This window comes from Pseudomonas sp. TE12234 (genome assembly GCF_054061835.1).
Genome location: NZ_JBSSEP010000001.1, coordinates 170,062 through 227,732 on the forward strand (window position 1 = coordinate 170,062; position 57,671 = coordinate 227,732).

Here is a 57,671-nt window from a genome sequence, read left to right on the forward strand (position 1 = left end):
AAAGAGTTGCAGGCTCATGTGGGTGTCGCTGAGCGAATGGAGGTGTTGGGGCGTCGGGTAATTCGCACCGAGATGCCCGACCAGCACCGTACGTTCTATCAGCAACTGCCGTTCATGCTTTACGGCGCGGTGGATGCAAATGGCAATCCGTGGGCCAGCGTGCTGGAAGGAGCACCGGGCTTCGCCCATTCACCTGAACCAGGGTTGTTGCAATTCAGCAGCTTGCCGGCTGCCGATGATCCGGCGCAATTGGCTGATGGAGCGGCGATCGGTCTGCTGGGTATCGAACTTCACACCCGGCGTCGCAACCGTATCAATGGTCGTATCGGCGCAATGTCCTCGAACGGCTTTAACGTGTCGGTGCAGCAGTCTTACGGCAACTGTCCGCAATACATTCAACTACGGCAGTTTCGATCCGTGCCATTGGCAGATCCGGCAACCCGACTCGCGCAGCATTACAGCGAGCTGGATGAGGCGGCCAAGGCGATGATTGCCGAGGCAGATACCTTCTTTGTCGCCAGTTATGTGGACGTCGAGGGTGAGCGTTCGGTGGATGTTTCCCATCGCGGCGGTCAATCCGGTTTTGTACAAGTAGAAGGTAATCGCCTGACCATCCCGGATTTCGCCGGCAATCTTTTTTTCAACACGTTGGGCAACCTTCTGGCCAATCCCAGGGCTGGTTTGTTGTTCATCGATTTCAATTCCGGTGACCTGCTGCAACTCAGCGGTCGCACCGAAATCATCCTTGAAGGTCCACAGGTCGAAGCCTTTCAGGGTGCCGAGCGCTTGTGGAAGTTCCACGTGGAACATGTGGTGCGTCGACCCGCCGCCTTGGCTTTGCGCTGGCGTTTCGACGGTGTTTCACCCACCAGTTTGCTGACGGGTACTTGGGCACAGGCCAAGGCCCGCCTGCAAGCTCGGGCCCTTGGCGATAGCTGGCGGCCGTTGCGGGTAGTGAAGATCGAACCGGAAAGCCACAACATTCGCTCGATCTACCTGGAGCCCGCCGACGGTGCCGGTTTGCCGTTGTTCCACGCCGGGCAGCATCTGCCCTTGCGGTTCAACATTGATGGCGAAGTGCATATCCGCACGTATAGCCTGTCGAGCGCACCGTCCGATGATTTCTTCCGCATCAGTGTCAAACGTGACGGACGTGTGTCTTCACACCTGCACGAACAGGTTCACGTCGGTGATCTTTTGGAAGCGCGTGCACCTCAAGGGCATTTCACTGTGGCCCCTCATGAGCGCCGTCCGCTGGTGTTGATGGCCGCCGGAGTTGGCATTACGCCGCTTTTGTCGATGCTGCGTGAGGTGGTTTATCAAGGTTTGCGCACCCGCCGTATTCGGCCGACCTGGTTCTTGCAGAGTTCGCGTACGTTGGGCGATCAAGTGTTTCGTCGTGAACTGGACCGCTTGCTTGATGACGCTGGTGATGCCGTCAGGGTAGTGCGGCTGCTCAGTCAACCAGAGCCTTCGGCGCGTGAGGGTGAAGATTTCGACCTGACCGGACGAATTGACGTCGCGCTACTCAAGGATCTGCTTGAGGTCGAGGACTACGATCTTCTGGATTTCGTCCTGTGTGGTCCGGGAAGTTTTACCCAGGCGATGTACGACGGATTGCGCGAGCTGGACATCCGCGATGCAAGGATTCACGCCGAAACCTTCGGGCCCTCCACATTGCGTCGGCAACCAGACCCTGACGCCGTGGTTATCGAACAACCGCCAGCCGCCACCACGTCGGTGCCGGTGGTGTTCCAGCGCTCCGCCAAAGAGGCTCACTGGCAACCCGATGGCAGCAGTCTTCTGGAACTGGCGGAAAGTCGCGGACTACGCCCGGAATTCAGCTGCCGAGGGGGTTCCTGCGGGACCTGCAAGACTCGCCTGATCAGCGGCCAGGTGCATTATCCACAGCCACCCGCCGAAGTACCGGAGCAAGGACAGGTGCTGATTTGTTGTGCAATTCCGGCTCAGGGCGAGCAGCCTCTGGTGCTGGATATCTGAAGAATCGTCATAAGCCATCATTGCCCGGAGTGCGATGGCTCAGTAGGGTAGAGCGCAGAACGAAAGGGCCGTCACTGGCCCTTTCTGCATTTTCAGGGATAGGCGCCTTAATGGTTATTCTTGCTCGCTGGATCGTCCTGCTGACATCGCTGGCGCTGTTCAGCGGTTGCGAAGAACAGGATGCTCCGCCACTCGATCAGCAGCTCTATGTCTGGCAACGACAATGGACACCTGATCATGACGTCGCTCTGAGGGACAGCCGCGCAGACTTTTCCACTTTGCGGGTGTTGGCGCTACAAGCCTTTCCCCAGGCCGGCTGGAGTCGGGCACGGATTGATCCTGCATTGCTCAAGCGAGACGGGCGGCCACTGATTGCGGTGATTCGCCTTGATGGTCAGCTCAAGTCGTTGGATCAGGATGAGGTCACGACACAGATTCAACAGGTGATCAGCGATTGGCAGGCGTTGGGACTGAGCCTCTCCGGTGTGGAAATCGACCACGATGCAGGTAACGCCCGGCTACCGGCGTACCGTGAGTTTCTGCAGCATTTGCGCGCCAATCTGCCAGCCTCTTTGCCGCTGAGCATCACCGCGTTGCCGGCGTGGCTCGACAGTCGCGAATTGCCTGCATTGTTATCCACAGTTGATAGCAGCGTGCTGCAAGTGCATGCCGTCAGCGACCCGCGTCGTGGTCTGTTCGATCCGGCGCAGGCCCGGCACTGGGCGAAAGAATGGAGCCGTATCACTTCGAAGCCCTTCTATTTAGCGTTGCCGGCCTACGGCGTGGCGTTGTTGCCAAGTGCTGACGGTGCGCCAATCGTGGAAAGTGAGATACGCCTCGAACGTGAGGGCAAGCGTCAGGAATTGCTGGCCGACCCACGGCAACTCAGACAGCTTGGCGCCGAATTGCGTGCCGATCCGCCGGCACATCTGGCGGGCCTGATCTGGTTTCGCCTGCCTCTGGCCAACGACCGTCGCGCCTGGAGCCTGACGACCTTGCGCGCTGTAGTACATGGTGACGCGCTGAACAGTCGGTTGTCGCTGAAACTCTCGGCTCAGGAAGGCCTCTATGACATCGGCATCAGCAACGAGGGCAACCTCGACACAGCCTGGCCCGAGCGTGTGACGTTGGCGGTTCGAGGGTGTGAGGGGGCGGATGCGCTGGCCGGTTATGCGTTGCAACAAGGCCCGGATCTGCTTACCTTCACCCGCCTGCATGACGGTCGAATAGCGGCTGGCGGACAGCGTGCCATGGGTTGGGCTCGCTGCGCACATATTGATCAAGGAGGTTCGAATGTTTACCCGTAACTGGTCCCGCCATCTACTTTGCCTGAGTCTCAGCCTGCCGCTGGGTTCGGCGCTGGCGTGCGGGCCGGATTTCCCCATGCGCCTGCTCGACAATCGTAACCAGTCGCTGGCGGAACTGCCTGAGGGTAACTTCAATTTCGAGGTCAATCGCCTGGGGCATGCCATTGCCGGGTTGAAACACGTCACTCAAGCCGTCAACAGCATGGAAACAACCGACTATGCAGAACAGCGCAATCAGGCCGAGCAGGCAGGTTTGACGGCCGAGCAGCAGGCGCTGGTGCAACAGTTGCGTGCGTTGACCGATGCCCGCCAGGTTGAGGTTGGGGGCGAAAAGCTGCCGGCTGAGCTCAAGTTCTATCTGGCCGGTGCCGTGGCATTTGCTGGCGGCGATTTTGGATTGGCGGCGGAGTATTTTAAGAAGGTATTGGCGCTGCCGGCCGATCAACGATCGTTGCGCAGCACATGGGCCGCATACTCGCTGGGCCGGGCGTTGTTTGCCATCAGCTCGGAAGCGGGCGCCGATCCCGACGTGCTGGCGCAGTCGCGCCAGGCTTTCGAGCAAACCCGGCAACTGAGCATCGATGGTTTCAGCGATCCGCTGGAGTTGGGCGTTGCCAGTCTGGGTGAACAAGCCCGCGTTGCCCGGAAGGAGGGCGACTGGAACAGCGCCATCGAATTGTATGCCACGCAAAACCTCCAGGGTTCGGCGGTTGGCTACACCTCGCTGAAGCTGTTGATGGCTGATCTTGCAGCGATGCCGGACGTTCAACTGGCCGAACTGCTCAAGGGCAAAGCGGTACAACAACTGATCACGGCGTCCTTGATCAGTCGACTGGGTTGGTCATTCGGCGATCAGCCGCCCAACGAACAGAAATTGATCAAACTCCTTCAAAGCAGCACGCGCGGTACGCTCGATAACGCCGATCGCCTGGCGGCGGTCAATTATCAACAGGGTGACTACGCCAGCGCCAAGGCCTTCCTGGAACACGCCGGCGATGGCGGCCTGGCTTGGTGGCTGCGGGCCAAACTGGCGGTGCGCGAGGGTGATAAAAATGCTGCGGCTGCCGCTTATGCGAAGGCGGCCCAGGCCTTCCCGCAGAATGAATCCTGGGGTGAGCGCAGAACGCCGGACTACGATTACGAAACGCTCCAGCCCAAGTGTCGGGTCGAAGGCGAAAGCGCGATTCTGGCCTTGCAGCGCGGGGATTACCTGCAGGCTTTTGATCAGCTTTATCGAAGCAACGACATTTACTGGTTCGATGCGGCCACAGTCGCCGAGCGTGTGCTGACCGTCGACGAGCTCAAACATTACGTCGACACTCAGGTTCCGGCGCCACCGGCACTCAGTCAGCAGGATCGCGACAACTATGTACCGCTGCCGGTGGCCGCCAAGCTGCGCAATCTTTTGGGTCGACGCTTGCTGCGCGAAGGACATTACGAGCTAGCGCCCGCCTATTTCGATAACGACGGATTGCGCCACAAGGCCAGGTTGTATGGCCAGCAACGTCTGGCTGCCGATTCTGCATGGTGGCCGACGCGTCGTGCCGCTGCACTGTTCAACGCGGCATGGACCGCTCGCGAATGGGGAATGGATATCCTCGGCTATGAAATGGCCCCGGATTACGCCACGTTCGGTGGTAATTACAGTCTGGAAAACAGTGAACTGAAGGTCGGGCCGCTAGTGGCCGAGGACGAAGTGAAGCGCCAGCAGGCCAGCGCCGCTCAGCCCGATCAGCGATACCACTATCGTTTTGTCGCGACGGCATTGGCCAGTCGCGCTGCCGACAACTTGCCTCATACCAGCCAGGCGTTTGCTGCCGTGCTGTGTGAAGCGGCCGGGTGGAACAGCAGTCTTGAAGAGCAAAGCGCGCTCTATCAGCGTTATGTTCAACAAGGCCCGTTTGTGGAATGGGCCGCGGATTTCGGTCATCAATGCCCTTACCCGGACTTCCAGAACGCGGACAAGCGTTACGTAACGCAGGTCACCGACGCAACTCGTTCGGCGCTGCGACCGTATAAGGTGCTGCTGCAGATTGGCAGTGTGCTAGCGGTCGTGGTGGCGGCGCTATTGTTGATCAATCGCCGCCGCAAAACCCAGTAGGATTCAGGCCTGCTGAACAAAGGTCAGCCGCACCGCGAAACCGATCAACAGGCTGCCAAACAGCCACTGCTGCAGGCGTTGGGCGGATGGACTGCGTTGCAGCCATCGGCCCAAGGCCGCACCGACCAGCGCATAGGCACTGTCGAACAGCAAACCGACGGCCACCAACACCACGCCCAACGTCGCGAATTGTGCGAGCACCGGCCCGGCGTGCGGATTGATGAACTGTGGCAACAGCACGGAGCAGAACAACAACGCCTTGGGATTAAGCAGGTTGGTCAGCAGGCCGCGCTGTATCGCCTGCGCCCAGCGCGGTTGCCCGGTGGTTTGATGGGCGCCATTGAGGTTCGGCAGCAGGGTCGTGCGCAGGCACTGAACACCGATCCACAACAGGTACGCCGCACCGGCCAGACGCACCACGTCGAAGGTCCAGGGCGCCGCCTTGAACAGTGCCGCCAATCCCAATGCCGCCAGCGCCACATGGCAGGCCCGGGCGATGGCCAGGCCCACCGCCGTGGCCAGCGCAGCGCCTTTGCCCTGGCGAGCACCCGTCTGCAACAGCAGGATCATGTCGGGACCGGGCAATAAATACACCACCGCCAATGCCATGAAAAACAGCCACAGTCCTGCCATGTTGCACCCCATTCGTTGTCGATTCGGTAAGGCCAGTCTAGGGCGCAAGGGCGGGGCAGGTGGTTGCGTAGTTCGCTTCTAAAACGGCCAGCCTTGGCATAATCTGCCAGTCTTTGACCTTCGTACCATCGGGATCTGCCAAACCATGAAACTGGATGCCTACGACCGCAAGATTCTCGCCGCACTGCAACGGGACGGTCGCTTGAGCAATGTGCAATTGGCTGACGAAATCGGACTGTCTGCGTCGCCCTGTTTACGGCGGGTGCGGATGCTCGAAGAGGCCGGGGTGATTCGTGGCTATCAGGCCAATCTGGATCGCGATGAAGTCGGGCTTGGCTTGACCGTGTTCGTGGGGGTCAAGGTCGAGCGCCATAACGACGAGCAGGCAGAAGCCTTTCGACTGGCGGTGACGGCACTGCCCGAAGTGATTTCGGCGTTTCTGGTGTCAGGGGAATCGGATTTTCTGTTACAGGTGGTGGTGCCGGATTTGCGCGCCTATGACCGTTTCCTCACCGGATGCTTGTTGAAATTGCCGGGCGTGAGCGATATCCGCAGTAACTTTGCCATTCACACAGTGAAGACGCCGGGGGCGTTGCCCTTGGGGCATTTGCCGCTTTAGCCAAGGCGATCTTTTCGCGAGCAGACTCACCCCCACAGTTGGATGCCTTTCAATGTGGGAGCGCGAGCCTGCTCGTGAAAGCGATGGACCCGCCACAGAAAACTCAGGCGCCTTACATCTGCGTCGCCATCCCCTCCACATTCATCGCGGCCTGGCGCAACGCCTCGGAGCGCGTCGGGTGCGGATGACAGGTCAGGGCGATGTCTTCGGCGGACGCGCTGAACTCCATGGCCACGCAATATTCGCCAATCATTTCACTGACGCTCGGGCCCACCAGGTGCACGCCGAGGATTTCGTCCGTGCGCTCATCGGCCAGTACTTTGGCAAAGCCTTCGGTTTCGTGATTGATCTTCGCCCGGCTGTTGGCGGTGAAGGGGAATTTGCCGACTTTGAATGCACGACCTTCGGCCTTCAGTTGTTCTTCGGTCTTGCCGACGCTGGCCAGTTCGGGTTTGGTATAGATCACGTTGGGGATCAAGTCGTAATTGACCTCACCGGCCTTGCCAACGATCTGCTCGACGCAGGCCATGGCTTCGTCTTCGGCCTTGTGCGCGAGCATCGGGCCGGAGGTGACATCGCCAATCACCCAGACGCCGGCGGCTTCGGTGCGGTGGCCCTTGTTGGCGAGCATGCCGCGTTTGTCTGTACTGAGGCCGACGTTCTCCAGCCTCAGACCTTGTGTATAAGGTCGGCGTCCGATGGCCACCAGCACGTAATCGGCTTCAATCGACTCTGCGGTGCCACCTGCGGCGGGCTCGACGCTGAGTTGAACGCCAGCGGCGGAAGTGGTGGCGCGGGTCACTTTTGAACTCAACTTGAAACTGATCCCTTGTTTGCTCAATGAGCGCTGCAGGGTTTTGCCTGCCTCGCCGTCCACGCCCGGGCAGATCCGATCCAGGTATTCGACCACGGTCACTCGAGCCCCCAGACGCTGCCAGACCGAACCCAGCTCCAAACCAATCACTCCGGCGCCGATCACCACCAGGTGTTTCGGGACTTCCGTCAGTGACAGTGCGCCAGTGGAATCGAGAATGCGTTGGTTATCGATATCCACACCGGGCAGGGGAGTGGGTTCCGAACCGGTGGCGATGATGATGTCTTTGGCGCTCAGTTCGGTCTTGCCACCGCTGCTGTCCGTTACCGTGACTTTGCCCGGCCCGTCTATATGGCCCCATCCCTTGATCCAGTCGACCTTGTTTTTGCGAAAGAGAAACTCGATGCCTTTGGTCAGACCGGCCACGCTCTCGTCTTTCTGTTTCATCATCTGAGCCAGATTGAGCGTGGGTTTGACTTCGATCCCCAGGTTGGCGAATTCCGCACCCATCGCCGCGTCGTACAGTTCGGAGGCGTGCAGCAACGCCTTCGATGGCATGCAGCCAACGTTCAGGCAGGTGCCGCCCAGGGTGGCGCGTCCTTCTACGCACGCTGCTTTCAAACCCAGTTGGCCCGCGCGGATGGCTGCGTTGTAGCCACCGGGGCCACCGCCAAGTATCACGACGTCATAAGTGCTCATGGATTACTCCTGGATTGAAAGCAGATGGTGGAGGGGGAAAAGCAGTTCTAAAAAAATTACGATCGTAATATGAGCGTTTTAGTGCATTTCGGTCAAGGCTTCAGCCTAGGGACAGGTTGGGCATTTTTAGATAGAGCAAATATGTACGGAAATTTTGCCTGTTGCGTTATATCGTAACGAAATATGACGTGAGCAACGTAAACACTGGGGTGGTATGCAAGTCGATCTCGATGAAGAAGGAGCGCAGGCAGCCGGACTGCCGCGCTTTCAGCAGGCTGTTTTTCAGGGGCGACGATTGCGCCTGATCGCCAGCGGTCTGGGTGCGCTCGCGGCGATGGGCCTGGTATCAGGTTTTTTTGTCGGGCTGTTTGCGCCTCAATCCCTTTGGCCGGCCCTGCTGTTCAATCAGAGCGCTGCTTTGCTGGTGCTGGTTGCAGGCTTGCAATCCGCCTGGTGGGTGACCCAATGGCGCGTGTGCGCGATGAGTCCGCTGGCGCCGTTGGTGGTTGCCTCTGAAGAGACAGAAGCACCACTGGGCTGGTACGAGCGGCTGCGGGAACGGATCAGTCAGCAGTGGATGAATGTGCTCAGGCAAATCGGTGCTCCGACGCTGTGGTTGGGAGGTTGGGCATTGCTGGCATTGCTCAGCGTCGAACAAGCATGGAACCTTGATTTGGCGCCAGCCGCTCTGGGATTGTCCGCCACCGTCGGCGCTGCCCTGGCGCTGTTGCTGGCCTTCGGCTTGCTGGTGCTGGAGCGTCAGCTGACACAGGAAGGCAGTGCCCAATGGCCCGAAGCAGGCGCATTGGCGCAACTCACCCGTGTGGCAATCATCAGTTTGATACTCGGTGCGTTATGCCTGTTGTTTTGCAATGAAACCTCGGTCTGGCCGGTGCGCCTGGCCGTACTGATCGGCCTGCTGCCGGGGCTCGTGGCCTTCGAATTGTTGCTGCGTGCCGTGTTGTCATTGTTCAGTCCTCGTCGGGATCGACTCGAACCTGCATTGCTGGCGCGTAGCTTTGTTGCCGACTTGCTGCGCTGGCCACCGCAACCCTTGCTGGCCTTGCAGCACGAATTGCACAACCGCTTCGGCATCGACCTGCGACAGATCTGGGCCTTCACTTACATGCGTCGGGCGTTTTTGCCGGTGCTGGGTGTTGTCGCCATCGTCGGTTGGTCGCTGACCGGTGTTCACGAAATACCGTTGCAAGGGCGGGGGATCTACGAGCGTTTCGGCAAACCCGTGGCGGTGTTCGGCCCTGGATTACATGCAGGTTTACCCTGGCCGTTGGGCAGGGTGATAAGTGTCGAAAACGGCGTGGTTCATGAATTGGCCACCAGCGTGGGCGAAACGTCAGCCCCTGTGCAGGCCGACCCCGCTGAAGGTCCGGCGCCGATAACGGCCAACCGGTTATGGGACGCCAGCCATGTGAATGACAAATCCCAGGTGATTGCCAGCAGCCGTGCCGACAAACAGAGCTTCCAGATCGTCAACATGGACGTCCGTTTTGTCTATCGCATCGGTCTGGATGATCAGGCGGCGTTGGCGGCGACTTACAACAGCGCGGATGTGCCGACGCTGATCCGCAGCACCGCCAGCCGCATTCTGGTCCACGACTTCGCCTCGCGGACTCTTGACGGTTTGCTCGGTGAGGACCGGGTAGGGCTCGCCGAAGACATTGGCCGGGCGGTGCAGGCCGACCTGAAGAAACTCGACAGCGGCGTGGAAATTCTCGCCACGGTGGTCGAGGCGATTCATCCACCGGCAGGGGCGGCCAATGCTTATCACGGCGTACAAGCGGCGCAGATCGGCGCGCAAGCCCTGATCGCCCGTGAACGCGGCGCCGCCGCCGAAGCCACCAATCAGGCCCGGTTACAGGCCAGCATGGCCCGCGATCAAGCCACGGCGAATGCCCGGGAAATCAATGCGACGGCCAAGGCTGCCGACCTGAAATTCGCCGCCGAGAAAAAGGCTTATGCCAGTGCGGGCCAGGCCTTCGTGCTTGAGCAATACCTCGATCAACTTTCCCAGGGCCTGGCCAATGCCAGGTTGCTGGTCCTCGATCATCGCCTGGGCGGCAGCAGTAATGCGCCGACCATCGATCTCCGTACGTTCACGTTGCCGGCTGACCCTGCGTCGTCGCGTCAATCCCCTCAGCCAGGAGCCGCCCATTGAGCCAGTCACATACCCACGATCACGATGACCACAGTGGCCACGATCACGGTCATGGCGGGCACCACCACCACGGTCATCACCATCACCACCACGGCGATCCGCAAGAGGCCGGTCCATTCCCTTGGCGACGCATGGGGTGGGCTGCATTGCTGGTGGCGTTTGCGGTGGCGGCTGCGAGCCTGGTGCAAGTGCGTTCGGGTGAAGCGACGGTGATTACCCGTTTCGGCAACCCGTCGCGGGTCTTGCTTGAACCCGGTCTGGGGTGGCGTTGGCCGGCCCCGTTCGAAGCGGCGATCCCGGTTGATCTGCGTCTGCGCACCACGTCCAGCGGTTTGCAGGATGTCGGCACGCGCGACGGATTGCGCATCATTATCCAGGCCTACGTGGTCTGGCAGGTGCAGGGTGACCCTGACAATGTGCAGCGCTTTATGCGCGCGGTGCAAAATCAGCCAGACGAAGCGGCGCGACAGATCCGTACCTTTGTCGGCTCGGCACTGGAGACCACGGCCAGCAGTTTTGATCTCGCCAATCTGGTGAACACCGACGCCAGTCAAGTTCACATCGCTGATTTCGAGGCGCAACTGCGTAAGCAAATCGATCAGCAGTTGCTGACCACCTATGGCGTGCGGGTACTGCAAGTGGGTATCGAACGCCTGACCTTACCTTCGGTGACCCTGAGCGCGACGGTCGATCGCATGCGAGCCGAGCGTGAAACCATCGCCACCGAACGCACGGCCATCGGCAAGCGCGAAGCCGCGCAAATCCGCTCCGCAGCGGAACGTGATGCGCGAATCGTCCAGGCCGATGCGACCGTGAAAGCGGCTGACATCGAGGCGCAATCCCGGGTGGAAGCCGCGCAGATTTATGGCCGCGCCTATGCCGGTTCACCACAGCTGTACAACCTGCTGCGTTCGCTCGATACCTTGGGCACCGTGGTCACGCCGGGTACGAAGCTGATTCTGCGCACCGATGCCGCGCCTTTCCGGGTATTGGTTGATGGTCCGCCAACGCTCGATAACAAGTCCGGATCGCAGCCATGAGTTGGGTTCCACGTGGAACAAATGAGTTGAGCAGCCCCTGGATACAGGCCGGGCGCTTGGCATTTCTCGCGCTTTACGCGGTAACGGTTCTGGCCGCTCTGGCGTGGGCGTTCTCCAACGTGCGGCAAATAGATCCACAAAATCGTGCGGTGGTTTTGCACTTTGGCGCGCTGGATCGCATCCAGAATGCCGGCTTGCTGTTGGCCTGGCCTCGACCGATTGAGCAGGTGATTTTGCTGCCGGCGGCGGACCGGGTGATCGAGCGTCGCGTGGAAAATCTGCTGCGCACGGACGCCGCATTGCAGGCTGATCGCGTGGCCAGTTTCGCAACGCCAATCAGCGATGCGCTGGCAGGTTCCGGTTACCTGCTGACGGGTGATGCCGGTGTGGTGCAACTGGATGTGCGGGTGTTCTACAAGGTCATTGAGCCGTATGCCTTCGTGCTTCAAGGCGAGCATGTACTGCCGGCGCTGGACCGCGTCGTGACCCGCAGCGCGGTGGCGCTTACCGCTGCACGTGACCTGGACACTATTCTGGTCGCCCGCCCGGAATTGATCGGTGCGGATAATCAGGCCGCCGAGAGGCGTGAACGTCTGCGTGGTGATCTGGTGCAAGGTATCAATCAACGCCTGGCTGAATTATCGGCGACGGGGCAGGGACTGGGGATCGAAGTATCGCGGGTCGATGTGCAATCGAGTCTGCCGGACCCTGCGGTCAATGCCTTCAACGCCGTACTGACGGCCAGTCAACAAGCCGACAAAGCCGTGGCCAACGCCCGCACTGACGCCGAGAAGCTGACCCAGACCGCGAACGAACAAGCCGACCGCACACTGCAGGTCGCCCACGCTCAGGCCAGCGAACGACTGGCGAAAGCCTCGGCGGATACGGCCACGGTGTTGAGCCTGACCACCGCGCAACAACAGGGCACCGACCCGCAAATGTTGATGCGGATCTACCGCGAACGGATACCGAAGATTCTTGGCCAGGCAGGCTCGGTCACCACGGTTGATCCGAAAGACGATTCCCGCCTGATCATTCAGGGAGCTTCACAATGACCGCTCAAACTGCTGCGCCGAGCATGTTGTCCTCGGCAGAACAGCGCAGCGCTGCCCGTCAATTGACCCTCGCCATGCTTGCCCTCGGCTTGCTTGCGCTGGGACTCTTGTGGCGCTGGTTGTCGCCGCAACAGATCGGTGTCAGCCAGTTACTCCTGGGTTTTGCTTCCGTGCTGGTGGCCGTGCCCGTCATGCGTTCGGCCTGGTACAGCCTGAGGTATCCGAGTTTGCACGGGATCACCGATCAATTGATCGCCCTGGCCATGCTGGGTGCCTGGGCGACAGGCGATCTGCTGACGGCGGCGTTGCTGCCGATCATCATGATCTTCGGCCACGTATTGGAAGAACGCAGCGTCATTGGCTCGCAAGAAGCCATTCACGCCCTGGGCAAACTGACTCGCAGCCATGCACGCAAGGTTCAGGCGGATGGCTCCATCGTCGAGGTGGACAACGGTTCGCTGAAGGCGGGCGATCGGGTGGAGGTTCGTGCCGGTGACCGGGTGCCGGCGGATGGTCTCGTGTTGTCCGGTCAGGCGAGTCTGGACACCGCGTCCATTACTGGCGAATCGGTGCCGATCGAGGCCGGCGTCGGCATGCCGGTGTTCGGTGGTGCGATTAATCTTGATGGCTTGCTGCGCATCGAAGTGACCCGAACCGGCCGCGAATCGACTCTGGGTAAAGTCATCGCGCTGATGCAAAACGCCGAACGCTCCAAGCCGCCGATCACCCGGTTGCTGGAGCGTTATGCCGGAAGCTACATGGTGCTGGTATTGCTACTGGCCGCAGTGACCTGGTTCATCACCAACGATGCTCAAGCCATGCTGGCGGTGTTGGTGGCGGCTTGTCCTTGCGCGCTGGTGTTGTCGGCACCAGCGACGGCAATTGCCGGAGTGGCGGTGGCGGCGCGGCACGGCATTCTGATTCGCAGTTCGGCGTTCCTTGAGGAGCTGGCCGACCTGACATCCCTGGTGGTCGACAAGACCGGAACCCTGACTTTCGGCACCTTGCGCCTGCAAGCCATCGACAGCCCGCTGGAGGACCGCAGCCACGTCTTGAAACTCGCCGCCAGCCTCGGCTCCGCCAGCAGCCACCCGGTCAGTCGGGCGCTGGCCGGGCTGGTGACTCAAGATCATTTTTTGCTGCTGTCGAACATTCACGAGCGTCAGGGCTTGGGTGTGGTGGCCATGACGGAGCAAGGCGAAGCCGCACTGGGGCGACCGGAGTTGTTCGCCCAGTTGGGCATCGCCACCTCAAGCGTTCCAGACCACGACGGTCCGATTGCCGGGCTGGCGCTCAACGGTGAATTCCTCGCCTGGCTGTTGTTGGCCGACAGCGTTAAACCGGAAGCGAAATTTGCCTTGAATGAGTTGCGCGAACTTGGATTGGGTCGGCAGCTGTTACTGACCGGTGACCGTCAAAGTGTCGCTCACACACTCGCTCGGGATGTCGGCATCAGTGATGTCGAAGCGCAGGCCTTGCCCGAGGACAAACTGAATCGCGTGCTCAAGGAGATCGGCAACGGTTTCCGGCCGATGGTGGTGGGGGATGGCATCAACGATTCGCTGGCACTCAAGGCTGGCGTAGTGGGTATTGCGATGGGCGCAGGCGGGGCGGATATCGCGTTGGCGTCGGCTGATGTCGTACTGATCGGCAGCGACCTGCGTCGCCTCGGTACCTGCGTGCGTTTGAGTCGGCAATGCCGACAGACTTTGCAGGTCAACGTGATCATCGGCCTGGGTTGGACCCTGGCGATTGTGGCCTTTGCCGCGTTCGGCTGGCTCGGTGCGGCGGGCGCGATGATTGCGGCGTTGTTGCATAACCTCAGTACATTGTTGGTGCTGGGCAATGCAGGGCGGCTGCTGCGCTTTCAAGAACCGCTGCTCAAGTTAAAGGATGAGGAGTGAGTTCCATTCGGCGGCGGCTCTAGCGCGCAGGATGCAAGGTGGAAAGATTTCAGAACTGTGTGCGCTGTTCGCAGTCATTTAAAGTGAGGGCTCGGCATTTTGTGTATTCGCGGCAAGCGGTCTTTTGCCGCGAATCATAGAAAGCGGCTATTAGTTCGATAGCCAGCTATTTTTCCAAGATGGTCTACCCTCTGATCAGACGTCTGAAACAAGGGGGATTATCCATGCTCGCGCAACTTCCACCGGCCTTACAGAATCTGCAGTTACCGCTACGCCTGCGACTCTGGGACGGCCATGAATTCAATCTGGGGCCGACGCCCAGCGTCACGATTGTGGTCAAGGACCCACAAATGGTTACCCAGTTCACTCATCCCAGCCTGGACGCGCTCGGAGCAGCGTTTGTCGAGGGCAAACTGGAGCTGGAGGGTTCCATCAGCGACGTGATTCGCGTGTGCGATGAATGGAGTCAGGCGCTGATAGCAGAGGACGATGGCAGTCAGCCTGTACGTACCGTCCACGATAAGGAAACCGACGCCAAGGCGATTTCCTATCACTACGATCTGTCCAATGCGTTTTATCAGCTGTGGCTTGATAGCGACATGGCCTATTCCTGCGCTTATTTCGAGACCGGCAGCGAGAGTCTTGAGCAAGCCCAACAAGCAAAATTCCGCCATCTGTGCCGCAAGTTACGCCTGCAACCGGGTGAATATTTGCTGGATGTAGGCTGCGGCTGGGGCGGGCTGGCGCGGTATGCGGCTCGCGAATTCGGCGCGAAAGTGTTCGGTATCACGCTGAGCAAGGAGCAACTGGCCCTGGCCCGTGAACGCGTAAAAGAGGAAGGGCTGGAGGACCTGGTCGAACTGCAATTGCTCGACTACCGCGATTTGCCGCAAGACGGTCGTTTCGACAAGGTTGTCAGCGTCGGTATGTTCGAACACGTGGGTCACGCCAACCTGGCCGAGTACTGCAAAACCTTGTTCGGAGCGGTGAAGGAGGGTGGCCTGGTAATGAACCACGGGATCACGGCCAAGCACACCGATGGTCGTCCGGTGGGACGTGGCGCTGGGGATTTCATTGAGAAATACGTATTCCCCAATGGCGAACTGCCGCACCTGTCGATGATCTCTGCCGAGATCAGCGAGGCAGGACTCGAGATTGTTGATGTCGAGAGCTTGCGTCTGCACTACGCGCGCACCCTTGACCATTGGAGCGAACGCCTGGAAGACAACCTTGAAGCCGCCGCCAAACAGGTGCCGGATCAAGCGTTGCGGATCTGGCGGTTGTACCTGGCCGGCTGCGCCTACGCGTTCGCCAGGGGCTGGATCAATCTGCATCAGATCCTTGCAGTGAAGACCCATCCGGATGGCAGCCATGAACTGCCATGGACCCGTGACGACATCTACACGCCTTAAAGAATCGGCGAAATAAGCCGGGCAACCCGCATGCCGACCTGTTGCAGGCGGTGGGTTTCCCGGCTTTCTTCTTTGGCGATTTCGTGAGCCTGGGCGAAGTCATCGTTGAGCATCCGCTCCACCTCGGCAGCAAAGGCGCTATCGACCGTCAGTAGCATCACTTCGAAATTCAGCCGGAACGAACGGTTGTCCAGGTTGGCGCTGCCTATGGCGCTGATTTCGCTGTCGATCAAGACCACCTTCTGATGCAGGAAACCGGGTTGGTAGCGGAACACGCGCACCCCGGCACGCACGGCTTCGAAGGCATACAGGCTTGAGGCTGCGTAGACGATTCGGTGATCAGGTCGTGACGGCAGCAGAAGCCGCACATCCACCCCACGCAATACCGCCAGGCGCAAGGCGGCGAACACCGCTTCGTCCGGAATGAAATACGGGCTGGTGATCCACACCCGTTCGGTTGCCGCGTGGATAGCTTCGACGAAGAACAACGAACAGGTCTCGTAGGAATCCGCCGGCCCGCTGGCCAGCAATTGGCAAAGTACCCCGTCGTCCGGGTACACATCGGGCAGGATCAGGGGCGGTAGTTCGCGCGCAGCCCAGAACCAGTCTTCGGCAAAGGATTCCTGCATGCACGCCACCACCGGGCCGCGCACTCGCACATGGGTATCGCGCCAAGGCGCCAGGGGTGGTTTCTCGCCCATGTATTCGTCGCCGACGTTGTGCCCGCCGACGAAGCCCAGCACCCCGTCAACGACGACAATCTTGCGATGATTACGAAAGTTGACCTGAAAGCGGTTAAGCCAGCCGCTGCGGGTAGCGAAGGCTTTGACCTCGACGCCCCCCTCACGCAGCGACTGCACATAACTGTGGGGCAGGGTGTGACTGCCAATCCGGTCGTACAGCAAGTGAATCGCCACGCCTTCGGCGGCCTTCTGCAGCAGCAAATCACGCAGACGTTGCCCGAGGCGGTCGTCGTGAACGATGAAGAACTGGATCAGTACGGCTTCTTTCGCCTGACTGATGGCGTCGAATATCGCATCGAAAGTGGCGCGGCCGTTGATCAACAGTCGCACTTCATTGTTGGCCAGGCACGGCATGCGGCCCAGCCTTGGCATTGCTCTTAAAGAGGCGTAGGCGATTGAGGCGCGAGCGGTGAGTGCTTCTTCTATCCATGGCCGCCAGTTGAGCTCGGAGATGGCCTTGCGCATCTCTTCGTTGGCCTGGCGCCGGGCCTTGATGTAACCATCGAAAGTACTGCGGCCAAATACCAGATAAGGAACAAGCGTCAGGTAGGGTATAAAAACCAGCGACAGGGCCCATGCGATCGATCCCTGGGCGGTGCGAACGGTCAACACCGCGTGTATTGCCGCGATCATGCCCAGAAAATGCAGCAGGGCGATTGTGTAGCCAAAAATATGAGGGCCAAAATAATCCATGGGGGCAGCCTTGCTCCTGAAGATTCAATGCGTAACAGACCATGTTCCGGGCAGAATGTCGCTAATTAATTGACCCATGAACCGAAGACCGTGGCTGACGTCTAACGGCCACTATTGATCAGGAGTTTCACGATGAACGTTCGTCTGCTGGGTTTGGCCATGGCACTGGGTTTGGCACTTCCTGTGGCCGCTCAGGCGCAAATGCTTCAGCCAGGCTTGTGGGAGTTGACCTCAAGCAATATGAAAGTCGATGACCAGAACCTGCCGGATCTGCAATTGATCCTAGGTCAGCTTCAAAGTCAGATGACCCCTGAACAGCGCGCTCAGCTGGAAAAGCAGGGCATCACCATGGGCGGTAAGGGAATCCGCGCGTGCTTGACCCCGGAGCAGGTCAAGACTGACAACATTCCACTCACGGACCCGCAGTCGGGCTGCAAGCAGGAAATCACTGATCGCAATGGCAACCAGTGGAAATTCCGCTTCAGTTGTCCGAAGGCTCAAGGTGCGGGTGTCGCTACTTTCGTCAGTGATCGTGAGTTCACGACCAAGGTCAACGGTACCTTCAATGCCACCGGTATTCAGCAGAAGGGCAGTCTCGATACCCGCGCCGTATGGTTGGGTCAGGATTGCGGAACCGTAAAGCCAAGGGCCTAAGAGCTTCGCGGGCCAGCCTTGTTCCTGCAGACGTCACCGACTGACAGGAATGAGGCTGGCTTGCGAAGGGATTGCGTTCACACATGTCCACTTCCCGGTCGCCTTAACCATTCACAAGCTACTTCAACCTTCATCCTGCCGAAATCCTCACCGCTGCGACTGCGCACACTGACAAACCCACCGGCCTGCTCTTTCTCGCCAATCACGACCAGGTAGGGCACCGTTTGGCTGTGCTGGCGAATCTTGTAACCGACTTTTTCATGTCGCAGATCCGCCAAGGCGCGCACGCCCGTGCGTCGCAAGGTTTCGGTGACCGATTGTGCATAACTGGCCTGACTTTCATCGATGCTCACCACCATCACATGAGGGGGCAGGCGCCACTGTTGCAACTCTTGGTGACTGGACCAACACGTACCGTAGATCCTTTGCTGCAAGGTCCCGCTGATGTGATCAAGGGCGAATGCCTGCAGGACCTTGGTGGTGGGCACATGCGGGCCGGTCGTCAAATACTCGGAGTCACCCAGTCGGTAGACCGACAAGTGCTCAGGGTGCAGGGATGGAGAGGGTGTGTCACGGCGTCGTATCGAGTGGTTGGTCGCGGCCAGTGACTGCATGCGCGCTTCGATCAGGGGCAGATCGGTCGACGTCAGGGGGCGCTCAACGGCGAACTCGCAAAAGAATCCGTCACCCAGCACCGAGCCCGTCCGCATCTGTGCATGGGAATGGAGTTGCTTGACCGCCATCGCCAGCATCAACGAACAGGATCGTCGGAGGATCTCCAGCCCATCGGGCTCCTGCGGCGTCACAATACTGACCCTGGCGTTCGCCTTGATCATGAATTCGCAGTCCACTAACGCGCCGTCGACCCGTCCTGCTACTGCCGCATTGGCCAGCCCGGGACCAATACTCGCAGCAACCTCATGGACGGATAGCGGTTGATCGTATTCACGCAACGAACCATCGGGCAGGGTGATCTTGATCATGGTTTATTGTTCTCAAATGCTTCGATCACACGCGTAAACATTAGAGGCAAACGTTGTCGTTTGTCATGTAGACATTTGTCGGACCAGATCAGAGTGCCCGATGACCATGCTTAGAACGCGTTCTGCACGGTCATGGCTTGCTCAATGCGTTGTAGAGGGTATTGAGGTTGTGCTCGAACAAACCGGTAAACGTACTGGCCGGGCCGCTCGATGCGAGCGCATCGGAGTACAGGGTGCCGCCAATCTGCGCTCCACTTTCGTCGGCGATCTGCTTGAGCAGGCGGGCGTCCTTGATGTTTTCCATGAACACCGCCTTGACCCTGGCCTGACGAATCTGGGTGATCAGCGCAGCGACTTCGCTGGCCGACGGTTCGCGTTCGGTCGACAGGCCCTGAGGCGCGAGGAAGTCGATTCCATAAGCCTGACCGAGATAGCCGAAGGCGTCATGGGACGTGACGATCTTGCGATTGCCTGGAGGAAGCGAGCCGAGCTTGGCTTTGGCGTCGGCCAGCAATGCGTAGATCTGCTTCAGGTAGGCTTGGCTGTTGCGTTGGTAGTCGGCCTCGTTCGCGGGATCGGCGGCGATCAGCGCTTGGGTGATGTTGCTGATGTACAGCTCGCTGTTCGCCAGGTTGTGCCAGGCATGGGGGTCTGGAATGGTTTTGCCGTCCTCATCCAGTGAGCGCGGAATGACGCCGTGGCTGGCGCTGATCACCGGTGCTTTGGTTTCAGTGCTGGCCACCAGGCGATCCAGCCATGGTTCGAAACCCAAGCCATTCTTGATAATGAGTCTGGCCTTCAACAGCGCTTGCGCGTCATCTGGTGACGGTTCGTACGTGTGGGCATCGGCGTCCGGGCCGACCATGTTGGTGATCTGGATATGCTCGCCACCGACCTGATGGGTCATGTCGGCGAGGATGCTGAAACTGGTGACCACCTGAAGTTTTTCCGCGGCGGACAGCGACATCGACAGCATCAAACTGAACAGCACGAGTAAAGCGCGCATCGGGTAATACCTCATTGGGATGTGAGCAAAGGCGGGCGGCGCAGCAATCCGTGCACCGGTCCGAACACCACGGACACCAGATAGAAACCACCCGCCACCAGCACAATGGCGGGACCGCTGGGGAGTGAGTCATGGAACGACAGCAGCAGACCGAGCCACACCGAAAGGCTGCCGAGCAGCGCGGCAATGGCAATCGATACCGGCAGTTGACGGCTCCAAAAACGCGAAGCGGCGGCGGGCAGCATCATCAAGCCAACCACCATCAAGGCCCCGATCGCCTGGAAACCAATGACCAGGTTCAGCACCACCAGCGTCAGGAAGATGCCATGGGCCAGGGGGCCGAGACGGCTGACGGTTCGCAGGAAAAGCGGATCGAGGGTGTCCAGCACCAGCGGACGGTAGATCAGCAGCAAGGCGATCAGGCTGGAACCGCAGACCCACAACATGCCGGTTAAAGTCGGGGCATCGACCGCTAGCGCCGAACCAAAGAGCAGATGCAGCAGGTCCAGACGTTTACCGGCGATACCCAGGATCAATACGCCGCTGGCCAGAGAGATCGGGTAGATAGCGGCGAGGCTGGCGTCTTCGCGCAGACCGGTGCGGCGGGTGATCCATGCGGCGAGGCCCGCCATGCCAAGCCCTGCGGTGAGACCGCCGATGGTCAACGCGCCGAGGCTCAAACCGGCGAGCCAGAAGCCCAGTGCAGCGCCGGGCAAGATGCCATGGGCCACCGCATCACCAATCAGACTCATGCGTCGCCAGATCAGAAATACGCCCAGCGGGGCCGTGCTGCACGCCAGCGCCAATCCACCGAGCAATGCACGGCGCATGAAGACGAACTCGTGAAACGGTTGCCAAAGATCTGCGGCGGCGAACATCAGGCCACCTGCATTTGGGGTTGTTGATGAATCAAGTCCAAACTCGGCCCGAGGACGCATCCACTGCTTTTGATCAGCAGGGTTTGTGGCATGTGTTGGCGAACAGCGGCCAGGTCGTGGCACACGACGACCAAGGTTCGGCCCTCGGTATGCCAGGCATGAATGTGTTCCCAGAGAAGCGCCTGACCCGATTCATCGAGGGCAGCGTGAGGCTCATCGAGCAGCAGCAAGGGTGCGTCCGTGAGGCTCAAACGAGCAAGCAGGGCACGCTGCAGTTCGCCGCCGGACAGGGCCATCAACGGGCGCTGTTCCAAACCGACCAGGTGCCAACTTTCAAGTACGGCTTCGAGGCGTTGCCTGCGTGTCTCTGGCGATTGCTTGCTGCCCCAGAAACCCGCGGCCACCAGGGCCTGGAGGCTGATGGGAAATTGCCGGTCCAGGTGTTGTTGCTGTGGCAACAAAGAAAGTGCGCCTCGACGTTTAACCCCCAGCACCACATTGCCGGCCAGCGGCTTTTGCAAGCCAGCGATGACTTTCAGCAGACTGCTTTTACCTGAGCCGTTAGCCCCGATAACGGCGGTCAGGCTGCCCGAGGCTAACTCGAAATCCATCGGTGGCGTCAGCGGCTGACCGGGTACCCCCCATTGCAAGGCTTGGCAACGGATCATGCGACCTCCCAATTCCAGCGACTTTCAGCGACGGCATCGTGGGCGTGCAGGCTTTCTGCATGGACGACTCGAATGTGAAAGGCATTGATGCCCGGGGCGCGTTTCAAGGACTGATTCAATCGTCGCGCAGCGTCTTCACAGAACATCAGGTTCTGACCGTTGGCCAAGGCGAACGCCTGCTCGTCTGCGCGCTTGACCGCGGTTTGCACGGCGGTACCGAGGGCTGCTTCGGCGTCGTTGATGATTGCAATCAGTGGCAGCTCATCCAGGAAGTCATCCAGACGAAGATGCAATTGGGCGATGCTGCGTTGGCTGTGCGGCGTCGCCACGATGCCTTTTGTTGACCCGAGCCAAGCCAAAACATCGGCGTGTTGCAGAGAGGTGTTGGCGAAATCAGAGATGAACTGTTGCTGAATCAATTGCCGGGACAGTGCTGCTGAACAGGGACAGGTTGAGGAATAAGGCACGTCGATTTTTAGTTCCACGTGGAACATTGCGTTCTTCAAATGCGCTTCGATGGTCACGGGGTAGGTTTTCCAGCCAGCCAGCGGGCTAATCAACGCGGGTCTTTTGAGCAGTAAATCCGTGTGAATTTTTACGGATGCGCGGCTGGAAATCCCTGGATGGCTGTCGAGGAAGCGCTGTAACACTCGTCGTAGAACAGGCGGCGAGAGCGTTTCCTGTTCCAGTTGTTCCAGCGCCAGATAAAGACGCGACATGTGGATGCCGCGTGCTTCTCCATCGTCCAGGCTCACTCCGGCATCAGCCTTTGCCACCAGGCGTTGGCCATCGAACAAAACAGGAAGAGCAATGCCACACATGCCCACCCACTCCAGTGGCAGGGCTTGGCGTGAGGCCTGCACGGCGATATCCGGCAGAGTCAGCGCATTCATAAGCAGGTCCATCGTGGGAGTTGAAATGGCATGTTATATTATAACAATAAATTCGACGATGCCTTTTTCACGAGCGGGCTTTCACCATGCACAGACGTCACTTGCTCAATCTGATTCTGGCCAGCACGGCCTTTGCTTTGCCCTTCGGTGTGTCGGCCACACAAATTCGCAACGCGCGGCTTTGGCGTTCGGACGGTAACTTGAGATTGGTCTTTGATCTGAGCGGGCCGGTGCACTACAAGACGTTCACCTTGAGCGCGCCGGAACGGCTGATCATCGATGTGACAGGTGCCGACCTCATCGGCGACTTCAGTCAATTGGCGTTTGCCGGCAGCTTCATTCGTTCGATTCGTTCAGGGCGCTTCGGACAGGGTGATACCCGAATCGTCCTGGACCTCGACAACCCGGTACAGCTCAACAGTTTTCTTCTGCCACCCCAGGACGGGCAGGGGCATCGCCTGGTGCTCGATCTGAAGACCGCCGCGCCCTTGCAGATCGCGCAGGCCCCCGACGGGATCATCGCCAAGCCTCACCCCAAGCGCGACATCATAGTGGTCGTTGATCCTGGTCACGGAGGCAAGGACCCTGGCGCCGTTGGGTCCAAGGGGGAACGTGAAAAAGACGTGGTGCTGTCCATCGCTCAGTTGTTGGCCAAACGACTGAAGCGGGAAAAAGGCTTCGATGTGAAGCTGGTACGGAACGACGACGTCTTCGTCCCGTTACGCAAGCGTGTGGAGATTGCCCGCAAGCACAACGCCGACATGTTCATCTCGGTGCATGCCGATGCGGCACCGCGCCTCACGGCTTCAGGCGCTTCGGTGTATTGCCTGTCCGAGGGCGGCGCGACCTCGGCCACGGCGCGCTTCATGGCGCAACGGGAAAACGGCGCTGACCTGCTGGGTGCGACCCGTCTGCTCAACCTCAAGGACAAGGACCCGATGCTCGCCGGAGTGATTCTCGACATGTCGATGAACGCCACCCTCGCTGCCAGTTTGCAGTTGGGCAGCACGGTCCTGGGCAGTTTGGCGGGCATCACAACGTTGCACCAAAAGCGTGTGGAACAAGCCGGGTTCGCAGTGCTGAAGTCACCGGACGTGCCGTCGATCCTGGTGGAAACCGGCTTCATTTCCAATCCCCGCGATAGCCAGCGATTGGTGACGGCACGCCATCAGCAGGCAGTGGCGGACGGCTTGTTTGAAGGTCTGCAGCGCTACTTTCAGAAGAATCCACCGGCCAATAGCTACATCGCCTGGCAGCAGGCGCAGAAAACGTCCTACGCCTGACTAGCAGCCAGCCACACGGCTGCAAGTGAACCTGGCACTGCTGCCGCCGGAGCTGGAAAAACGGTTGACCGTGGTCCAGCCGACGCGGCGGTTATAGCCGACCCAGGTTTCGCCGTCAGAAGCGATGCCGGTGAAAAAGGTCAGTTGGCCGTAACGACTGTTGGTCTGCGCCCAATAGCGTTTTCCAGCCACTTCGAACCCGCGCAGATAAATCGTGCTACCGGCCGTGTTGACGCTGTAGGCATTGCCATCGGCGTCCACGCAAGCCAGCAAGTTGGCGCTGCGGGTGCAGGTGGCCAGGGTCGGAATTTGCCCCCAGGCATCGACAACGACCAACAATGCAGCGCTTGTCAGCGCCAATTTCAGGGCATTACGCATGGCGTTTCTCTTGGTTGGAAGGGGCTCCGGCATTCTGCCCGTTGTCATCGCAGGCAAAAAGGGAGTGGTTCGATTAATTGGTTATATTATAACATTCAGTACGGCCCGACGATTTGACCGGGCATCCCCTGTGAGGAGCACCAGATGCCTGATCGTCTTCCCGTCACCGTGTTGTCCGGCTTTCTCGGCGCCGGAAAAAGTACACTTCTTAATTACATACTACGTAATCGCGAAAACCTTCGGGTCGCTGTCATCGTCAACGATATGAGCGAAATCAACATCGATGGTAGCGAGGTGCAACGGGATGTGCGCCTTAATCGTGCCGAAGAAAAACTCGTGGAAATGAGCAACGGCTGCATTTGCTGCACCTTGCGCGAAGACTTGCTCGAGGAGGTGAGCAAACTCGCGATGGACGGTCGTTTTGATTACTTGTTGATCGAGTCCACGGGCATCTCCGAACCGCTGCCCGTCGCGGAAACCTTCACCTTCTGCGACGAAAGCGGCCAAAGCCTCAACGACATCGCCCGGCTCGACACCATGGTCACCGTGGTCGATGGCATGAACTTCCTGCTCGACTACCAGGCGGCCGACAGCCTCGACTCTCGTGGTGAGACCTTTGGCGAAGAGGATGAACGTTCGATCACCGACCTGTTGATCGAGCAGATCGAATTCGCCGACGTCATCCTGATCAGCAAGATTGACCTGATCAGCAGCCGCGAACGGCAAGAATTGATGGCAATCCTCAAGCGGCTTAACGCCCGCGCGGAAATCATTGCGATGGTCATGGGGGAAGTGCCGCTGAAAAAAATCCTCAACACGGGTCGGTTCGACTTCGAAAAAGCCGCCGAGGCGCCGGGCTGGCTGCAGGCGTTGCGGGGTGAACACCTGCCGGAAACCGAAGAATACGGCATCGCTTCTACAGTTTATCGTGCGCGCCGACCCTTCCATCCGCAGCGGTTTTTCAACTTTATCGATCGTCCGTGGGTAAACGGAAAACTGCTGCGTTCCAAGGGTTTCTTCTGGCTGGCAAGCAAACACAAGGATGCGGGCAGTTGGTCCCAGGCCGGGGGGCTGATGCGACACGGGTTTGCCGGACGTTGGTGGCGTTTCGTGCCGAAAGACCAATGGCCGCAGGAGGAAGAAAGCACGGCCGGCATCATGGAGCACTGGACTGCTTCCACGGGAGATTGCCGGCAGGAGCTGGTGTTCATCGGCCAGAACATCGACTTCGCGAAACTCACCGGCGAGCTCGACGGCTGCCTTCTGACCGATGAAGAAATGGCGCTCGGTGTCGAGGGTTGGCAACGGCTGCCAGATCCATTCGGCCCATGGCATGAAGAGGCGGCCTGATGCTGACGCTGACCCCTGTAGTCGCGAACCCGGCCGCGACGCGCGCCATCCATCAGCATCAGGCTGCTACTCCGCAGTCCCTGGCCCGCATCTTGGACGATGATGTGAACCTCGCCGTCTGGAATCGCCAGCTCCCGGCCCATATCGCGGATTTCGCCACCCTGCTGCTGTCCCTGAACGAGCCGCTGGCCGAGTCATTGTCTCTGGAAATGCCCGATGACGAAGCCGAGCCCGATCTCTACGGATTGGCCTCACGCTTCAGTGATCTGCAGGGCTATGAAGGTTTCATCGCCGACCTGTCGTGGCTGGTCCGTGCGTTCGCTTGTTTACTCGGCGCCAGGGGCATCGGCCTGCGTCTGCGGGTTTTGGACAAAGCGATGTGCCCGCGTTTTCACGTCGATCATGTACCGGTGCGGCTGATTACCACCTATGCCGGGATCGGCAGCCAGTGGCTGATGGAAGGCGCGATGGATCGCCGACAATTGGGTAAGCCTGACGCTGAACCCCAGGACAACTCGCTGATCGGGCAGATCGCCAGCGGCGACGTGGCCTTGCTCAAGGGGGAGAAATGGCACGGCAACGAAGGTTTCGGGTTGATTCACCGCTCGCCGCCACTCGCTGCTGGCGAGCGCCGTTTGATCCTCACCCTCGACTGGTTGAGCTAGTGACTCAGGGATCGAGCCAGGTGCCCTGGCTCTGCGTCTCGCAAAACGGCTTCAGATACGCCGCATCGGTGGCCACGCCGTAATAGTGAATATCCTGCCGGTAAGGCATATTGGCGACTTGAGCGTTGCTGCAAACGCCGAATGCTCCCGCAGGGCAATGGTCGAGGTACTGCACCTCGACTGTCTGCCCGGCCAGATTCGGTTGGCAGAAGCCGTCGGCGAACAGTTTTCCGGGATGTTGCGGTTCTGCTGGCAGACCTTCACATCGAGCCTTTCAGCCTGACTGTGGACGACGCAGGCTTGAGCCAGCGCCTCGCCGCGTACCAGCGTCAGGAGCAACGACCATCCCCTCAACCGCATCCTTACCTCCGCAGAAAATCTCGATCATGTTGCAGAACATTCCCACCCACGTCATCGCCGGGCCATTGGGTGCCGGCAAGACCAGTCTGATCAAGCACCTGCTGGCGCAGCGCCCGGCTGGAGAGCGTTGGGCAGTGTTGATCAATGAGTTCGGCCAGATCGGCCTCGACGCCGCGCTGCTGACGCAGGACGCCGATGGTATCGCACTGGGTGAAGTCGCCGGGGGGTGTTTGTGTTGCGTCAATGGCGCGCCGTTTCAGATCGGACTCGGCCGACTGCTGCGCAAGGCGCGACCGGATCGCTTATTCATTGAACCGTCCGGACTGGGGCATCCGGCGCAGTTGCTCAGGCAGTTGAGCGAGGCGCCGTGGGTCGGCGTGTTGGCGGTGCAGCCCTGTGTGATGGTGCTTGATGCACAAGCCCTGGCCAGCGGCAAAGCGTTGCCCGAGTCGCAACAGGACGCGTTGAGCAGTGCCGGTTTGCTGTTACTGAACAAGGCCGACGGTCTGGGCGCCAATGCTCGCCAGCGAATAGCTGCGCAGTTGCCTGCTCGTCCATTGTATTGGACGCAACAAGGGCGCTTGCCGCTGAGCGAATTGCCGGGACTGGCGGCTCAGGGAACGGCGGGTGTGGATAACTTTGTGATGCCCAGGGGGCTGGCACGGATACCGGCCATCTGGAGCGATCCAGCGTTACCGATTTGTTTGAGTCAGGAACAGGAGGAGGGGTGGAGCATTGGCTGGCGCTGGCATCCCGGCCAGGTATTCGATGTGGCGCGCGTCACCCATTGGCTCGCAAGCCTCGGCTGGCGACGCGCGAAGCTGGTTATCCACAGTGTCGAGGGGTGGGTCTCGGCGAATGCGCTGGAAAGTGCCGAGTTGCAATGGCAGGCGAGTGAGTGGCGGCAGGATTCGCGGATCGAATTGATTTTCAGTGCGCCACAGGATGTCGGCTCATTGCAGCAGAGCCTCGCCGAGTGCCGGTTGAGCGCGCATTAGCTTGCTCGCGCTCAAGGCCGCCACTTGTTGTGTTCTTGCCGCCAGTGGCTCAGCTGGATCACTTCGGCGCTGGGTCTTGCGACATCAACCACGGGGGGCGTGTCGTCGAAAGGTGCCGGGTAGGGTGCCAACTCGATTTGCGCACTGTGGGCGCCGAATTGGGTAATGGTGCCGCTGTGGCGAGTTTCGCCGGTTACGGTGAATTCGAAGTTATACACACGGGCCAGGCGTCGGCGACCACTGGCATCCTTGATGAAGCCGATTTTTTTCAAGGCCACGTTGCCATCCAGCAACTCGATCCCGAGCTTGCCGCAATGCTGTTTGACCCGCTCCAGCGCACGTTCGCGCAGGCCATGGTTGTGCCAAAGCCAAGCGCCCGCCGTGGCGAACAACATCAGCACGAAAATATTTCCAAGGGTCAGCATCGACAGGGTGCTCCAACAAGATAGTGTCAGCTTAACTGCGTCGCCGGTCTGTCGTACAGGCTGCGTTTAGTCGCATACTGCGTGGCTCGAATTTCAATCGTTTTACGGATAACTCACCGCATGAAACGTACACCCCATCTGCTCGCTATCCAGTCCCACGTGGTGTTCGGCCACGCTGGCAACAGTGCCGCGGTTTTCCCGATGCAGCGGGTCGGGGTGAACGTCTGGCCGCTCAACACGGTGCAATTCTCCAATCACACCCAGTACGGCCAATGGACCGGCGAAGTGCTGGCGCCTCACCACATTCCCGACCTGGTTGAAGGTATCGCGGCGATTGGCGAACTGGGCAATTGTGATGCGGTGCTGTCGGGCTACCTCGGCAGTGCGGCCCAGGGCCGGGCCATCCTCACGGGTGTGGCGCGGATCAAGTCGATGAATCCCAAGGCGCTGTACCTGTGTGACCCGGTGATGGGGCATCCGGAGAAAGGTTGCAGTGTGCCGGCGGAAGTCAGCGATTTCCTGCTGGAAGAGGCCGCCGCCGTGGCGGATTTCATGTGCCCGAATCAACTGGAACTCGACAGTTTCTCAGGGCGCAAGCCGCAGTCGCTTTTCGATTGCCTGGCGATGGCGCGAGCGTTGCTGGCGCGTGGTCCGAAAGCGGTACTGGTCAAGCATCTGGATTATCCCGGCAAAACGCCGGATGTCTTCGAAATGCTGCTGGTGACCGCCGAAGGCAGCTGGCATTTGCAGCGTCCGCTGCTGGCGTTCCCGCGTCAGCCGGTGGGTGTTGGCGACCTGACCTCCGGGCTGTTCCTGGCCCGTGTACTGCTGGGTGACAGCCTGGTGGCCGCTTTCGAATTCGCCGCATCGGCGGTGCATGAGGTGTTGCTGGAAACCCAGGCCTGCGCCAGTTATGAACTGGAACTGGTGCGGGCGCAGGACCGGATTGCCCATCCGCGGGTGCGGTTTGAAGCGACTTCGATCAGCTTGTAAGCAGATCGCGGCAAAAAAGATCGCAGCCTGCGGCAGCTGCGATCTTTTACTTTAAGCGTCGCCCTTGATTTCCTGATAACGCTTTTCCAGCTCCTGACGGATCTGCCGGCGCTGCTGAGCCTGCATGTAGCGACGCTTGTCTTCACTGTTCTGCGGTTGCAGGGGCGGCACGGCGGCAGGTTTGCGCTGATCATCCACCGCGACCATGGTGAAGAAGCAGCTGTTGGTGTGGCGCACCGAACGTTCACGAATGTTTTCGGTCACGACCTTGATGCCCACCTCCATCGAGGTGTTGCCGGTGTAGTTGACCGACGCCAGGAAGGTCACCAGTTCGCCGACATGAATCGGCTCACGGAAAATCACCTGATCCACCGACAGGGTCACCACGTAGCGGCCGGCATAACGGCTGGCGCAAGCGTAGGCCACTTCGTCGAGGTACTTGAGCAAGGTCCCGCCGTGAACATTGCCAGAGAAGTTGGCCATGTCGGGGGTCATCAATACCGTCATCGACAGCTGGGCGTTTCCGGGTTCCATAGCATTCTCACGGGTCAAGGCAAGGTCTGAGGGGACGCACCTCTGCGGGTGCCGGTACGGTTTTTTCAAACCAACGTTATCGGGACGCCGCAGGGGGCGCCGCCGTCACGCCGGATCGATCTGTTTCCATATATTGCACCGCCTTTCTGCCGGAAGTCGCGGTGTTACCCTTCAAAAGCCTGTCTCCAAGGGCAATTCCTGAACGAAAAGCGGATTTATTACCCTGCTTGATCAGACTTTTCCTGTGTCCGATAGAGCGATGTCAGTCAAGGAGCCTCACACCATGCATGCCATCAGTTTCATTCAGGATTTGGCAGTGATCATGTTGGTCGCAGGTGTGGTGACTGTGCTTTTTCATCGGTTCAAACAACCGGTAGTTCTGGGTTATATCGTCGCCGGCTTCATCATTGGCCCACACACCCCGCCGTTCGGCTTGATCCACGATGAAGAAACCATCAAGACCCTGGCGGAGCTCGGGGTGATTTTCCTGATGTTCTGCCTGGGCCTGGAATTCAGTCTGCGCAAGTTGTTCAAGGTGGGCGCCACGGCGTTTATCGCGGCGTTCCTGGAAATCGTGCTGATGATCTGGATCGGTTACGAGATAGGCCGCTGGTTCGACTGGAACACCATGGATTCGCTGTTCCTGGGCGCGATACTGGCGATCTCCTCGACCACCATCATCGTCAAGGCGCTCAACGATCTGAAGATGAAGAACGAGCGCTTTGCGCAGTTGATTTTCGGAGTGCTGATCGTCGAGGACATTCTGGGCATTGGCATCATCGCCTTGCTGTCGAGCATTGCGGTCAGCGGCACGGTCAGCTCCGGCGAAGTGTTCTCCACGGTCGGCAAACTCTCGTTGTTCATGATTGTCGCGCTGGTCATCGGCATCTTGCTGGTACCGCGATTGCTGGCCTATGTGGCCAGATTCGAGAGCAATGAAATGTTGCTGATCACGGTGCTGGGCCTGTGTTTCGGCTTTTGCCTGCTGGTAGTCAAGCTTGAATACAGCATGGTGCTGGGCGCGTTCCTGATCGGGGCGATCATGGCCGAGTCCCGACAGTTGCTGAAGATCGAGCGCCTGATCGAACCGGTTCGCGATTTGTTCAGCGCGATTTTCTTCGTCGCCATCGGGCTGATGCTGGACCCGATGATCCTGCTGCAATATGCCTGGCCGATTGCGGTGATCACCGTCGCCGTGGTGCTCGGCAAGATGCTGTCCTGCGGTCTCGGCGCCTTTATCGCCGGCAATGACGGACGCACCTCACTGCGCGTGGGGATGGGGCTGTCGCAGATTGGCGAATTTTCTTTCATTATCGCTGCCCTGGGCATGACCCTGCAGGTCACCAGCAACTTCCTGTATCCAGTGGCGGTGGCGGTATCGGTGATCACCACGCTGCTGACCCCCTATTTGATTCGAGCGGCCGATCCTTTGTCGATCAAGCTGGCCGCCGTGATGCCGCAGCGCCTGGGGCGAGTGCTGGGGATGTATGGCGAATGGCTTCGCAGCATCCAGCCTCAGGGCGAGGGTGCGTTGCTGGCATCGATGATCCGACGAATTCTGCTGCAAGTCGGGGTCAATCTGGCATTGGTAATCGCGATTTTCTTCTCTGGCGCTTATTTCGCCGAACGAATGGCTGTCTATGTGCAAGATTTGATCAGCAATCCGAGCTGGCAGAAGGCGCTGATCTGGGGTGGGGCGCTACTGTTGTCGCTGCCCTTCCTGATTGCCGCTTATCGCAAGCTCAAGGCACTGTCGATGTTGCTGGCGGAAATGGGCGTGAAGCCGGAGATGGCCGGGCGCCACACGCAGCGAGTGCGTCGGGTGATTGCAGAAGTCATCCCGATCCTCTCGCTGTTGGTGATCTTCCTGCTGTTGGCGGCCTTGTCGGCCAGTATTCTGCCGACCAACAAGTTGCTGATGCTGATCATCGTGGTCGCGGCCGCTGTGGCGGCGCTGCTGTGGCGCTGGTTTATCCGCGTTCACACGAGGATGCAAGTCGCACTGCTGGATACCCTGGACAATCACAAGGATTCATCCGGGCATTGAGCCATGAAGCGTCAGCTCACTCAGCTTTCCAGCCAGACGTCCCGCGCCCAATGCCAAACCGATTCCCAGGTCTCTTCGGCAATCAGCTCGTCTTCGGCCAGCCAAAGCACGACGGTGCCGTCCTCTTCGACCAGGTAGTAGTTATCACCATCCTGACAGATTGGAATCATGCTGCGATCAACGCCAGCGTCCCAAGCATTGGCGGCAACGTCCGGCAGGTAGGTATGGGATTGTGGGTCGGTGACGGTCACAGGCTCCAGACTGCCGTAGACCACATCGCTGACGGTCAGCAGAAACTCTTTGAAGACGAACGGAATGTCGATGAACAGCTGTTCTTCGATTTCCACCAGCAGATCTTCGTCTGGCAATTCCAAGGGGACCGGTACCGGTTCATTGGCTTCACGCAGTTGTTCGATGATTTCTTCCACGTCCGGGATCCTCTTGCTTGAATGGCGCGGTTTATATGGGGCGGTTTATACAGTAGCTCGCTATAGATGCAACCGCGAAATAGAAAACCCCGGACAAGTCCGGGGTTTTGATTGCAGCACGTGAACGCGAGGAGTGATCAGCCGTTCTGGCGGATACCAGCCACCAGCCAAGGCTGGTTTTCGCCCTGGGCACGTTCCATGTTCCAGCTTTCGCTGAACGCTTCGCCCTGGTCGAAACGCGAGGTTTTCGACACGCCGCTGAAGGTCAGGGTGGCGATGGTCTTGTCGGCGCGATCATCCACACCGTCCAGTTGCACAACGAGGTTATCGATGTAGGTGGACTGGAAGCCGTCACCCAGATCAGCACGTTCGCGCTTGAGGAAGTCCAGCATTTGCGGGGTCACGAACTCGGCGATCTTGTCCATTTCGTTGGCATCCCAGTGTTGCTGCAGGGACTGGAAATGGTTGCGGGCCGCTTCTACGAAGTTCTGTTCATTGAACCAGGCAGGCGCATTGATGACCGGACGTGCGGCGACCGGTGCGGCCGAACCGCCGAAGATCGAGCCGCCAGCAGGCTTCTGCTCGAACACTTCACGCTGCATTGGCGCGTAGCCTGCCGGAGCCATGTGCTCCTGCTGCTTGCGACGACGAGCGGCAATGAAGCGGAAGATCAGGAAGGCGATGACCGCCATGATCAGGATGTCGAAGATCTGCATGCCCTGGAAGCCGCCGCCCATGAACATGGACGCCAGCAGACCACCAGCGGCGATACCGGCCAGAGGGCCGAGCCAGCGCGAAGCACCGCCGGCTTTGGCTGCAGCGCCAGCAGCGCCCGCAGCGCCTGCGGTCGCAGCTGCGCCGCCCATGCCTGGAGAAGAAGGCGCCATCTGGCTGGTTTGGTGCGTCGGCGCCGCGCCGGCGCTTTTGCCACCACCGAAGCGCTTGGCGGCATTGACGTCGAGACTCATCGTCAGGCCAATGCACAGCGCCATGGCGATGCTAAGAAAACGTTTCATAAAGGGAATTCCCATTTGTGGAGGGCACGCGCGCCATGTTGCACAGCTGAAGTGTCACTGGCTAGCGGCAGAGTGTTTCGGGCTTTTGCTTGACAGGGTTCGTTCAGCTTTAGTCAATGCAATAAGGCCTGTTAACTTTGGTCTGTAGGATGAGTGGATAAGTTCTGTAGGGAAAATCTCTAACGTCGCAACGCCAGCATGACCACCCCGGCCGTGATCAGACCGATTCCGCCCCATTGGCGCAGGTCGAGTTTTTCGCCCAGCAGGATTGCGCCGAGCGCCGCGACCAGCACCACGCTGAGTTTGTCCACCGGAGCGACCAGTGAAGCAGGGCCGACCTTGAGTGCGCGGAAGTAGCAAATCCACGAGGCGCCAGTGGCCAGCCCCGACAGCAGCAGAAACAGATAGCTCCTGGCAGAAATCGATCCCAGTGACTGATATTGGCCCGTCGCGTACAAAATCAAGGCCAGACTGACGAGGACCACGATGGTGCGCAACAGGGTGGCAAAGTCGGAATTGACGTTTTCGACGCCGACTTTCGCGAAAATCGCGGTCATCGCCGCAAATACAGCGGACAACAGGGCCCAGAATGTCCAGGAAGAAAAGAAGCCTGAGCCCATCTCATCGCACCTTTAAGTTCAGATATCGGCCTTCATCCTGTGGGAACGAGCTTGCTCGCGATGACGGACTGACAGCCAGAGATAATGTCGACTGATCTACCGCTATCGCGAGCAAGCTCGCTCCTGCACAAAAGCTAGATCGCTTCCAGCTTCGCATACCCCAGCATCAGCCACTTGCTGCCTTCGCTGAAGTTCACCTGTACGCGGGCCTGAGCCCCTGCGCCTTCGAAGTTGAGGATTACGCCATCGCCAAACACTGAGTGGCGTACGGTCTGCCCCAGGCTGAAGCCGGTTTGAGGGATCTCGCTTCCGCTGAACAGGTTGCTGCCACTCATTGACTGGTTGCCGCCGAAAGGACGGCTGACGCTGTTGGAAAGGCGCACTTCCTGAATCAGGCCTTTCGGTACCTCGCGTACGAATCGTGAGACTTTGTTATAGGTCTCACTACCGTACAGGCGTCGGGTTTCAGCATAGGTCATCACCAGGTTCTGCATGGCCCGGGTAATGCCGACGTAGGCCAGACGACGTTCCTCTTCCAGACGGCCAGGCTCTTCCAGGCTCATCTTGTGCGGGAACAGGCCTTCCTCCATGCCCACCAGGAACACATAAGGGAATTCCAGGCCCTTGGCGCTGTGCAGGGTCATCAACTGAATGCTGTCTTCGTGCTCGTCCGCCTGGGTATCCCCGGCTTCCAGCGATGCATGACCGAGGAATGCCGCCAGTGGTGTCAGGTCTTCGTCTTCTTCGCTGTTCTCGAAGTTGCGCGCGGCGCTGACCAGTTCCTCAAGGTTTTCTACCCGAGCCTGGCCTTTCTCGCCTTTTTCCGCTTCGTGATAGGCAATCAGCCCGGACTGCTCGATGACGGTCTGGGTCATCAGGTGCAACGGCATCTCCATGCATTTGCCAGCGAGGTTTTCGATCAGCTCGACAAACGCGCCCAGAGCGCTGGCCGCGCGCCCGGTCAGGCCTTTGTTGGCCACGAGCTGACGCATGGCTTCCCACATCGACACATCGCTGTGGCGCGCATGGTCGCGAATCGCTTCGACGGTTTTCTCGCCAATGCCACGGGCCGGGACGTTGATCACCCGTTCCAGCGCAGCATCGTTGCCTCGACCTTCAAGCAAGCGCAGGTAGGCCATGGCGTTCTTGATTTCGGCCCGTTCGAAGAAGCGCTGCCCGCCATAGATGCGGTACGGGATGCGCTCGCGCAGCAAGGCTTCTTCCAAAACACGCGATTGGGCGTTGGAGCGATACAAAATGGCAATATCGCTGCGCGCCAGGCCGGTTTTCAGCGCGCTTTCGATCGTTTCGACAACGTAGCGGGCTTCGTCGTGCTCGTTGAATGCAGCGTATAGATTGATGGCTTCGCCTTCGCCGCCGTCTGTCCACAGTTCTTTGCCCAGGCGCCCGGTGTTGTTGGCGATCAAGGCGTTGGCGGCCTTGAGAATCCCGGCGGTGGAGCGGTAGTTCTGCTCCAGGCGAATGGTTTCGGCGTCCGGGAAGTCTTCGGAGTACTGATAGATGTTCTCGATTTTCGCGCCACGCCAGCCGTAAATCGACTGATCGTCATCGCCAACCACCATCAGGCTGTCGCCACCCTTGGCCAGCAAGCGCAACCAGGCGTATTGAACGGCGTTGGTGTCCTGGAACTCATCCACCAGAATGTGGCGGAAACGCTTTTGATAATGCGCCAGCAGCCCCGGGTGATCGCGCCACAAGTCCAGTGCGCGCAACAGCAGTTCGGAGAAATCGATGACACCCGCACGCAGGCACGCGGCCTCGTAGGCTTCATAGATACTGCGCATGGTGGCCAGGAACAAATCACCGCTGGCTTGAATGTGTTGCGGGCGCAGACCTTCGTCTTTCTGCCCGTTGATGAACCATTGGGCCTGACGGGCCGGCCAGCGTTGCTCGTCCAGGCCGAGCTCGCGGATTACCCGCTTGACCAGCCGCTGCTGATCGTCGCTGTCGAGAATCTGGAAGGTCTGGCTCAGCCCGGCTTCCTGCCAATGCGCCCGCAACAAGCGGTGCGCCAGGCCGTGGAAGGTGCCGACCCACATGCCGGCCGGGTTGATACCCATTAACTGCTCGATGCGATGGCGCATCTCGGCAGCAGCCTTGTTGGTGAACGTCACCGACAGGATGGAGTGGGGCGAAGCGTTTTCGACCTGGATCAACCAGGCGATACGGTGCACCAGCACTCGGGTTTTACCGGAACCAGCACCGGCCAGGACCAACTGACGACCCACGGGGGCTGCTACGGCCTGCCGTTGGGCATCGTTGAGGGAGTTCAGCAGAAGGGAGAGATCATCGCGCATCGGGGCATTCTAGGGGGCTGCGTCACACCGGGCAAACCCCGCTTTGTTTTAGCCGATGAAAGATACGCGCAGGACGACCGGTCAGTCATTGTCCGCAGGCGTTGGCCGGCTTTGCCCAGCGGCTCTTGTTCCTGAGACGGGTGGTCGTAATTTTGACTGTTTTTTGAGCTGTAGCTGTTTGGTCCGGGCATTTGCTTGTGTATGCTCCGTCCACGTTTCGGGCCTGTGCTCGTCATTTATAAGAACAAGAATATTGCCTATGACCTTCAGCTCCGACCTGTCGGGCCCCTCCGTGGAACCACGGGTTATCCGTAAACAATACGCCATGGAAATGGCGGTCGAACGCACGCGTCTGCTATATCAGGGCTCTTTGCTGCCCACACTGTTCATGTTGATCAATGGTCTGGTCTGCGCCGGATTGCTCTGGAGTCCGCAGCGATATTTCCTGGTCAGCGTCTGGCTGGTGTGGTTGCTGTCCCTGGTGGCGTTGCGGGTGATCCAGGTCGCCGCCTTCGATTCGGCGATTCCCAACCGTCAGGCCCAGCCGATCTGGCTGCGCATGTTTTTGCTGGGCTCCGGTCTCACCGGCCTGACCCTTGCTGCCGCTGGCATCGCGCTGGTTCCCGCCGATAATTTCATTCAGCAAGCCTGGGTTTTCGGGCTGATCGGCGCCGCGGCGCTCTCGGCCAGTGTCGCCTACGCGGTCAGCCTGCCGGCGTTCCTGTCGTTCACCTTGCCCTGTTTGTTGCCGGCCATCGCCTATCTGTTCTGGGGCGGCGATGAACAGGCACATGGCTGGGGCTGGTTCGGCCTGATTTTGCTGGGCGCGCTGAGTGTGGTGGCCTGGCAGGTCAACGGCCTGATCAATCGGGAGTTATTGCGACGTTTCCAGAATCAAGCATTGATCGAGCATTTGCAGCAAGCGCAAAACTGCAGCGACCAGCTCAATCAAAAACTGGCCAGGGAAATTGAGCAGCGCCGTCGTGCCGAAGACGAACTGCGCGAAATTCAGGCCGGCCTTGAAAGCCGTGTTGCACAACGCAGCCTGGAACTGGACGCTGCCAACCACGCGCTGAGCAAGAGTGAGGCGCGACTGGCGTTGGCGTTGAAGGCCAGTGAATTGGGGTTGTGGGACTGGAACCTGCAAACCGATGAGGTCCATCACACCCACATTCAGGAGCTGTTCGGCCTGGAACCCGAATACGTGACGGCCATGCTGCGTCATCTCAAACCACGCCTGCACCCCGACGATCTTCCTGCACTGAGAAGGGCGTTGGTCGAGCATTTGAAGGGGCGCACCGAGGATTACCTGATCGAATACCGTGTGCGTCATGCCGACGGCCACTGGGTGTGGATCGAAGACCGCGGGCGAGCGGTAGAGCGCGCTGAAAGCGGCCGGGTTATTCGCATGGTCGGCACCCGTCGTGACATCAGCACCAGCAGGGCTCTCGAAGAACAACAGCAACTGGCGGCGACCGTATTCGAGGCGGCCAGCGAAGGTATCGTGATTTTTGACCCGAACTACGCCCTGATCGCGATCAATCAGGCCTTCAGCCGCGTGACTGGCTATGAGATCGAAGACATGCTCGGGCGCAACGTCGTCGAATTGCCCTGCAGTCGCGACGCGCGCCGACACTATGGCGCGATTCATCAGGCGTTGGAGCAATACGGCAGCTGGCAGGGCGAACTGGTGGAAACCCGCAAGAACGGTGAGATGTACCCGCAATGGCTGCAATTGAACGTTGTGCGCGATACGCGGGGAAAGGTAAGCCATATTGTCGGCTTCTTCTCCGATCTTTCGGCGCGGCGAGAATCCGAAGAGCGCATGCGCTATCTGACTCATTACGACGAACTGACGGGCCTGGCCAACCGGGCGATGTTCCGCGAACGGCTCAGCGAAGCGCATCAGCGGGTGCGCCAGGGCGGCTATCGCAGCCTGGCGCTGCTGCACATCAATCTGGATCGCTTCAAACAGCTCAACGATAGCCTTGGTCATGAAGTCGCCGACCAGTTGCTGCAGAAAATGGCGCGGCGCCTGGTCAATGCACTGCCCGAGGCGGACACCATTGCGCGTTTGTCTGGCGACGAGTTCGCCGTGTTGTTCAATTCCTACGGCAACCTCTCGAGTCTGGCGCGGGTGGCGACGCGCTTGTCGACCAAGTTGCGTTTGCCGGTGACCATCGATGGCCATGAACTGGTGGTCAGTTCATCCATGGGCATCAGCTTGTTGCCGGATAACGCGCGGGAAATTTCGGCGTTGGTCAGCCAGTCGAACATGGCCATGCAGCATGCCAAGCATTTGGGCGGCAATAATTTCCAGTTCTACACCGACAGCCTGCAAGCCAGCACGCTGGAGCGCCTGCAACTGGAAAACCAGCTGCGCAAAGCGATTGAAGAGAAGCAACTGATGGTGTTCTACCAGCCGAAGCTGTGTCTCGCCACGGGCAAGCTGAACGCTGCCGAAGCCTTGGTGCGCTGGGACCATCCCACCATGGGCCGCGTGCCGCCGGGGGACTTCATCGGCCTGGCCGAGGAAACCGGGCTGATCGGCCCAATCGGCGAGTTCGTGTTGCGTCAGGCCTGCTGGCAAGCCTGTGAGTGGCAGCGACAGGGGCTCGAGCCGATTCGGGTGTCGGTCAATCTGTCGGTGCATCAACTGCGTCAGGGCAAGCTGGTCAGCCTGGTTCGTCAGGTGCTGGAAGAAACCGGTCTGGCGCCGCATTACCTGGAGCTGGAGCTCACCGAAAGCCAGTTGCTGGACAGCGTCGAGCACATCATCGCGACGTTCCAGCAGTTACGTGATTTGGGCGTGAAGCTGGCGATCGATGATTTCGGCACCGGCTATTCGTCACTGAGCTATCTCAAACGCATCCCGGTGGATTACGTGAAAATCGATCAGGCGTTCATTCGCGGCCTGGGGGAGGGCACCGAGGATGCGGCGATCACCCGAGCGATCATCGCCATGGCTCACGGTTTGTCGTTGAAGGTGGTGGCGGAAGGGGTAGAGCGGCAGGAGCAGCTTGAGTTCCTCCAGCAAGAACACTGCGACGAGGTGCAAGGGTATCTGATCAGTCGGCCAATCGAGGCACAGGGCCTGGCGGTTATGCTGCGGGAGCAATGCATTGACTGAATAGGGGGAATTTCCCGTCGGATACGTTTGAATGCCGACGGGAAATCAGGAAGTTGGTGTGTTCTTAGTGGGTTATCAGAACTTTATCGATATGATGAATTAATTTGCCATCGTGGAAAATACTTACGCCAGTGACATGGGAGTCGCCAGGCACTTTATATTCGACATGTTTGTCGGTCTCGACTTGCAAAGAAATTTGATTGGACGTTTCAAGTTTCAAATTCAGGCGAAGGTCGAAGGATTTGTCCTGTATCGGACTTCGTTCAAGCTTGGGTGTGATGCCCGTATGGGCAACGGTTACAGTGCCGTAGGTGCGGAAAGAGTTGGCGCCAGGCATGCGATCGATTTGTGCGGTCCAGTCTTTGGTTTTAATGCTCATGATAAATAATCCCTTTGGTTAGTTGTTATTGCTTCCTGCGGAATTAATATATCTAGCCGAGTTTGGTTGTGGTTAATAAATATAAGTTGTAATTGTAAGGTTGTGTTTGTTGGTTCTATTGTTCGGGCAAATCAGAGTGAGAAATCAATTAACTGTCTGAAGGTCGCCATAACCGCCTGGAAGGGGGGAGGGGCCGCTTCAGGCATCAGGCAGGACTGCTACATGAAGCGCGGGCACCTGAAATCGAGGGATCCGGTTACTCATTGAGCAGGCAAAAAGCCGATTCATGTAGTATAACTACAAGCGTGCTACATCCCCGGCGCCAGCCCATAACAAAGAGTCCAGCCCTTTGAATCTGCTGCAACACATCGCCCAGTCTCGCCACCTGTTACGCAAGTCGGAGCTCAAGGTCGCCGACCACGTGCTGCTTGATCCTGCGGCCGTGATGCACAGTTCCATGGCCGACCTGGCCCACAGCGTCGGCATCAGCGAACCGACCATCGTGCGTTTTTGCCGCGCCATCGGTTGTTCCGGATTTCAGGACCTGAAGCTGAAGCTGGCCCAGAGCCTGGCGGCAGGCGCGAGTTTCGGGCAATTCGCGATCCACGAAGACGATTCGGTCGCTGATTACAGCCTGAAGATCTTCGACACCACCTTGCACACCTTGATGGAGGTTCGCGAGAAGCTCGATCCCCTGGAGCTGCAGCGAGCCGTGACGCTAATGTCACAGGCTCAGCGCGTGGAATTCTATGGTTTCGGTGCTTCGGGTGCCGTCGCGGCAGATGCCCAGCACAAGTTCTTCCGTTTGCTGCTCACTGCAGCGGCCTATTCCGACCCGCACATGCAGGCGATGTCGGCGGTGACCCTGAAACCGACCGACGTGGCGATCTGTATTTCCCAGTCCGGACGTTCCAAGGATCTGCTGATCACCGCCAACCTGGTGCGTGAAAGCGGTGCGTCATTGATCACGCTTTGCCCAAGTCAGACACCGTTGGCCGAACTGTCGACCGTCAACCTGGCCATCGATGTGCACGAGGATACCGAGATCTACACGCCGCTCACCTCGCGTATCGCTCACCTGGTGGTGATCGACGTGCTGGCGATGGGGGTGGCCATGGCCCGTGGTCCGAGCCTGGTCAATCACCTCAAGAGCGTCAAACGCAGCCTTCGCAGCTTGCGCTTGTCGCCCAAGTCGGTGAAAGCGCTGGACGATTGAATTCAAGGTTGGCGCGGACTTTGTGGCGAGGGAGCAGCAGCGACCAACAAGCTTTCATCAGTCTGTAACTTCAGAGCCGCCAAACCGTCATCCCTCGCGCCTATCTTGAAACTCCCGTACTCGCCTTGGGAGACTCGAAATGGCCCTGCCTTACGAAGAACGCAACAGCGCTGTCAGAACCCGTCGCCAGCAAGAAGATCAGCGCCGCATGGAGTTCCGCCGCGCCATTGAAGACCGCTGCGAACGCCGTCAGCTTCTGGCCGAGATCGGTGATTTTCCTGAAGATCTGGAACTCAACTTTTGGCAGGCTGCATCGCCAGTTTCCCGTCGAAACGCTCAACCAGCGCGCTGATCTGCACGCGTTCGCTGCGAATGAACGCAAGGAATGCGTGAGCTACCGGTGACAGCCGTTTAGCCTTGGCCTGCACCAGGCACCAGCTGCGATAGAGCGGCAGCTCGTCGACCGGCAACTCGATCAATCCGCCGGTCGCCAGTTCAAGGTTCAGGGCGTGACGCGTCAACAGCGCCACGCCCAGACCCGCCAGCACACATTCACGCTGGGCTTCGGCCGACGAGACTTCCTGGGTCTGGTTGAAGTGCACGCGCTTCTCTTTGAAATACTCTTCACAAGCCAGTCGCGTCCCCGAGCCGGATTCGCGCATCAGCAGTGTGTAGGGCTCAAGATCCTGCAATCGCAGCGGCCCCATGTGGCACAGCGGATGATCCGGCGGCGCCACGGCAACGATGGGGTTGTTAAGGAACGGCAAGAATTCAAGGCCCATGTCCTGCGGCACCATCGACATGATCACCAGGTCATCGCGGTTGTCCGACAGGCGTCGGATCACCTGTCCGCGGTTGACCACCGTCAGTTGCAGGTTCACTTCCGGGTGCTGGCGCTTGAATGCGGCAAACAGATGCGGTACGAAATATTTGGCGCTGGATTCCACCGCCAGCTTGAGTTGGCCCTGCAACGAACCCTGCATGTCCGAGAGCTGCATATCGAGGTTTTCCAGGCGCCCGAAAATGTCCCGGCTGGCGCGTTGGAGGGCTTCGGCCGCTTCCGTCATGTAGAGTTTCTTGCCGACGTAGTCGAACAACGGTTGACCAATCAGCTCCTCAAGTTGACGAATCTGTAGGCTGACGGCCGGTTGTGTGAGCGACATTTCGTCGGCTGCGCGGCTGTAGGACCTCAGATCACAGACTTCATTGAAAATCTGCAATTGACGCAATGTCATACGCATCAATGACTTACGCATTTTAGGGTCGCTCTCGTCGCAGGCTGATGTTTCAACTATAAGTCTTTACTTATGCATGACCCAATAATTATTCATTTTTGTTAATTCCTTGTGAGAGCTAGTGTGGGGCCGCGACCAAATTGAAACATTTGGTCACGCGTCGACCTGGTCTAGCAGGTCGTGGGTACCACCGGCTCAAGGGAACCTCCAAGTGATAAAAAAGATCCTGATCGCCAACCGTGGTGAGATTGCCGTACGAATCGTGCGTGCTTGCGCCGAAATGGGCATTCGCTCGGTCGCGATCTATTCCGACGCCGACCGCCATGCCTTGCATGTGAAGCGTGCCGACGAAGCCCACAGCATTGGTGCCGAGCCGCTGGCCGGTTACCTGAACCCGCGCAAGCTGGTTAACCTGGCTGTGGAAACCGGTTGCGATGCGCTGCACCCCGGCTACGGATTCCTTTCGGAAAACGCTGAACTGGCAGACATCTGCGCCGAGCGCGGGATCAAATTCATTGGTCCATCGGCTGAAGTCATTCGCCGCATGGGCGACAAGACCGAAGCCCGCCGCAGCATGATCAAGGCTGGCGTGCCAGTGACTCCTGGTACCGAAGGCAACGTGTCGGGCATCGAAGAGGCCCTGACCGAAGGCGATCGCATCGGTTACCCGGTGATGCTCAAGGCCACGTCCGGTGGTGGCGGTCGCGGCATTCGTCGTTGCAACAGCCGCGAAGAACTCGAACAAGCCTTCCCGCGCGTCATTTCCGAAGCCACCAAAGCTTTCGGTTCTGCGGAAGTGTTTCTGGAAAAGTGCATCGTCAACCCGAAGCACATCGAAGCGCAGATCCTCGGCGACAGCTTTGGCAACGTGGTTCACCTGTTCGAGCGTGATTGCTCGATCCAGCGTCGTAACCAAAAGCTGATCGAGATCGCCCCGAGCCCGCAACTGACCCCCGAACAACGCGCCTACATCGGCGACTTGTCGGTGCGCGCAGCCAAGGCCGTGGGTTACGAGAACGCCGGTACCGTGGAGTTCCTGCTCGCCGAGGGCGAGGTGTACTTCATGGAAATGAACACCCGGGTGCAGGTGGAACACACCATCACCGAAGAAATCACTGGTATCGACATTGTTCGCGAGCAGATCCGCATCGCCTCCGGACTGCCGCTTTCGGTAAAGCAGGAAGATATCCAGCACCGTGGTTTCGCCCTGCAGTTCCGGATCAACGCTGAAGACCCGAAGAACAACTTCCTGCCGAGCTTCGGCAAGATCACTCGCTACTACGCTCCCGGCGGCCCGGGCGTGCGGACCGACACGGCGATCTACACCGGTTACACCATTCCGCCGTTCTACGATTCCATGTGCCTGAAACTGGTGGTGTGGGCGTTGACCTGGGAAGAAGCGATGGACCGTGGCTTGCGTGCCCTCGACGACATGCGTCTGCAAGGGGTCAAGACCACCGCCGCGTACTACCAGGAAATCCTGCGTAACCCGGAATTCCGTAGCGGCCAGTTCAACACCAGCTTCGTTGAAAGCCATCCTGAACTGACCAACTACTCGATCAAGCGCAAACCCGAAGAGCTGGCCCTGGCCATCGCCGCCGCCATCGCCGCCCACGCAGGCCTGTGAGGAATAGAACAATGAGCAAGAAAATACACGTTACCGACACGATCCTGCGCGACGCTCACCAATCGCTGCTCGCCACCCGCATGCGCACCGAAGACATGCTGCCGATCTGCGACAAGCTCGACAAAGTCGGCTACTGGTCGCTGGAATGCTGGGGTGGCGCGACTTTCGACGCCTGCGTGCGCTTCCTGAAAGAAGACCCGTGGGAGCGTCTGCGTCAACTGCGCGCCGCGTTGCCTAACACCCGTCTGCAAATGCTTCTGCGCGGCCAGAACCTGTTGGGCTACCGCCACTACAGTGACGACGTGGTCAAGGCGTTCGTGGCCAAGGCGGCGGTCAATGGCATCGACGTGTTCCGCATCTTCGACGCCATGAACGACGTGCGTAACCTGCGCGTGGCCATCGAAGCGGTGAAAGCTGCCGGCAAACACGCCCAGGGCACCATCGCCTACACCACCAGCCCGGTGCACACCATCGACGCGTTCGTGGCGCAAGCCAAGCAGATGGAAGCCATGGGTTGCGATTCGGTGGCGATCAAGGACATGGCTGGCCTGCTGACGCCGTACGCCACCGGCGAATTGGTCAAGGCATTGAAATCCGAGCAGTCGCTGCCAGTGTTCATCCACTCGCACGACACCGCGGGCCTGGCCGCGATGTGCCAACTCAAGGCAATCGAAAACGGCGCCGACCACATCGACACCGCGATCTCCAGCTTCGCCTCTGGCACCAGCCACCCGGGCACAGAGTCGATGGTTGCCGCCCTGAAAGGCACCGAGTTCGACACCGGCCTGAATCTGGAACTGCTGCAAGAGATTGGTCTGTACTTCTACGCCGTGCGCAAGAAATACCACCAGTTCGAAAGCGAATTCACCGCCGTCGACACCCGCGTTCAAGTCAACCAGGTTCCGGGCGGGATGATTTCCAACCTGGCCAACCAGTTGAAAGAGCAGGGCGCCCTGAACCGTATGGCCGAAGTGCTGGCCGAAATCCCTCGCGTTCGTGAAGACCTCGGCTTCCCGCCGCTGGTGACCCCGACTTCGCAGATCGTCGGCACCCAGGCGTTCTTCAACGTGCTCGCCGGTGAGCGTTACAAGACCATCACCAACGAAGTGAAGCTCTACCTGCAAGGTGGCTACGGCAAGGCGCCGGGCACCGTGAACGAGCAACTGCGTCGTCAGGCCATCGGCAGCGAAGAGGTGATCGACGTTCGTCCGGCCGATTTGCTCAAGCCGGAAATGGCCAAGCTGCGTGCCGACATCGGTGCCCTGGCCAAGTCTGAAGAGGACGTGCTGACCTTCGCCATGTTCCCGGACATTGGCCGCAAGTTCCTCGAAGAACGCGCCGCGGGCACCCTGACGCCGGAAGTGCTGTTGCCGATCCCGGAAGCCGGCCGCGTGGCCTCGGCGGGTGGCGAAGGCGTGCCGACCGAGTTCGTCATCGACGTACACGGCGAAACCTACCGCGTCGACATCACCGGCGTTGGCGTGAAGGCCGAAGGCAAGCGTCACTTCTACCTGTCTATCGACGGCATGCCGGAAGAAGTGGTGTTCGAACCGCTGAACGAATTCGTCAGCGGTGGCAGCAGCAAGCGCAAGCAAGCCACTGCGCCAGGCCATGTCAGCACCACCATGCCGGGCAACATCGTCGACGTATTGGTCAAGGAAGGCGACACCGTCAAGGCCGGCCAGGCTGTGCTGATCACCGAAGCGATGAAAATGGAAACCGAAGTGCAGGCCGCCATCGCCGGCAAGGTCACTGCCATCCATGTGGCCAAGGGTGACCGGGTGAATCCGGGCGAGATCCTGATCGAGATCGAAGGCTGATTTAACAGCCTCGATAAAACGCTTTAAACCTCGGGGGGGCATGTGCTCCCCTTTTTTTTCCGCGTAAAACGCTTGCCCAATGTGAGAGCGAGCTTGCCCGCGATAGCGTGGTGTCAGTCAACGCGTGTGTTGAAGGTTACTCCGCCATCGCGAGCAAGCTCGCTTGTATTGGTTCGAAGTCCCGTTGGGCTCTTATTCCCGACATTGCGCCAATGTCTTTAACTGCCCCGATTCCGTCTGGTTCTCATCGCTCAACCAGCGCTCAAATCCCGCTCCAATCTCCGGCCATTCCGAATCGAGGATCGAGTACCACGCTGTGTCACGGTTCTGTCCCTTGACCACCATGTGCTGGCGAAACACGCCTTCAAAACTGAACCCCAGGCGCTCGGCTGCGTATTTGGAGCGGGCGTTGGCGTTATTGCATTTCCATTCCAGACGTCGGTAACCCAGGGCGAACGATTCCTTGGCCAACAGGTAAACCGCCTCGGTACTCTTTGGCGAGCGTTGCATCGGCGCGCCGAAGGTCACATGGCCGATTTCGATGCGACCCTGGGCCGGCACGATCGACATCAGGCTGAGAATGCCTTGAACCTCGCCAGTGGCTTTATCGATCACGCTGAAGAAGTACGGGTCGCTATTGGCCGCGTGGTTGTTCAACCAGTCGTTGAACGCGCCGCGCTCGGGGAAGGGGCCGTAAGGCAAGTAGTCCCAGAGCTTGAGATCAGCACCCGGGCCTTGCAGGGCTTCGAACAGGTCGTCGCCGTGGCGCGCAGGGTCGAGTTTTTCCAGGCGGATGAAACGCCCTTCGATGAGTTGGACCGAGGGTGCCGGGACGCCTTTCCAGTCCGCGAGTGAAGTCGACATGCTGTTCTCCTTGAACCTTAAATGGCTTTGCGAAACTGGATGAAACCGGGGCGTTCGGCGATGCGCTCATAGAGCTGGATTGCGGTGGCGTTGGTTTCGTGGGTCAACCAATGCACCTTGCAGCAACCGTCGGCCTTGGCTGTGGTGTAGACGAATTCGATCAACTGGCGACCCACGCCCGTGCCACGGGTTTCTGGCACTACCAGCAAATCTTGCAGGTAGCAGGAGTTTTCAATGCTCCAGTTCGAACGATGGTAGATGAAGTGAACCATACCCACGGCTTTGCCATCGGCCCACGCGAGGGCTGCATGGGTCGGTTCGCCTGGATCAAGCAGGCGCTGCCAGGTGCTGTCGCTGACCGCCTCGGGCAATTCGGTGTTGTAGAAGTTCAGGTAGGCCTGCCACAACGGCAACCACGCGGCGTGATCACCGGCGGTGACTTGGCGAATCTCGATTTGACTCATGGTGATTTCCTTAGCGCATCAATTGGGCGAGGGCCTGGTCGTTGACTTCCGGGCTGGCGGCCAGGCCCTCACGTACGCCAGCGATGTCGGCGGCGCTGCGGTTCTGGCTGAGTTTGCGCTTGCCCTCCAGGCGGTCGATGGGAATGGCGAAACCGACGATGGCCTTGAGCATGCCGTCGATGTAATCGGCGGGGGCATCGGCCACTGACCACGGTTGAGTACGGCCAGCTTCATGACGGTCGGTGAGGGTGCTGACGATGTCCAGCAGCCGCCCGCCATCGCTGAAGGTTTCGGCTCGGCCATAGGCGTGTACGGCGACGTAGTTCCAGGTTGGCACGACTTTGCCGTGTTCGGCCTTGCTCGGGTAGAAGCCGGGGCTGACGTAGGCGTCGGCACCGGCAAAAATCAGCAGGGCTTCGGCACCGTCGCGCAGGTCTTTCCACTGTGGGTTGGCTTTGGCCAGATGCCCGTACAGCGTGCCGTTCGAGCCTTGTTCGCAATGCAACAGCACCGGCACATGACTGGCTTGCAGGCCGCTCTCGCCCTGGGTAACCAAGATGGCGAGACGGGTGGCGAGGATCAGTTCATGCAGTTGGGACAACTCGTCGATGGCAAAAGCGCGTGGCGTGTACATGGAGATATTTTCCTTGGCGAATGCCTGCATCCTAGGCAGGCTATTGGTCTGTTGTAAGAGCCATTAACGACCAATTTCATAGGTCCATTGCCATGACGGACGCGCCGCTTTCCTTGTCGTTCAACCCCGCCGGTATCGAACTCGACCGTCGCCAGGGGCTGAGCCGCCAGCTCTATCAGGCACTGCGCCTTCGCGTCCTCGACGGACGATTGGCCAGCGGTACGCGACTGCCGGCCAGTCGTGATCTGGCCGCGGCGTTGGCGATTTCACGTAACAGCGTGGTGCGTGCCTACGATCAGCTCTATGCCGAAGGATTTATCGAAGGGCGGGTTGGCGACGGGACCTATGTGGCGCAATTGCCGCAAAGTGCATTACCGGTAAAAAAACTATCCACAAAAGTATCCACAGGGTTTTCAACAGGCTTACCCACAGCCTTATCCACAAGTCGGGTGGATTTACCTGTGGTTTCATCCAGCAAAGTTACCCACAGTGGCGCGTTGGGGCGTGTTGAAAAGAACCATTTAGCGATGCCGCCCAGTGGTCCGCCACGGGCTTTTCGGGTCGGCGTTCCGGCGTTCGATCTGTTTCCTTTCGAGGTCTGGGCCAAGCTGAATGCGGCTTTCTGGCGTAAACCCGATTTGCAGCAGCTGTGTTACGGCGACCCGGCAGGTGATGCCCGATTACGCGGGTTGATTGCAGCCTACTTGCGCAGTTCGCGAGGCATGCAGTGCACCGCTGAGCAAATAGTGATCACCAGTGGTGCGCAGCAGGGGATCAGCCTTTGTGCACAGTTGCTGGTGGAGCCGGGCGACGGGGTGGCGATTGAGAATCCTGGATATCGCGCGGCGGGTCATGCATTCGCCGTCGCCGGTGCGCGGTTGCACGGGGTCGCCGTGGATAGCGAGGGCATCGACTGCGGCGAGCTGGCCGGGCTCAGTGATTGCCGGCTGACCTACGTCACGCCCTCGCATCAGTACCCGACAGGGGTAGTCATGAGTCTGGCGCGTCGTCTGGAGTTGCTGGCCTGGGCCGAGCGCACGCAAGGCTGGATCGTCGAGGATGATTACGATGGTGAGTACCGCTACAGCGGCGCCCCGCTGGCACCCCTGGCGGCATTGGATAGGCAAGGCCGGGTGCTTTACGTCGGCACGTTCGGCAAGGTGGCGTTTCCCGCCTTGCGCCTGGGTTACCTGGTGTTGCCTGCGGGTCTGGTGCAAGCCTTTGCCCAGCGTCGTGCGGTGGATGTGCGTCATTCGGAAGTCAGTACCCAGGCGGTGATGGCCGAGTTCATGGCGGCGGGACACTTCCAGCGACATATCCGCCGCATGCGTCGCGCGGCGCTGAGTCGGCGCAATACGTTGCTGGGTGGTTGGCCGCTGGACATGCCCGGTGTCGGCCCGTTACCCACGGTCGCCGCCGGGCTGCACATGACCGTACCGGTCGATAGCGTGGCGCGAGAGCAGGCGCTGATCGAATTGGCACGGGGTGTCGATGTCGAGATCAATGGCTTGAGCAGTTATTGGCTGCCGGACTCCAGCACCCCGATCGATCAACGCGCCGGGCTGGTGCTGGGCTTTGCCGCAGTGCCCGAGCAAGCGATCGGGGTGGCGCTGGAACGGTTGCGCTCGGTATGGCGCACTCGCTGAGCTGGCTGTTCAGTCATCGCCAATCTCCTTCTTGACGTTCAAGGCTTTTGAAAAGAACAGTGAACTGGCCAGTTGCGGGCTGATTTCGCTTCTATAGACCGCAATCACCTGGCTGCTGGAGGCCGAACTCAGGTCGAATGCCCCGGCCATCAGTCGTTGATCACGCCGTTTCAGGTGGGCGGCGGTAAACGCTTCGGTGGGCGTGTTGGGGGCGGCATAGTGGAAGTGGGCGTACCACAGGGGTTGCCCGGTGCCTCGCTCGCGAATCTCGTATTCCTGCAGGTAATCCTTGCGCGGGCCTTTGAGTCGACGCCGTTCACCATTAGGCACGATATCGATTTCATTCTTGCTCGATAGCCATTCGACGCGCGCGGCCGTGGGCGGCTGTTGCTTGATCATGTCGACCCGAATCCGGTAGCCCTCGGCGTAGAGTCGGTCGCGTGCTGCGCGCAATTGTGTAGCCAGCGTTGTCGACGAGGCCGTTGTATTCGAACCGGTCGGGATTTGTTCCAGTGCCTTGGCGCTTTTATCGAGTTGCTCGGCTTTCTGTTGGAACAACTCCTCGATTTCCACCGGAATACGGCCAGGTTTTTTTGCGCTCGCTTCAGTTTGCCGGATGAAGCTTTCCACGCTGTCGAGCAGCGTCTGGCCTTGAGCGACTTGCGTCTCCAGGTCTGGTACTTGCGCCGACGGGCGTTGACGTCTGGGCTTTACTCGCTCGACCCAGACGCCCGGTGTTTTTTCGTGAAAGGTGGCGATCACCTTGCCGGTCATGGGCGCTTTGACGTCGAGCAGTATCGGTTGGCCTGATGTCGAGGGACGTACTTCGCCCACCACAGTGCCCTTGAAGCGAGTCTTGATCACCCGTTTGCGCGATGCAGGTTCGGGCCTTGAGGGGCCGGGCCGTGGCTCCAGTGGCCGTTGCTCTCGCAGCAACTGCGCCAGAAAGGCTTCGGTGTCCCGCTGGAAATCGCTGATCCGTGTGCGCAGGTGCCTGAACGGTTGATCAAGTACGGCGTCCTTGTGGCTGAGGGCGAAATCTTCGAATGACTGATCAATGGCGGAAAATTGTTCGAGCATCCCGTTGAGGCCTTCGATGCGTTCCGCTGCAAGCCAGGCGCCTCCTTCCAGCATCAACTCCTGCGATGTCTGGATAACCAGGTTGGCGGTGTCGAGCAGGCGTGCGAATTCGCTGTAGGCCTGCTTCAGCGCAACAGTGTTTCCCTCCTTCAGGCAGGCGTCGCGGGCCAGCGAGACCTGAAGCGCCTTGAGATCGTTAAGGCTGAAAGCCGGTAATTTTGCCCGGTAGGTGTTGGCTACTTCGGCGGCACTTCTGCCGAGTCGGCTCAGCGCCTGGAACTGCGATTGTGCAAACTCGATTTTTCCGATCATGCCCTCAGTCAGGTCGACCATTTTCCGGTAGGTGGCGCGGTCGCCGGCACCCCCAGACGTTTCTTCAGCGTCCAGCAGCGCCAGGGTTTCCCTCAGGGTTTGAGCGAAAGTTGCATTGCGTTGGTCGAGCCAGGTCTGGTTGAAGAACAATTGGGTGCCGAGCATCTCGATCATGACGGCCCGGTAGTTGGGCACCGTTTCCAGCAGGTTCAGCGATTTCAACTGTTCGATGGGGACTGCGTATTCCTGGGTGCGTCGTTCGAGCTTCTCCAGAAATTGTGTTTGTGCGGTCAGCAGAGCCTCGTCGCCGACCGAATTTTTCATGGCGTTGTGGGCGTCCGTCAGCTCTGTACGTGCCCGCTCGCGTTCGTTGTCAAACTCGACCAATTGCTTTTTGAGCTCGGCGATGCGCTCGCGGTTTTGCTGTTTCATTGCCTTGCGCCGGCTCGACAGACCACCGCCCCGCAGGCGCAGGCGTGTGTCGACAAACCACTCGCCGCGTTTATTGCTGATCAGTGCCGGGCCGCTGCGTGTGGGCTGCTGACGAGAGTCGATGATCGACACTTCGCCGGTGTCCTCGACGGCGACTTCAAACCAGCGCTCGCCTACCGGTGCGTAACAGGCGTTTCCCTTTCGATAGAGATGGCGATACAGGTCGTTGCCACCGTCGGGCGCTGTCAGCGGTTCGGGTGGCGTGATGTTGTAGCGATCCAGTGTTTTGGTCAGGTCCAGGACAACATCGGTCGCCACTGACGGGCGATGTAGCACAGGAAGATGCTCGCTGGCGATGTCGGGCAATTGCACGACGCTCACCGTTTGCAGGGCCGGTTTTTCCGGGGGCTCGCCCGCTGTTGCAATCGGCTTTTCCTGGATCCTGCGCACGGGCGGATTACGGGTACTGGCGTGATGGACAAGCACCATGGACAGGGTCAGCAACAGATCGGTCATGGCTGAGTTGCGCTGCTGTTGATCGCCATTGTCGGCAGCGTCGAGCGTTTGCTGCACGTCATCCAGCACTTGCCAGATCCACGCGGTCGTCCCGATGGTTTGGCCGAGAAAGGGCAGTGTGGCATTAAGCAGCGCCCAGGCGACGCGCTTGAAAGTCGCCCAGCGATATTGCGCATTGGACAGCGATTGCCGTTGCGCCAATTCAACCAGCGCATTGACGTTGGATTTATACAAGGTGGCCAGGTAGTCGCCGCTGAGGACGCGCTGGCCAAGGGCGATGGGGCCGCTCATTTGCAGGGAGGTCAGCGGGTCGGCCAGCAGTTGCGAAATGCTCCAGACCGAAGGCCGGTCGCCGGTGAACGCATAGTTGGCGTAGTTGGCGCGGGTGTCATCCGGTAGCCAGGCGAGTACGGATTGGCGCAATGTCGGCGAGTGTTTGATGGTGTAGACCAGGTTGGCCGGTGTCGGGTACTGGCTCAGCGAGTGCTCAAGCATGGGCCGGTAAAGCAGGCATGGCCCCTTATCCATCTGCCGGGGCCCGATCACGAACATGTTGGTCACTTCATCGCTGGCCCCCCCGATGCGCCAGCCAGGCGTGAAGGCCAGTGGGCGAATCACGATCTCCTGGCCATCCACCCAGCGATTGGCGTCGAGCACTTGGACCACTGCGGCGACATAGCGATAACCCGTCTCATCGATGCCGTTCTGTTTGCGAATCTTCAACTGCAAGGCCAGCAACGGCAATTCGACGCGCAAATGGCTGGTGAACAGGTTCTGCCGTCGCAGGCTTTCAACGGGATCGCCGAGCAGCTCGCTTTTGATCAGCGCCGGATAGTTCTGGCCGATGTCGACGCGAGCGATCAGTTCCTCCAGGTAACTCACCGTCATCCATTTCGGCAGCGCGGCGGCGCTGGTGCTGCGCATGGATTTGTTGCCCTGTGGCAGGGCAATCAGGTTTTGCAGTGCCAGGTCGACCAGGCTCAGGGTCGTGCGCTCGGGCTCTACCATTGGCACAAAGCTGCCCCAGACCACCACGCTGTCGACCGTGATCTCGATGTCCGCCAGGTTCAGTCCTGTCGCATCGGCATGATCTTTGAGCATGCCCTCGCGCAGTTGATCCAGCGCAAACTCGCGGATCGGTTTGATCCCGTCCTGAAAGGACTTCCCGGCGTTCTGATTGCGCACCGTCACCAGATCCATGAGATGACGACTGTAAGCGGTGAGGTCGCTGGAAGACGCATCGGCCATCCAGTCTGGCAGCGATTGCTCGACCCGATTGAATCGCGAGGAAGACTGCTTGTCCGTCGGGTCGAGCTCGCTGGTAGCGCGGGTGATGTGGGGCGCAACGTCCGGGTGGCTCGCTGCAGGTTCGTTGGCCAACGCACCGATTGCGTCGGCTTGCAGGGCTATCAGATTGCACGCCAGGCGGTCGAAGTAATTGCCCTGGGGTTCGATCAGGCGCCAATGCAGAACGTTGCCCTGAACTTGCCCATTGGCGTCCGTCAACAACGACGCGCCCAGTTCCTGCAGGGAGTCGAACGCCTGGAAACCGCGGGTGATGGTGTGAGTAATGACCAGGGTTCGAGTGCCCAGTGTTCCGACCAGTACCGCCATGTCGAGGATGTTGACGTGGGTCGAGTCAGCACCGCTCATGGCGTCCAGGTCGATCAGGCAGGCGCGTGACTGATAGGGGTCATGGGAATGGCGAACGCTTTTGTCCGGGTAGGTGAACAGTTTGCCGGCCATGGCGTGTTGATCGGTGTCCCAGTCCGGGTTTGCCTCGACGCTCCACAGATCGCGCAAGGATCTGGACAGTTCCTGCCAGCGGGGAGTCGATGCGCGAGTGAACTGATTCCAGTAATCGACCTGCTGTTCCTGAAACGCGACAAACAGCAGCGGTGCCAGCTCATTGAGCAGACGTCCGATGGCTTCGATGCTGACCGGCAGTTGTGCCGGTGTCTGTTTCAGGGGGTGCAGCGTCAGGTAGTGCTCGCCGTCGAGGTAGACCACAGGCGTTCCCGCTACGCCATGGCGCACCAGTGCGTCTGTCAGCGATTCGAAGTGCCGTGGTCCGGGTTCGACGCGCTGTTCGTGGAGAGTCCAGGTGGGCGTGACCACCATGGCTAGCCGAGGGTCGATTTGCAGGTTCGGGTACAGCGTTTTCAAGGCAGGTTGTAGCGCACGGGTGGCGACTTCCCTGATCGAGGGGCCGGTGACCAATTGAGTGAGCAGGGCAACCTGGTCGGTGGAAAGGCCGGGTAAAACGGAAGGGCTGGTAGTGTCGGGCATGGTCACATCCTTTGTGGAGGGGCGCGCAGGTATGGCAAAACGTTCGGCGCGCGATCCGTTGCAAGGTAGTGACGGGCAGGCAGGTGAGGGCGGTAAATAAATATCACGGGCAAAAAAAGACCTGCGCGCACGCAGGTCTGGGTCAGCGGCTTAAGCGATACGTGTCAGGTGCCTGACTTGATTTTGGTCCAGGCCCGGGTCCGCGCACGTTCGGCATCACGCGGCAGTGGTTGCAGGGTGTAGAGCGTGCCCATCGCCGTTTCGGTCGGGTACAGGTTCGGGTTGTTGCGGATCGCCGGGTCGACCATCTCCGTGGCGTCCTTGTTCGGGTTCGGGTAACCGACGAAGTCGCTGACCGGTGCAATGACCTGGGGTTGCAGCAGGTAGTTGATGAAGGTGTAGGCGTCTTCCGGGTTCTTCGCGCCCTTTGGAATGGCGAGCATGTCGAACCAGATCGGCGCGCCTTCTTTGGGCAGGCGCATGTCGACGACGACTCCGTTTTTGGCTTCCTTGGCGCGGTTGGCGGCCTGGGAGAAGCTGCCGGAATAACCGACGGCGACGCAGATGTCACCGTTGGCGATATCGGCCATGTACTTGGACGAGTGGAAATAGGTGATGTACGGGCGGATCTTCATCAGCAGCGCTTCAGCCTTGTCGTAGTCCGCAGGCTTCTTGCTGTTGGGGTCCAGGCCAAGGTGTTGCAGGGCCAGCGGCAGGATCTCCGACGGCGAGTCGAGCAGGGCGACGCCGCACTGCTTGAGCTTGCTGATGTTCTCTTCCTTGAAGATCAGGTCCCAGCTGTCGACCGGCGCGTCATCGCCCAGTACTGCCTTGACCTTGGCCGGGTTGAAGCCGATCAGGATGGTGCCGTACATGTAGGGCACCGCGAACTTGTTGCCCGGGTCATTGGCTTCGATCAGCTTCATCAGCTTGGGATCGAGATGGTTCCAGTTCGGCAGTTTGCTGCGGTCAAGCGGCTGGAAAACTCCGGCCTCGATCTGCTTGGCGAGAAACACGTTGGACGGGACCACCACGTCGTAACCGGAGTTGCCGGTCAGCAGCTTGGCTTCGAGGGCTTCGTTGGTATCGAAGATGTCATAGACCAGTTTGGTCTGGGTGTTCTGCGCCTTGAAATCTTCCAAGGCTTTGGGGGTGATGTAATCGAACCAGTTGTAGACGCGCAACGTTCGTTCTTCGGCGTGCACGGCACCGCTGAGCACCATGGCACTCAGGGCTGGCACGATAAAACGTTTGAGCCTTTTCATTGTTTTAGTTCCTCACTGAGCGCTTTCAAAACCTTCAAGGACGTTCACCGCGTTGATGCCGATTTCCTCGACCGCGTAACCACCCTCCATCACGAACAGCGTCGGTTTGCCGAGGCCGGCGATGCGCTTGCCCATGGCCAGGTAATCCGGGCTGTCGAGTTTGAATTGCGAGATCGGATCGTCCTTGAAGGTGTCGACCCCCAGTGACACAACGATGATGTCCGCGCCGTAGCTTTCGATCTCTTTGCAGGCCTGTTCCAGGGCGGCGCTCCAGGTGTCCCAGCCGCTGCCGGCGGGCAACGGGTAGTTGAAGTTGAAACCCTCACCCGCGCCTTCGCCGTGTTCATCTTCATAGCCGAGGAAGAACGGGAATTCGGCTTCCGGATGGCCATGGATCGAGGTGAACAGCACGTCGCTGCGTTCGTAGAAAATCGATTGGGTACCGTTGCCGTGGTGGTAGTCCACGTCGAGGATGGCGACTTTTTTGTGGCCCTGATCGAGGAAGGCCTGGGCGGCGATGGCGGCGTTGTTGAGGTAGCAGTAACCGCCCATCAAGTCGCCTGCGGCGTGGTGTCCTGGTGGACGGCACAAGGCAAAGGCACTGCGTGCGCCAGCCTGGATTTCCGCCTGGGCGGTCAATGCCACTTGCGCTGCGCTGTACGCGGCTTGCCAGGTACCGGCAGTGATCGGTGCACCGCCGTCGAAGCTGTAATAACCGAGCTGGCCGTGCAGGCTGGCCGGTTTGATTTGGCGCAGGGTACGGGCCGGCCAGGTGTAGGGCAGCAGGTCACCGTCGGTGTTGAACTCGGTCCAGCGCGCCCAGGCGCCCTTGAAGAAATCGAGGTAGTCGCGGCTGTGCACGCGCTCGATGGGGCCGAGGCCGAAATCCTTGGGTGCTTCCACCGGGCCCAGGTTCTGGTTTTGCACGCGGGCCAGGACGTGGTCGGCTCGCGAAGGCATTTCGAAGCAAGGCTTGAGTTGCCCGTCTATTAATTCACAACGGCCGTGGTGCAGATGGTGATCGTTCGAGTAGATCGTCAGCATTTCTTGTTCTCCGCAGGCTGATTCGGGTTGAACACAGTCTTGCGGGGCGCACGATTTTGGAGAATGGCAGGAAAGGCCAAAAGGGGATCTATATGGCCAAAAGATCTGACCGAAATTCGCCCCTTTTTAATGCGCCAAGCCCTGGCATGGCGCGTGGTGAATTTAGACAATAAAAACCGTCTGAGAACAATAAAAGCAGTCTCAGAGGATTAGAGCCTCCTAGAGCCCCCCATCTTCGCTACAGATGTTTATATTTAATCTAAAGTACTGAATTAGAATTTTGTGCTGCATCGGAACGCGTTCATTGCCCTAGCTTGCAGGGGACGTTCATTGAACGCTTTGCCAATGCAGCTAGCCTCCTGTATTGACCGCCAATAAGCGTCTGTTGTTCGAAATGCGAAAAAAGCAATTTTCGTTATTGACCCGAGGCTAGTAATTGGATTCAGTTGACTAATGCTGAAATCAATTTTGTTTTTATGAGTGAATTCGCCGAGATAGTTGTTCACGTCAATGCAGACGTTTTTCCAGTGGATATCACCGCCCAACACATATCCAAGCTCTCTAAGCTGGTTATAAATCGCATGTCGCACATGCGAAAAATTTGCATTGCGCACTTTGCAGTTTAGGAGTTCGCGTACAAATTTTGCATATTTTATGTTAGCGGCTTGGAATTCATTTTCATTTTTACTCAGATTAAACACTTTGGCGCATTCGTTGAAGCTAGAGTTTAAGTGTTTTTTTATAGGAATATTACAGGATGGACAAAATTCATCTAATGATAGGCCGTGTAGGTCGCAAGCTTTTATGCTAGATATCAAGTGATGTCGGCGTATGTAACCAACGCCAATATTTTCCAAGTCCGTCGTGATACATTGTCTACATATGCGCCATGAATCACTCGGTGTGATTACTGTTAGCGGGCTCGTGCTAAGCCCAAGCGACTTAGCTAAAGGAAGTAGCGTTGCGGTCTCTGCCAGTATTTCAAGCGCGGGATGACTTTCGCGAATAAAACATATTAAAGTCTTGCGGTAATTTAATGGCGGTTTGATTTTATAATCTTTACGAGAAAGTTTTCCTAAATTGAGTAATTCCTTTTTTCGCCGGATTACTGAGCCGATGTATTCGTCAGGAAATTTTGAAGGTAGTAAATGCAATTTTCGCCTCTAATCGCGCAATCGGAAAAGTATTGTAAAGTTATCTGTGTTCGTGACCTTATCTCTTCAGAACCGCCTTTACTGCAAGTCTGAAGGGTTACACCTAACTAAAGTAGTTAGCGAGCGCCAATGTAAATTGGTTGTTGGTTAGCCCGTGCTTGGGGAAGAGATCTTATTCATCAGAAAGTGTGGTTTTCTTCTACTTTTTCTTGGAGGTTCACGCGAACCTTCTTGGGCGGGCCGGTAAACCGGATTTGCGTAGTACCGCTTTTATAGAAGCTGCGGCACGATCGAGTTCCTCAGGAGATGCAGTGTCAATAGCGGCAATTAGCTTGTCGCGATTACGCTTTCTTTTATCCATCAATAGCAGATGGTTTTATTCTTCTTGCGACAGCTTACGCTTATTCATCTCCGCTCGCCTTAAGCAATTCCACATACGTTCAGACTATCATGCTTTCAATGCTGCGCTCAGTAGGATCGATCCAAAATAACACGTGTACGCTAAAATTTTTACATCTGTACACAGGATTCCGGTGATTTCATTCATTTGAAATATGGTGTATGTTTTTTTACAGCATCGTACATTTGAATCAGCAGCTTTAAGCAGTATCGACCGGAATTTTGTGTACGGTTAATTTTGACCAATCAGATCCTTCGGGCGGGTAGGGAAAGATGACAAAAAAACCTGTGAGATATGGTCCTAGCCTCCAGCTTGATGACGATGTAGAGGAGGTCCCACTCGACAAGAGTGAAATTGAAGTGCGGCTGGCCATCGCCGATTTCGTGATCCGTCGAGCTATTGGGACACCTGCAGGAGAAGAAATTTTCAATGGTTTGATTAAACGCTTCGAGAATCGCTACCCGCATCAC

Annotated in this window: 47 protein-coding genes and 1 pseudogene (2 of these 48 only partly in view); 23 read left to right on the forward strand and 25 right to left on the reverse strand. The window is 58.9% G+C overall.

Annotation, left to right across the window (positions count from 1 at the left end):
* The 3 genes from ACVWYU_RS00840 to ACVWYU_RS00850 form a co-directional block, all read left to right on the forward strand.
* On the forward strand, positions 1–2,001 hold the 3' portion of the coding sequence (locus tag ACVWYU_RS00840; protein WP_457371693.1) for a pyridoxamine 5'-phosphate oxidase family protein. 30 nt of this gene lie to the left of the window's left edge; the window shows 2,001 of its 2,031 coding nt (coding positions 31–2,031); the start codon falls outside the window, past its left edge; it ends in the stop codon at positions 1,999–2,001.
* A gap of 110 nt (positions 2,002–2,111) precedes the next feature.
* Entirely contained in the window at positions 2,112–3,308 is a 1,197-nt protein-coding gene (locus ACVWYU_RS00845) for a DUF3142 domain-containing protein (protein WP_457371694.1), read from the forward strand.
* Positions 3,295–5,409 (forward strand): hypothetical protein, encoded by a 2,115-nt coding sequence (locus ACVWYU_RS00850; protein WP_457371695.1) that lies wholly within the window; start codon positions 3,295–3,297, stop codon positions 5,407–5,409. Before ACVWYU_RS00845 ends, ACVWYU_RS00850 begins: the two co-directional genes overlap by 14 nt.
* A 3-nt stretch (positions 5,410–5,412) precedes the next feature.
* On the opposite strand, the gene ACVWYU_RS00855 is transcribed toward ACVWYU_RS00850, so the two are convergent.
* Complete coding sequence (locus ACVWYU_RS00855; protein ID WP_247255224.1) at positions 5,413–6,042, reverse strand: LysE family translocator; 630 nt, start codon at positions 6,040–6,042, stop codon at positions 5,413–5,415.
* Positions 6,043–6,187: 145 nt separating this feature from the next.
* On the opposite strand from ACVWYU_RS00855, the gene ACVWYU_RS00860 reads away from it, so the two are divergent.
* Positions 6,188–6,661 carry an Lrp/AsnC family transcriptional regulator gene (locus ACVWYU_RS00860; RefSeq protein ID WP_090326856.1) on the forward strand — a complete coding sequence of 158 codons (474 nt, stop codon included), beginning with the start codon at positions 6,188–6,190 and terminating at the stop codon, positions 6,659–6,661.
* Between the two features lie 112 nt (positions 6,662–6,773).
* Here ACVWYU_RS00860 and lpdA read toward each other — a convergent pair whose 3' ends face one another.
* Positions 6,774–8,174 (reverse strand): dihydrolipoyl dehydrogenase, encoded by a 1,401-nt coding sequence (gene lpdA, locus ACVWYU_RS00865; RefSeq protein WP_457371696.1) that lies wholly within the window; start codon positions 8,172–8,174, stop codon positions 6,774–6,776.
* A gap of 214 nt (positions 8,175–8,388) precedes the next feature.
* On the opposite strand from lpdA, the gene hflK (ACVWYU_RS00870) reads away from it, so the two are divergent.
* The 5 genes from hflK (ACVWYU_RS00870) to cfaB all read left to right on the forward strand — a co-directional run bounded on the left by hflK (ACVWYU_RS00870) (position 8,389) and on the right by cfaB (position 15,761).
* The gene (hflK, locus tag ACVWYU_RS00870; RefSeq protein WP_457371697.1) at positions 8,389–10,350 is read left to right on the forward strand and encodes a protease modulator HflK; all 1,962 of its coding nucleotides are present in this window, start codon (positions 8,389–8,391) and stop codon (positions 10,348–10,350) included.
* Positions 10,347–11,390: a protease modulator HflC gene (gene hflC / locus ACVWYU_RS00875; RefSeq protein WP_457371698.1), complete on the forward strand. Its 1,044-nt coding sequence runs from the start codon at positions 10,347–10,349 to the stop codon at positions 11,388–11,390. Before hflK (ACVWYU_RS00870) ends, hflC begins: the two co-directional genes overlap by 4 nt.
* Entirely contained in the window at positions 11,387–12,445 is a 1,059-nt protein-coding gene (hflK, locus tag ACVWYU_RS00880; RefSeq protein WP_457371699.1) for a protease modulator HflK, read from the forward strand. The genes hflC and hflK (ACVWYU_RS00880) overlap by 4 nt, the downstream gene beginning before the upstream one ends.
* Positions 12,442–14,349 (forward strand): cation-translocating P-type ATPase, encoded by a 1,908-nt coding sequence (locus ACVWYU_RS00885; protein WP_247255228.1) that lies wholly within the window; start codon positions 12,442–12,444, stop codon positions 14,347–14,349. The genes hflK (ACVWYU_RS00880) and ACVWYU_RS00885 overlap by 4 nt, the downstream gene beginning before the upstream one ends.
* A 224-nt stretch (positions 14,350–14,573) precedes the next feature.
* Entirely contained in the window at positions 14,574–15,761 is a 1,188-nt protein-coding gene (cfaB, locus tag ACVWYU_RS00890; RefSeq protein ID WP_247255229.1) for a C17 cyclopropane fatty acid synthase CfaB, read from the forward strand.
* On the opposite strand, the gene cls is transcribed toward cfaB, so the two are convergent.
* Positions 15,758–17,197 (reverse strand): cardiolipin synthase, encoded by a 1,440-nt coding sequence (gene cls / locus ACVWYU_RS00895; RefSeq protein ID WP_248914589.1) that lies wholly within the window; start codon positions 17,195–17,197, stop codon positions 15,758–15,760. The genes cfaB and cls overlap by 4 nt on opposite strands.
* A 132-nt stretch (positions 17,198–17,329) precedes the next feature.
* Here cls and ACVWYU_RS00900 point away from each other — a divergent pair, with 132 nt between their 5' ends.
* Positions 17,330–17,851 carry a DUF3617 domain-containing protein gene (locus ACVWYU_RS00900; protein ID WP_090326836.1) on the forward strand — a complete coding sequence of 174 codons (522 nt, stop codon included), beginning with the start codon at positions 17,330–17,332 and terminating at the stop codon, positions 17,849–17,851.
* Between the two features lie 77 nt (positions 17,852–17,928).
* Here the strand turns inward: ACVWYU_RS00900 and ACVWYU_RS00905 are convergent, their stop codons facing one another.
* From ACVWYU_RS00905 to folE2, 5 genes are all read right to left on the reverse strand, one after another.
* A complete protein-coding gene (locus ACVWYU_RS00905) occupies positions 17,929–18,834 on the reverse strand; it encodes a His/Gly/Thr/Pro-type tRNA ligase C-terminal domain-containing protein (protein WP_247255231.1) in 906 nt (301 codons plus the stop codon).
* Between the two features lie 130 nt (positions 18,835–18,964).
* Positions 18,965–19,840 carry a metal ABC transporter substrate-binding protein gene (locus tag ACVWYU_RS00910; protein ID WP_457371700.1) on the reverse strand — a complete coding sequence of 292 codons (876 nt, stop codon included), beginning with the start codon at positions 19,838–19,840 and terminating at the stop codon, positions 18,965–18,967.
* Between the two features lie 11 nt (positions 19,841–19,851).
* Positions 19,852–20,718, reverse strand: coding sequence for a metal ABC transporter permease (locus ACVWYU_RS00915; protein ID WP_457371701.1), 867 nt, complete (start codon positions 20,716–20,718; stop codon positions 19,852–19,854).
* Positions 20,718–21,386, reverse strand: coding sequence for a metal ABC transporter ATP-binding protein (locus tag ACVWYU_RS00920; protein ID WP_457371702.1), 669 nt, complete (start codon positions 21,384–21,386; stop codon positions 20,718–20,720). The genes ACVWYU_RS00915 and ACVWYU_RS00920 overlap by 1 nt, the downstream gene beginning before the upstream one ends.
* The gene (folE2, locus tag ACVWYU_RS00925; protein WP_248914585.1) at positions 21,383–22,279 is read right to left on the reverse strand and encodes a GTP cyclohydrolase FolE2; all 897 of its coding nucleotides are present in this window, start codon (positions 22,277–22,279) and stop codon (positions 21,383–21,385) included. Before folE2 ends, ACVWYU_RS00920 begins: the two co-directional genes overlap by 4 nt.
* Before the next feature lie 86 nt (positions 22,280–22,365).
* Between folE2 and ACVWYU_RS00930 the strand changes: the two genes are divergently transcribed.
* The gene (locus ACVWYU_RS00930; RefSeq protein WP_457371703.1) at positions 22,366–23,562 is read left to right on the forward strand and encodes an N-acetylmuramoyl-L-alanine amidase; all 1,197 of its coding nucleotides are present in this window, start codon (positions 22,366–22,368) and stop codon (positions 23,560–23,562) included.
* Here ACVWYU_RS00930 and ACVWYU_RS00935 read toward each other — a convergent pair whose 3' ends face one another.
* Complete coding sequence (locus ACVWYU_RS00935; protein ID WP_457371704.1) at positions 23,563–23,940, reverse strand: glutamine synthetase; 378 nt, start codon at positions 23,938–23,940, stop codon at positions 23,563–23,565. It abuts the gene before it with no gap.
* A 144-nt stretch (positions 23,941–24,084) separates the two neighbouring features.
* Here ACVWYU_RS00935 and zigA point away from each other — a divergent pair, with 144 nt between their 5' ends.
* On the forward strand, positions 24,085–25,290 hold the full coding sequence (gene zigA / locus ACVWYU_RS00940; RefSeq protein ID WP_457371705.1) for a zinc metallochaperone GTPase ZigA: 1,206 nt from the start codon (positions 24,085–24,087) through the stop codon (positions 25,288–25,290).
* The gene (locus ACVWYU_RS00945) at positions 25,290–25,955 is read left to right on the forward strand and encodes a DUF1826 domain-containing protein (RefSeq protein ID WP_457371706.1); all 666 of its coding nucleotides are present in this window, start codon (positions 25,290–25,292) and stop codon (positions 25,953–25,955) included. The genes zigA and ACVWYU_RS00945 overlap by 1 nt, the downstream gene beginning before the upstream one ends.
* A 4-nt stretch (positions 25,956–25,959) precedes the next feature.
* On the opposite strand, the pseudogene ACVWYU_RS00950 reads toward ACVWYU_RS00945, so the two are convergent.
* Positions 25,960–26,315: pseudogene (locus tag ACVWYU_RS00950) on the reverse strand (NADH:ubiquinone oxidoreductase).
* A 26-nt stretch (positions 26,316–26,341) separates the two neighbouring features.
* Between ACVWYU_RS00950 and ACVWYU_RS00955 the strand changes: the two are divergent.
* Positions 26,342–27,313 (forward strand): CobW family GTP-binding protein, encoded by a 972-nt coding sequence (locus ACVWYU_RS00955; RefSeq protein ID WP_457371707.1) that lies wholly within the window; start codon positions 26,342–26,344, stop codon positions 27,311–27,313.
* An 11-nt stretch (positions 27,314–27,324) separates the two neighbouring features.
* On the opposite strand, the gene ACVWYU_RS00960 is transcribed toward ACVWYU_RS00955, so the two are convergent.
* Positions 27,325–27,738 (reverse strand): DUF3301 domain-containing protein, encoded by a 414-nt coding sequence (locus ACVWYU_RS00960; RefSeq protein ID WP_390957821.1) that lies wholly within the window; start codon positions 27,736–27,738, stop codon positions 27,325–27,327.
* A 120-nt stretch (positions 27,739–27,858) separates the two neighbouring features.
* Here ACVWYU_RS00960 and pdxY point away from each other — a divergent pair, with 120 nt between their 5' ends.
* Positions 27,859–28,731, forward strand: a complete 873-nt coding sequence (gene pdxY / locus ACVWYU_RS00965; RefSeq protein WP_247255243.1) for a pyridoxal kinase PdxY — start codon at positions 27,859–27,861, stop codon at positions 28,729–28,731.
* Positions 28,732–28,782: 51 nt separating this feature from the next.
* Here the strand turns inward: pdxY and ACVWYU_RS00970 are convergent, their stop codons facing one another.
* Positions 28,783–29,265, reverse strand: a complete 483-nt coding sequence (locus tag ACVWYU_RS00970; protein ID WP_003229693.1) for an acyl-CoA thioesterase — start codon at positions 29,263–29,265, stop codon at positions 28,783–28,785.
* Positions 29,266–29,548: 283 nt separating this feature from the next.
* On the opposite strand from ACVWYU_RS00970, the gene ACVWYU_RS00975 reads away from it, so the two are divergent.
* Complete coding sequence (locus ACVWYU_RS00975; RefSeq protein ID WP_457371708.1) at positions 29,549–31,312, forward strand: cation:proton antiporter; 1,764 nt, start codon at positions 29,549–29,551, stop codon at positions 31,310–31,312.
* Between the two features lie 20 nt (positions 31,313–31,332).
* On the opposite strand, the gene ACVWYU_RS00980 is transcribed toward ACVWYU_RS00975, so the two are convergent.
* The 4 genes from ACVWYU_RS00980 to uvrD form a co-directional block, all read right to left on the reverse strand.
* Positions 31,333–31,740 (reverse strand): SMI1/KNR4 family protein, encoded by a 408-nt coding sequence (locus ACVWYU_RS00980; RefSeq protein WP_090326791.1) that lies wholly within the window; start codon positions 31,738–31,740, stop codon positions 31,333–31,335.
* Between the two features lie 137 nt (positions 31,741–31,877).
* Complete coding sequence (locus ACVWYU_RS00985) at positions 31,878–32,756, reverse strand: Tim44 domain-containing protein (RefSeq protein ID WP_248914576.1); 879 nt, start codon at positions 32,754–32,756, stop codon at positions 31,878–31,880.
* 179 nt (positions 32,757–32,935) lie between these two features.
* Positions 32,936–33,376 carry an EamA family transporter gene (locus tag ACVWYU_RS00990; RefSeq protein WP_457371709.1) on the reverse strand — a complete coding sequence of 147 codons (441 nt, stop codon included), beginning with the start codon at positions 33,374–33,376 and terminating at the stop codon, positions 32,936–32,938.
* Positions 33,377–33,510: 134 nt separating this feature from the next.
* Complete coding sequence (uvrD, locus tag ACVWYU_RS00995) at positions 33,511–35,694, reverse strand: DNA helicase II (protein WP_457371710.1); 2,184 nt, start codon at positions 35,692–35,694, stop codon at positions 33,511–33,513.
* 259 nt (positions 35,695–35,953) lie between these two features.
* Between uvrD and ACVWYU_RS01000 the strand changes: the two genes are divergently transcribed.
* On the forward strand, positions 35,954–38,824 hold the full coding sequence (locus ACVWYU_RS01000) for a putative bifunctional diguanylate cyclase/phosphodiesterase (RefSeq protein ID WP_457371711.1): 2,871 nt from the start codon (positions 35,954–35,956) through the stop codon (positions 38,822–38,824).
* A gap of 64 nt (positions 38,825–38,888) precedes the next feature.
* On the opposite strand, the gene ACVWYU_RS01005 is transcribed toward ACVWYU_RS01000, so the two are convergent.
* A complete protein-coding gene (locus ACVWYU_RS01005; protein ID WP_247255248.1) occupies positions 38,889–39,203 on the reverse strand; it encodes a hypothetical protein in 315 nt (104 codons plus the stop codon).
* Between the two features lie 349 nt (positions 39,204–39,552).
* Between ACVWYU_RS01005 and hexR the strand changes: the two genes are divergently transcribed.
* Both hexR and ACVWYU_RS01015 read left to right on the forward strand, forming a co-directional pair.
* A complete protein-coding gene (gene hexR, locus ACVWYU_RS01010) occupies positions 39,553–40,419 on the forward strand; it encodes a transcriptional regulator HexR (protein WP_007954250.1) in 867 nt (288 codons plus the stop codon).
* Positions 40,420–40,558: 139 nt separating this feature from the next.
* Entirely contained in the window at positions 40,559–40,771 is a 213-nt protein-coding gene (locus ACVWYU_RS01015) for a PA3496 family putative envelope integrity protein (protein WP_247255249.1), read from the forward strand.
* On the opposite strand, the gene ACVWYU_RS01020 is transcribed toward ACVWYU_RS01015, so the two are convergent.
* The gene (locus tag ACVWYU_RS01020) at positions 40,713–41,675 is read right to left on the reverse strand and encodes a LysR family transcriptional regulator (protein ID WP_247255250.1); all 963 of its coding nucleotides are present in this window, start codon (positions 41,673–41,675) and stop codon (positions 40,713–40,715) included. The genes ACVWYU_RS01015 and ACVWYU_RS01020 overlap by 59 nt on opposite strands.
* Before the next feature lie 190 nt (positions 41,676–41,865).
* Between ACVWYU_RS01020 and ACVWYU_RS01025 the strand changes: the two genes are divergently transcribed.
* Positions 41,866–43,281, forward strand: coding sequence for an acetyl-CoA carboxylase biotin carboxylase subunit (locus ACVWYU_RS01025; protein WP_007896523.1), 1,416 nt, complete (start codon positions 41,866–41,868; stop codon positions 43,279–43,281).
* 11 nt (positions 43,282–43,292) lie between these two features.
* Positions 43,293–45,101 carry a sodium-extruding oxaloacetate decarboxylase subunit alpha gene (gene oadA, locus ACVWYU_RS01030; RefSeq protein ID WP_390957808.1) on the forward strand — a complete coding sequence of 603 codons (1,809 nt, stop codon included), beginning with the start codon at positions 43,293–43,295 and terminating at the stop codon, positions 45,099–45,101.
* Positions 45,102–45,293: 192 nt separating this feature from the next.
* On the opposite strand, the gene ACVWYU_RS01035 is transcribed toward oadA, so the two are convergent.
* The 3 genes from ACVWYU_RS01035 to ACVWYU_RS01045 are packed head-to-tail and all read right to left on the reverse strand — an operon-like array spanning position 45,294 to position 47,063.
* Positions 45,294–45,965 carry a GNAT family N-acetyltransferase gene (locus ACVWYU_RS01035; protein ID WP_457371712.1) on the reverse strand — a complete coding sequence of 224 codons (672 nt, stop codon included), beginning with the start codon at positions 45,963–45,965 and terminating at the stop codon, positions 45,294–45,296.
* 17 nt (positions 45,966–45,982) lie between these two features.
* Positions 45,983–46,429 carry a GNAT family N-acetyltransferase gene (locus ACVWYU_RS01040; RefSeq protein WP_090326765.1) on the reverse strand — a complete coding sequence of 149 codons (447 nt, stop codon included), beginning with the start codon at positions 46,427–46,429 and terminating at the stop codon, positions 45,983–45,985.
* A 10-nt stretch (positions 46,430–46,439) separates the two neighbouring features.
* The gene (locus ACVWYU_RS01045) at positions 46,440–47,063 is read right to left on the reverse strand and encodes an FMN-binding negative transcriptional regulator (RefSeq protein WP_090326763.1); all 624 of its coding nucleotides are present in this window, start codon (positions 47,061–47,063) and stop codon (positions 46,440–46,442) included.
* 92 nt (positions 47,064–47,155) lie between these two features.
* On the opposite strand from ACVWYU_RS01045, the gene pdxR reads away from it, so the two are divergent.
* Complete coding sequence (gene pdxR / locus ACVWYU_RS01050; RefSeq protein ID WP_457371713.1) at positions 47,156–48,709, forward strand: MocR-like pyridoxine biosynthesis transcription factor PdxR; 1,554 nt, start codon at positions 47,156–47,158, stop codon at positions 48,707–48,709.
* A gap of 9 nt (positions 48,710–48,718) precedes the next feature.
* Here the strand turns inward: pdxR and ACVWYU_RS01055 are convergent, their stop codons facing one another.
* The 4 genes from ACVWYU_RS01055 to ACVWYU_RS01070 all read right to left on the reverse strand — a co-directional run bounded on the left by ACVWYU_RS01055 (position 48,719) and on the right by ACVWYU_RS01070 (position 56,801).
* Complete coding sequence (locus ACVWYU_RS01055) at positions 48,719–53,338, reverse strand: hypothetical protein (RefSeq protein WP_457371714.1); 4,620 nt, start codon at positions 53,336–53,338, stop codon at positions 48,719–48,721.
* A 164-nt stretch (positions 53,339–53,502) separates the two neighbouring features.
* Positions 53,503–54,603 carry a polyamine ABC transporter substrate-binding protein gene (locus ACVWYU_RS01060; RefSeq protein WP_090326756.1) on the reverse strand — a complete coding sequence of 367 codons (1,101 nt, stop codon included), beginning with the start codon at positions 54,601–54,603 and terminating at the stop codon, positions 53,503–53,505.
* Positions 54,604–54,615: 12 nt separating this feature from the next.
* Positions 54,616–55,647 carry a histone deacetylase family protein gene (locus ACVWYU_RS01065; protein WP_247255257.1) on the reverse strand — a complete coding sequence of 344 codons (1,032 nt, stop codon included), beginning with the start codon at positions 55,645–55,647 and terminating at the stop codon, positions 54,616–54,618.
* A gap of 272 nt (positions 55,648–55,919) precedes the next feature.
* Positions 55,920–56,801 carry a hypothetical protein gene (locus ACVWYU_RS01070; protein ID WP_457371715.1) on the reverse strand — a complete coding sequence of 294 codons (882 nt, stop codon included), beginning with the start codon at positions 56,799–56,801 and terminating at the stop codon, positions 55,920–55,922.
* 672 nt (positions 56,802–57,473) lie between these two features.
* Between ACVWYU_RS01070 and ACVWYU_RS01075 the strand changes: the two genes are divergently transcribed.
* Positions 57,474–57,671: the 5' portion of a hypothetical protein gene (locus ACVWYU_RS01075; RefSeq protein WP_457371716.1), read on the forward strand. 72 nt of this gene lie beyond the right edge of the window; the window shows 198 of its 270 coding nt (coding positions 1–198); its start codon is at positions 57,474–57,476; its stop codon lies beyond the right edge, outside the window.

Coding starts and splice junctions, on each gene's coding strand:
- ACVWYU_RS00845 (WP_457371694.1), top strand. CDS start 2,112: ATGGTTATTCTTGCTCGCTGGATCGTCCTGCTGACATCGCTGGCGCTG.
- ACVWYU_RS00850 (WP_457371695.1), top strand. CDS start 3,295: ATGTTTACCCGTAACTGGTCCCGCCATCTACTTTGCCTGAGTCTCAGC.
- ACVWYU_RS00855 (WP_247255224.1), bottom strand. CDS start 6,042: ATGGCAGGACTGTGGCTGTTTTTCATGGCATTGGCGGTGGTGTATTTA.
- ACVWYU_RS00860 (WP_090326856.1), top strand. CDS start 6,188: ATGAAACTGGATGCCTACGACCGCAAGATTCTCGCCGCACTGCAACGG.
- lpdA (WP_457371696.1), bottom strand. CDS start 8,174: ATGAGCACTTATGACGTCGTGATACTTGGCGGTGGCCCCGGTGGCTAC.
- hflK (WP_457371697.1), top strand. CDS start 8,389: ATGCAAGTCGATCTCGATGAAGAAGGAGCGCAGGCAGCCGGACTGCCG.
- hflK (WP_457371699.1), top strand. CDS start 11,387: ATGAGTTGGGTTCCACGTGGAACAAATGAGTTGAGCAGCCCCTGGATA.
- ACVWYU_RS00885 (WP_247255228.1), top strand. CDS start 12,442: ATGACCGCTCAAACTGCTGCGCCGAGCATGTTGTCCTCGGCAGAACAG.
- cfaB (WP_247255229.1), top strand. CDS start 14,574: ATGCTCGCGCAACTTCCACCGGCCTTACAGAATCTGCAGTTACCGCTA.
- cls (WP_248914589.1), bottom strand. CDS start 17,197: ATGGATTATTTTGGCCCTCATATTTTTGGCTACACAATCGCCCTGCTG.
- ACVWYU_RS00900 (WP_090326836.1), top strand. CDS start 17,330: ATGAACGTTCGTCTGCTGGGTTTGGCCATGGCACTGGGTTTGGCACTT.
- ACVWYU_RS00905 (WP_247255231.1), bottom strand. CDS start 18,834: ATGATCAAGATCACCCTGCCCGATGGTTCGTTGCGTGAATACGATCAA.
- ACVWYU_RS00910 (WP_457371700.1), bottom strand. CDS start 19,840: ATGCGCGCTTTACTCGTGCTGTTCAGTTTGATGCTGTCGATGTCGCTG.
- ACVWYU_RS00915 (WP_457371701.1), bottom strand. CDS start 20,718: ATGTTCGCCGCCGCAGATCTTTGGCAACCGTTTCACGAGTTCGTCTTC.
- ACVWYU_RS00920 (WP_457371702.1), bottom strand. CDS start 21,386: ATGATCCGTTGCCAAGCCTTGCAATGGGGGGTACCCGGTCAGCCGCTG.
- folE2 (WP_248914585.1), bottom strand. CDS start 22,279: ATGAATGCGCTGACTCTGCCGGATATCGCCGTGCAGGCCTCACGCCAA.
- ACVWYU_RS00930 (WP_457371703.1), top strand. CDS start 22,366: ATGCACAGACGTCACTTGCTCAATCTGATTCTGGCCAGCACGGCCTTT.
- ACVWYU_RS00935 (WP_457371704.1), bottom strand. CDS start 23,940: ATGCGTAATGCCCTGAAATTGGCGCTGACAAGCGCTGCATTGTTGGTC.
- zigA (WP_457371705.1), top strand. CDS start 24,085: ATGCCTGATCGTCTTCCCGTCACCGTGTTGTCCGGCTTTCTCGGCGCC.
- ACVWYU_RS00945 (WP_457371706.1), top strand. CDS start 25,290: ATGCTGACGCTGACCCCTGTAGTCGCGAACCCGGCCGCGACGCGCGCC.
- ACVWYU_RS00955 (WP_457371707.1), top strand. CDS start 26,342: ATGTTGCAGAACATTCCCACCCACGTCATCGCCGGGCCATTGGGTGCC.
- ACVWYU_RS00960 (WP_390957821.1), bottom strand. CDS start 27,738: ATGCTGACCCTTGGAAATATTTTCGTGCTGATGTTGTTCGCCACGGCG.
- pdxY (WP_247255243.1), top strand. CDS start 27,859: ATGAAACGTACACCCCATCTGCTCGCTATCCAGTCCCACGTGGTGTTC.
- ACVWYU_RS00970 (WP_003229693.1), bottom strand. CDS start 29,265: ATGGAACCCGGAAACGCCCAGCTGTCGATGACGGTATTGATGACCCCC.
- ACVWYU_RS00975 (WP_457371708.1), top strand. CDS start 29,549: ATGCATGCCATCAGTTTCATTCAGGATTTGGCAGTGATCATGTTGGTC.
- ACVWYU_RS00985 (WP_248914576.1), bottom strand. CDS start 32,756: ATGAAACGTTTTCTTAGCATCGCCATGGCGCTGTGCATTGGCCTGACG.
- ACVWYU_RS00990 (WP_457371709.1), bottom strand. CDS start 33,376: ATGGGCTCAGGCTTCTTTTCTTCCTGGACATTCTGGGCCCTGTTGTCC.
- uvrD (WP_457371710.1), bottom strand. CDS start 35,694: ATGCGCGATGATCTCTCCCTTCTGCTGAACTCCCTCAACGATGCCCAA.
- ACVWYU_RS01000 (WP_457371711.1), top strand. CDS start 35,954: ATGACCTTCAGCTCCGACCTGTCGGGCCCCTCCGTGGAACCACGGGTT.
- ACVWYU_RS01005 (WP_247255248.1), bottom strand. CDS start 39,203: ATGAGCATTAAAACCAAAGACTGGACCGCACAAATCGATCGCATGCCT.
- ACVWYU_RS01015 (WP_247255249.1), top strand. CDS start 40,559: ATGGCCCTGCCTTACGAAGAACGCAACAGCGCTGTCAGAACCCGTCGC.
- ACVWYU_RS01020 (WP_247255250.1), bottom strand. CDS start 41,675: ATGCGTAAGTCATTGATGCGTATGACATTGCGTCAATTGCAGATTTTC.
- oadA (WP_390957808.1), top strand. CDS start 43,293: ATGAGCAAGAAAATACACGTTACCGACACGATCCTGCGCGACGCTCAC.
- ACVWYU_RS01035 (WP_457371712.1), bottom strand. CDS start 45,965: ATGTCGACTTCACTCGCGGACTGGAAAGGCGTCCCGGCACCCTCGGTC.
- ACVWYU_RS01040 (WP_090326765.1), bottom strand. CDS start 46,429: ATGAGTCAAATCGAGATTCGCCAAGTCACCGCCGGTGATCACGCCGCG.
- ACVWYU_RS01045 (WP_090326763.1), bottom strand. CDS start 47,063: ATGTACACGCCACGCGCTTTTGCCATCGACGAGTTGTCCCAACTGCAT.
- pdxR (WP_457371713.1), top strand. CDS start 47,156: ATGACGGACGCGCCGCTTTCCTTGTCGTTCAACCCCGCCGGTATCGAA.
- ACVWYU_RS01055 (WP_457371714.1), bottom strand. CDS start 53,338: ATGCCCGACACTACCAGCCCTTCCGTTTTACCCGGCCTTTCCACCGAC.
- ACVWYU_RS01060 (WP_090326756.1), bottom strand. CDS start 54,603: ATGAAAAGGCTCAAACGTTTTATCGTGCCAGCCCTGAGTGCCATGGTG.
- ACVWYU_RS01065 (WP_247255257.1), bottom strand. CDS start 55,647: ATGCTGACGATCTACTCGAACGATCACCATCTGCACCACGGCCGTTGT.